This window comes from Reinekea thalattae (assembly GCF_008041945.1).
Classification (GTDB): domain Bacteria; phylum Pseudomonadota; class Gammaproteobacteria; order Pseudomonadales; family Natronospirillaceae; genus Reinekea; species Reinekea thalattae.
In genome coordinates, this window is the sequence record NZ_VKAD01000001.1 from 980415 (window position 1) to 1038085 (window position 57671).

Consider the following 57671-nt stretch of genomic DNA (forward strand, 5'->3'; position numbering starts at 1 on the left):
GTACATCTCTAGACGATGGCATATCACTGAATGGCAGTGACGAGGGTTGTTATCTCGTTACTGGTTGCAACGGTTATGAGCTTACTCAAGACCTCGATTTTGACACCAATGACGATGGCGTGATGAATGCGGATGACACCTATTATGACTATGACGGTGATAGCAGTAACAGTGGTTGGCTGCCAATTGGCACAAAAGACAGCCCCTTTACTGCCATTTTTGAGGGCAACGACTATGAAATACGCAACCTCTATATCAACCGAAGCTATGGCGATAACGAAACAAGTGGAAGTTATATTGGTCTTTTTGGCTATCTAGACAATGGCAGCTCAGTCAACGCCGAAATACGCAATATTGGCTTAACCGGTGAACTTATGGATGTCACTGGTGGCGCATATACAGGTGGGCTGGTCGGCTATATGCAATACACTACCATCACTTCAAGCTACACCACCGGCAAAGTCTCTGGAGCTGGGAGCCGTGTAGGTGGGCTGGTTGGTCACATGGGATTTTCTAACATGACTTCAAGTTACACCACCGGCACAGTCACTGGTGGCGCGAATTATACAGGCGGGCTTGTTGGTAGTAGTTATTACAACAACATTGTAACAAGCTACTCTAGCGCTTCTATCTCTGCTCAGTATGCTACAGCTGGGCTTATTGGCCAAGCGGTTGGTGATAATATCGTAGCAAGTTACGCCACTGGTACAGTCGCTGGGGGAAATTTTACAGCCGGACTTATTGGCCAAGCGTATAATAGTAGCATCACAGCAACTTACTTTAGTGGATCATTCGATCGTGCAAGTGGTACAAGCGGCGGACTCGTTGCTCTTATAGAGAATAGCAGCTTGACAGCCAGTTACTGGGCAACAGACATCAGCAATCAAAGTGACGCTGTTGGTGAGAATACTGACTCGACGGTTGACGCCACTGGCGCAGAGTTGACTCAGCTGCAATGCCCAACTTCAGCGAATAACATCACTTGCTTATCAGAAACAACAGGCGCAACCTTGTATGCCGGTTGGGATGCTATTGATCACGATAACGATGATACAACAGATCCAATTAGCCCTTGGGTTTTTGGTGACAGCGATACATTACCAACGCTGTCGTTTGATTAAGCTGTCGCTGAGTTGAACTTTTTAACTTTGCCGTGAGCCTACAAAATTGAAAGGAGCCATCGGCTCCTTTTTTATTTTAATAGCGTCTATACAATTACCAATAAAGTTATATCGACAACCTCACAAAATATACAGACTGGTCTATTTATTGAGTTTTGGTTATGTATAATCGCGCCTAAATAGACAGTTGGCTCAGATTTTCATTTGCACCCACCTCGTTAATCTAAAAAACCATCGTCACACTCTCAACCCAGCACCTCTATCGGTGCCTTTTGCATAGCTTCGATTGAGCGCTGCATTAGGACCTGTTGTATAAAGGAAAAAGCATTGAAACCATTACATCTCATTTTTGTTTGCAGCCTAGTATTTTTAGTTAGCTGTAGCTCTTCAAGCGATAATTCTTCACCTGCTGATACCGACGGCGATGGCGTGAGCGACAATGTCGATGCATTCCCTAATGACCCAGCTGAAACTACCGATACAGACGGCGATGGTGTTGGCGACAATGCCGATGTATTCCCTAATGACCCGTCTGAAACTACCGATACCGACAGCGATGGTGTTGGTGATAACGCAGATGCATTCCCTAATGATCCATCTGAAACCACCGACACAGATAACGATGGTGTTGGCGACAATGCGGATGTAGATGATGACAACAATGGCTTAATCGAAATCAGCAGCCTAGAGCAACTTGACTGGATACGTAATAACTTGGCTGGCACATCTCTAGACGATGGCATATCACTGAATGGCAGTGACGAGGGTTGTTATATCGTTACTGGTTGCAACGGTTATGAGCTTACTCAAGACCTCGATTTCGATACCAATGGCGATGGCGTGATGAATGCGGATGACACCTATTATGACTATGACGGCGATAGCAGTAATAGTGGTTGGCTGCCAATCGGCACAGAGGCGGCACCTTTTACTGCCATTTTTGATGGCAATGATTTTGAGGTGTTTAACCTTTACATCAACAGAGCCGCTACCGATGCTGAAACTAGTGGTGAGAATATCGGCTTATTTGGTTACGTGAACCGCACCTCGACCAACGCGGAGATACGCAATATTGGCTTAACTGGTGAGCTCATGAGTGTCACAGGTGACAAATATACAGGTGGACTTATTGGTACTGCTGATTACACCAATATTACTGCAAGCTATGCCACCGGCGAGGTCACAGGTGACAAAGATGCAGGTGGACTTATTGGTAATGCTTATGAAACCAATATTACTGCAAGCTACGCCACCGGTTCGGTCACGGGTGACAGTTATACGGGCGGATTTGCTGGCGTTTCTGCTTACAGCAGCATAACGGCAAGCTACGCCACTGGTACAGTCACAGGTGTCAATAATACAGGCGGGTTTGTTGGCGAGATAGGTTTCGGAAGCATCGTGGCAAGCTACGCCACAGGTGCAGTTATTGGATCGAATTATACAGGCGGGTTTGCTGGCTCAAGTTTCAACGGTTTGGTAGCTGGTCACTGGGCGACCGATAATAGTGGCCAAATTGAAGCTATTGGCGATAACAGCGGTACGACAGATGACAGTATTGGCGCAACATTGGATCAGCTGCAATGCCCAACTTCAGCAAATAACATCATTTGCTTATCAGAAACAACAGGCGAAACGCTTTATGCCGGTTGGGATGCTATTGATCACGATAGCGATTCAGCAACAGATCCAATTAGCCCTTGGGTTTTTGGTGACAGCGATACATTACCAACGCTGTCGTTTGATTAAGCTGTCGTTGAGTTGGACTTTTTAACTCAGCCGTGAATCTACAAAATTGAGAGGAGCCATCGGCTCCTTTCTTATTTTAACGGATTATGTTCTTTAACCTGTGTGGCCCATCATCCGCTTGTGCCCATATCTCTCTCTCCAGAAAACCCTGCGACTATTTATTCTGACAATAATATAAAGCACGCCTTGATCTAAAATTTTTAATATACTTCTGTTACTTCTTTTATTTGGGCCTAAACAGCATTAACGCTGCCCTATAAAATAATTTGATCAATAAAAGTGAAAACCTACTATGTTAAAACGTAAACCCTATTGTTTAGTGCTTGGCGGCGGCGGCGCAAAAGGCGTTTATCACATTGGTGTCTGGCAAGCGCTCAGAGAACTGCGTATTCCAGTTAATGCTTTTATTGGCAATTCTATTGGTGCCATTATGGGGGCTTTTTTCGCTCAACATGACGAAGACAAACTGATCGAAATATCCGAAAACATCGATATCAACTCTCTGATTCAATTTGCCGACGAAGAACACAGCGACAAAGGCAACTCTCTTCGTCAATCGATAAAATACTGGCAAGCGGCTTCACAAAAGTTAATCCAGCGTAAGGGGCTAGATACCCGCCCTATTCGCAAGCTGCTCGAACAAGCACTCGATGAACAGCGCATTCGACAGTCTGGTTATGACTTTGGCATAACGACCATTAACGTTAGTGACCTTCAGCCCAGAGACGTTTTCATAGAAAACATGGAAGCAGGCGAGCTGATTAATTACGTACTTGCCAGTGCCTCCTTCCCTGGTTTTGAACAACCCACTATTGCTGGAAAAAAATACATCGACGGCGGACTTTACGACAACCTTCCCTATCGCATGGCACGGCAACGCGGTTATCGCAAAATCATCTTAGTGGATATTTCAGGTATTGGCGTCAGTCGCCGCCCTAAAACCGAAGGCTCAGAAACTATCTATATAAAAAATTCGATCGATATGGGCAGTGTTTTCGACTTCAGCTCAGACTTTATGGTGCAATACCGACAACTCGGCTATCTAGATACCATGCGAGTGTTTGGCAAACTCAAAGGTTATCGTTATTTTTTAAAAAACAAAGATCGCTTAGAGAAAAAGTGGCAAGCCAAACAGCAACATAACGAATCCTTAGCCAAGCTAAAAAAATACTTTCCAGATGAGATGAAGCACGACCGACGTGACTTACTCAAAATTGTCGATACCTGTGCTCAATTATTGCAGGTAGATAAAATTAAAGCCTACAGTTTTTCTGATCTGATCAGCGCCATCAACGAAGAGCTAGCAGACACTGAGAACAAAGCTAAGCGCTTTTTGGCTAAGCATCACCTAGACAGCGATCAAGCTACGTTAAAGTTACTCGATGCGCTAACAAAAGAAGTGATGACGCGCGAATTGCTCAGCGAAAACCCTTACTACTATTATTTGCTGATGAAAGATCACAACCATAAGCGAACGATCGCGATCGCAGAAAAAGCACTTTTCGGCTTAGTTCCTGAGTTGGAGATTTTGAAGTTTTATTTAACCGATGTGCGCGACTTTCAGGCTTAGCATTCTCTCAGCTGAGGCAATACAGTACTCGGAGATAAGTACAAAGCACGAAAGCTGGCCACCTTTTACTGGCGCTATCGATTTACTGACGCATCGATTTGAGTGTTGACGGATTGATACACGGCTTGCTTATTGGCGAAACAATAAACGGATTAATTTACCTATTCGCCCAAGTGATTTTTTTTCAAACTGCCAAAAAAAACGTAACTGGCCTGCCAAAAAACCAAAGCAAATAAGCAGCAGTTGATAAGTCACAAAGCCAGAGAAAATCAGCGCGACCTTAACACCCAGACCGCTTTGAAGGTTAACGCCAAACAACGAAAACAGGTTTGGTACCAGCCAGGCGGTACTTGAGCCTGTCACTGAAAACACCAGTAAGATAACCACAAACTGATAACCGCTGGACACGCCCCAACGCTGCTTGAGCTTTTCAATCCAAGTCTGTTTGCTGCTGTCGTCTAACGGGGCCGATTTAACGGTAGAGCCCTTTTCATTCATAAATAGATGTTTCTGTCCAAGCAATGATGTATGCATCATTGCGTATTAATTAAGGGCTATTGATTATTAACAACTTGGCGCGTTGTGACTAAGCACAGGGTTGAAAACTGATCGGTTAGGAATGCCTGTTTACCCTCAATTTCTTTACTTTTTAATACCGAGGTACGCTCATTTAACTTGCCTTCATATTGCCATTTACTAAAGGCTTCGTGCCGAGCATCAGCACAGTTTGTTTGTAACACGTAGCTTTCAATGACGGAGGTATCACACTGGCCATTCGCATTGCGCACACCATGAAACGTAACATGGCTATCTCGGTCTCGGTAGCTGGTAACCGCCAAAGCGTTAAACAGGTGAACATCATCAACCTTATTCTGCTGCTCGAGCATACGATGCGGGTTTTCTTTTAAACTTAGCCGAGCTAAGTCTCTGAGCGCTTCAGAACAAGGAATAGACTGCTCAGCGGCGATCCGATCCATCGAGGTTTCTTGCGCCTGTACGGGTAAACTCAAGGTTGAAAAAATAGCCACAAGTGTCGTAACTGCATTCAATTTCATAATCTGCTCCAAACAACCGATCCAGACAACGGCTCAGCCAATGACTTGTTAAGCCATTGGCGCGTCCGGTTTATTATCCATTAATGCGAGTGGGTGTGCGAATGAGAATGTGAGCCAGAGTTTGAATCTAGATTCTGCACATGCATCATCACCTCATAACGAGAACCATCATCTGCGATTAGCGTTACCGGAAATGATTGCCCATCGACGAAAGACGATTGAATTGCCACAAACATTAGGTGATAACTGTTTGGGCCAAAAACGACCGTTTCATGAGCGGGAATGTCGATATGCTTAATCATCCGCATAGACATAGTGTTATTTTTAATTTCCATCGAATGATATTCAACATGCTCAGCAACTGGCGTTTCAGCAGCCACTAAACGGATGTTAGCATCACTGTGATTACTGATTTTAAAATAACCTAAGCTCACCTTAACGCCTGGAATGGTCGCTTTAGCACGCGCGTCAGAAATAACCAAAGCCGATTCAGTCTGGTGAGTCGCATGAGATGAGTGCGAAGAATGTGTATGGGAAGAATGAGTATGATCGGTAGCCTGCGCTAAAAAATGACTACAACTTGCGATTATGGCTAAGCCATAAAACATAACTTTCATGATTAATCCTGTGTGTTAACTGAATTTGATTCAATCACGCGCTCAATACGTGCGGCTAACTCAACAGGTGTCGTACTGTGACTCATGGCGTCTACTAACTGGCCATTCGGGTCAATGACAAAAAACCGTGACGAGTGATCAACGGTATAACTGAGCACGGACGATTCCATCTCAACAATATCAACGTAGACACCAAACATATCGGTGACTGAATCCACTTCTGCTTGAGTGCCGGTCAAGCCAAGAATGCGCTTGTCAAAATACTGAGAAAAATCGTACAGCGACTGGTAATCGTCTCGGCCTGGATCAACGCTAATAAAAAAGCCCTGCACCTGCTCGTAAGCATCTGGCTCAAGCAAGCGAAATGCTGTCGACATAACCCCCATCGATGATGGGCATACCTCTGCGCAATTCAAAAAGCCAAAATAAAGCACCAGAGTTTTGCCAAGGTAATCATCAGTATCGATCGGACCGTTCAGGCTAGTTAGCTGAAACCGACCACCCAGCTGATCGAGTGATTTTTGCCGTTCACCGACAGGCACCGTAATATTGGATAAATAAAGCGCAAGAATAATCGCGATAAAAATACCGCCAGCCAGAATCGCCCAGCGAGCTGGGTTCATCTTCATAGCAGATCACCAACCACCTGATGAGTGATCAGGCTCGCTAGCGGCTCTTCGGTATGTACGATCCGTGAGAAATCTAACGAAATCAAAATACAAAAAACAAAGATACTCACAATCGAGAAAATAGTTAGCTGCTTGCCCCACTGTTTAGCGGGCATTTTTTGGAAACCGGCCTTAGCAATATACAGCCAATACAGACTCACTAAACCCATACCTAATGCATAGAAGCTACCGGCATAACCTAAATAAGTCAGCGCCATCGCGGCAACAGCAAAGGCTAGAATATAAGCAATGATATGAACTCGTGCTTTAGAAATACCCGCCTGAATCGGTAACACAGGGATATTGGCAGCCTTGTAATCTTCGAAACGATAGATCGCAATAGCGTAAGAATGAGGCATTTGCCAAATACAAAAGGTTAAAAACAAAATGGCAGCACCGGCATCATACTGACCGGTGACCGCGCAATAACCAATAACCGGTGGACAAGCGCCTGAGAAGCCACCGATCAATGTTCCGTGTACCGAATGGCGCTTATAATAGAGTGAGTAAAGGCCCACATAAACCAAAACACCCAGCACACCGAAACCAAACGCCACTGGAGTGGTGTAGCGATACAATACAGCAAAGCCAATAACACCCAGCAGCGTAGCAAATATCAATGCATGCGAGACAGGAACAACCTTAAGAACCAGCTCACGCTCACAGGTGCGTTTCATTTTTGCATCGATATCTCTATCGATGTAATTATTAAATACGCAGCCTGAAGCGACGATGCATACCAATCCAACACAAACCGCCAGCAGCAAGAACCAATCTATCTGGCCCTGTGAGGCCAAAAAGAAACCGCCCGCCGCGGCAATCAAATTGCCACGGATAATGCCCGGTTTGGTCAGTCTTAAATAATGTCTCAGCATAGGGATCATCCGATTAGTGACCCATTAACATGTTGTGATTTAGATGCTGCATGATCCAAAGTGAGCCCACTAAGATAATCGCTACAATAACCACCACAAACACTGCAGATGTGGTATTCCACATCTGTTCAGAGGAGGTGTTCATATGTAAGAAGAAAATCAACTGGACCAAGATCTGCGCTACCGCACAGATCAAAATCACTGGAATCAGCAACTGTGCTGGACCTACTTCATTAGCAACCATTAAGAATGGAATAACCGTCAGTACAATCGATAATAATAAACCGATGACATACTCTTTGACGCTACCATGTGCTTGACCGCCATGTGTCTGTTCAGAAGACGTACTCATTAAAGGACTCCCATCAGATAAACAACGCTAAAGACACAAATCCAAATGACATCAAGGAAGTGCCAGAATAAGCTTAAGCAAGCCAGACGAGTTTTGTTTGCCGAGGTTAAGCCATCACGCTTAAAGTGAACAAACAACACTAGCATCCATAATAGGCCAGCAAAAACGTGTAACCCGTGCGTGCCAACTAGCGTATAAAAAGCAGACCAAAAAGCGCTGCTGTGGAAAGTGGCACCCTCGTGAGTAAAGTGATGGAACTCATAGAGCTCCATACAGAGAAACGCAAAACCTAACGCAAAGGTGATCGACAACCAAATGATCAGCCCGCGCATCTTGCCTGCATTGGCTTGCAGCATGGCAATACCAAAGGTAAAACTACTGAGCAACAGCAAAGCCGTTTCACCGGCAACAAACGGTAAGCTGAACAGCTCTGTCGCCTCAATTTGGCCAGCAAAGCTGTTAGAGAAAACCGCGTAGGTCGCAAATAGCGTACCGAACAGTAAGCAATCGCTTAGGATATAAATCCAAAAGCCAAACAGGGTATCGCCAGCGTAGTCATGATGATCGTGATCATCATGAGCGTCGATTCCGTGTAATTCAGTATTTGTAGTCATTATGCACCCTCAACTGACGTTTTAGCGGCCTTTTGAGCCTCAAATACATTCGCCAAGTGTTGTCCTTCAATCTCTTCGACTTCGGCAACTTCAACAAAGTAGTCTTTATTGCGCTCTAAGCTATAAGCAATCCAAGAGGCCAAAATACCAATGCCGCTGGCAATCACTAGCCACCAGATGTACCAGATAAAGCCAAAGCCTAACAGCGCTGCAAAGCCACTAATGACCAAGCCCGCCCAGGTGTTCTTAGGCATGTGAATACGCTTATAGCGATCTGGTTTTTGGTAAGCCGTACCTTCTTCTTTGCGATAGAAGTGCTCGTCACGATCATGAATTTTCGGTAACAAAGCAAAGTTATAAAACGGCGGCGGAGAAGAGGTTGCCCACTCAAGAGTACGCGCATTCCATGGATCACCAGTGGTATCCATATTCTGTTTGCGATCTCGAATACTGATAAATACCTGATACAACTGCGAGGCAATACCAGAGGCGATAATGAATACGCCACAGGCAGAAATCCATAACAATGGCGCCCAATCTGGATTATCGGCAACGTTAAGTCGACGTGTCATACCATTAAAGCCAAGCACGTAAATCGGCATAAAGGTGACAAAGAAGCCCGTTGTCCATAGCGCACAGGAGATCTTGCCCCACTTCTCGTTCAGCATGAAACCAGTCGCTTTAGGGAACCAGTAAGTAAAGCCAGCAAAGTAGCCAAACACGGCACCACCAATAATCACGTTATGGAAGTGAGCAATAACAAACAAACTGTTGTGTAAAACAAAGTTCGCCGCAGGTACTGCTAACATCACACCAGTCATACCACCAATGGTAAAGGTGAATAAGAACGATATGGTCCACCACATACTGGCTGAGAATTCGACCCGGCCTTTATACATGGTAAACAACCAGTTAAATATTTTAACGCCCGTGGGTATCGAAATAATCATCGTGGCAATACCAAAGAAGGCATTCACACTCGCGCCTGCACCCATGGTGAAGAAGTGGTGTAACCAAACGATGAACGACAGCACCATGATCACGGCTGTTGCCAATACCAGCGAGGTATAGCCAAACAGGCGTTTGCGCGAGAATGTCGCTGTAATTTCAGAAAAGATACCAAAGGCAGGCAAAACAAGGATATAAACTTCCGGATGCCCCCACGCCCAGATGAGGTTAACGTACATCATCTGGTTACCGCCCATATCATTGGTAAAGAAATGGGTGCCAATGTAACGGTCTAGCGTCAGTAGCGTGAGCGTTACGGTCAAGATCGGGAACGCCAATACGATCAGAGTATTTGCGCACAGCGATGTCCAAGTAAACACCGGCATTTGCATTAGCTTCATGCCTGGAGCACGCATTCTTAAAATGGTGACCACAAAGTTAACACCGGTTAGCAGAGTACCAATACCGGATATCTGCAACGACCAGAGCCAGTAATCGACACCAACCCACGGACTGTACTCCATCCCCGACAGAGGCGGATAAGCCAACCAACCTGTTGCTGCGAATTCGCCAATAAAGAGTGATGCGTTAATTAAGATGGCACCAACAACAAATAACCAGAAACTTAAAGAGTTCAAGAACGGGAACGCGACATCACGCGCGCCAATCTGTAGCGGCACAATAATGTTCATCAGACCAACAACGAGCGGCATCGCGACGAAGAAGATCATGATAACGCCGTGCGCAGTAAATATTTGGTCGTAATGTTCTGGCGGTAAATAAGAAGCATCAATCGTTGAAGCTGCCTGCTGCGTTCGCATCATCAATGCATCGGCAAAGCCTCGCAGCATCATCACCAAAGCAACGATGATATACATTATGCCGATCTTTTTATGATCGACCGAGGTAAACCATTCCTTCCACAAGTATTTCCATTTGCCAAGGTAGGTCACTAATCCTAAAAGGCTAAGACCACCAACAACGACAGCAATCATAACTGGAAAAACCACAGGATCATGGAATGGGATAACATCCCAATTTAACTTCCCGAAAATTGGATCGGGCGTTGCATACACATCACCTTTATAGGCCATTTCGTACTCCTGAGTGTGTCTCGATGATGTCCTTGAATCTAAGCGGTTCAATGGAGGTATAGTAAGTGACAGGGTGAGGTTTCTTAATCTGCTCTTTTTCGTTCGCTTTTAATGCTGCGTAAGCCGCATCATCTAAAGTCTGAGCATTCGTTTGAACATCCTCAACCCACTGATTAAAAGTAGCTTCATCGGTTACATGCGCCTGAAAACGCATATTGGCAAAACCAAAGCCACTGTAATTAGCAGACATACCGCGATAGCTTCCTGCTTCCGTCGCCATTAGGTTTAGACGGTTTTCCATACCTGCCATGGCGTACACTTGACTGCCTAACTGTGGAATAAAGAATGAATTCATGGTGGCATCTGAGGTCACCAAAAACTCCACGGGCCGATCAACTGGGAAGCTCACTTCATTTACCGTCGCAATTTCGTGCTCTGGGTAAATAAATAGCCACTTCCAATTCATAGCAACAACCTGAATCGTCAACGGCGGCTTATCAGAAACGATCTCCTGCCGCGGATCCAAAGAATGGGAGGTTTGATAAGTTACCCAACCCAATGCTGCAATAATCAAGCATGGAACGGTCCATACAACGATTTCAATTTTCGTCGAATGTTCCCAATTCGGCTTGTATTCAGCATCTTTATTGGTGTGGCGATACTTATACGGGAAATAAAACGCCATAAACAACACGGGCACGATGACAATAGCCATCAGCAGTACTGACGTTATGATTAATGCTTTCTGCGCGCTACCGATGCTACCTTTCGGATCGAATAGAACCATGTCGGTGCTGAAGAGTACGCCCAAAAAAACAACGGCGACCGTGGCCACCAGTGCCAAGGCAATTTTATTAATAAACCTTACTTTCATCTTTTCTCCGACTTAACAAAATGCTAACGGATTAATTTTGAGTGTGAATACAGGACAGTCACTTGCTCATTTCGCTATAAAATAGTGTTTCGGCAAACAAACTGCTGACGTCTTATTATCTACACTTTTACGCTTGTTCGAACTAATAATTTGGTACCAGCTTGACCAAAATAACATCAGCTCAACCCATATTGGCTTACTTTAGAAGGAAATACGCTGTTTGTGAAAGAATAGTTTATTTCGCAGAGCCATAATTGCTTAATATTCAAACAATCGCTGTTCGCTTTAGTATAAAAACCGACCAACCTGCAACACCATCACACAACCAACGTCAACTCCGCTGCAGATAAAAACACAATCGATTAAAAAGACAGCAACAATAAAGCAGTGCTAGCCAATCACCCAATAACACCTATTCAGTTAATAACAATAAGTACAAGTAAGTGAAGTGAGAGAGAGAGCGTGTGTGTGAGTAGATAGATAGGAGAGAATGAGTAGATAGATAAAGTAGGTAGGCGACGACACAAACGTAACAGAAAGCTGAAAAGCTAAGTAAGAATGAATAAAAAGATAATCAAACAGATGAACAAACTGGTAGGCAGGTGAATCAACAAACAACTCGCCCAGAGCTCAGCAACATACGCAACCGATAAAACTATCGCCAGCTAAGCTCCAGCAAGTCAAAAACAGTCTAGCTTTAACTCCAATATTAGGATAAAGCTTGCTTTAAAGACGAAAGCCAAGCACCGATGCGCTCAGAGGTTTTTTCCGCTTCATTAATCTCATCAATACCACAACCACACCACTGCTCTTCAACTTCTGCCAATGAGAAATCGTATTGATAAAGCTGCTTAGGGATAAAGCCAATGGCACGAGCGCCTGCTGAAGTAAAAGATTGATAGAGCTTGCCCAAGGCACTGCAAAAATTCTCTGAATGCTTGTGCGAATCGCCAGCGCCAAAAAACGCCACCGTCTTTCCAGCAAAATCAACATCACCGGTATCAATATCCAACAGAGCATCAACCCAAGAAAAATGCGTATCACCCTGCCCCCAAGTCGAACTGCCTAAAAACAACACATCGTAAGCCAACAGGTCATCTATTTCGTCAAAGTCATCTTCCATATTAAAGATGTCTTCTTCATCAATATTAAATGCCTTAACCAACGCCTCCACAATTTTCATTGAAGTGCCGCCAGCCGTTCCAACAAACACACCCATTTTTGACACCGCTATTTCCTCTTGTTGTTTTAAATTTAAAGTCGTTTTGAAATTCAAACTGCTTTCGAATTAACAGGCTAAAACCCATCACTCAGTAGAGGCTGTATTGCAATCACTAGACCAAGGCATCGACCTAACAATGAACACGACTAAACAATTGAAATAAAAGAGGAATCTGCTGATTCGCTGCGCTGAACAAAAAACATCTAGCCAGACATTGTGATCTTTATAACTGTCAATTTTGCCACAACGATCTACGATCAACTTTACCATTTGGTAAACGCCGATATTGCTAGAAAAGCAGCACTGTATTGCAGCGAAAAGAACGAGCCAAAAAAAACTTGAAACAGGCCTCAGTTTGCGATCTTTCCTTCCTCTCACAACTGATATTCCGCTGAAAAAAAGCCCGACGAGCCTTGTAATTCTGGACTGCAGAACAATATTGCAAAGATTAAGTATGGTGTGCCCGTTATTTAGTTGATCTAACGCAACGAGACGTTCACACTCCGCTGGCTAACTACGCGATCCAATATTGAATGCGGTCGATCGCATCGCTAAAACCATGACAAGAGAGGTCAAGATATCCCTATGTCACTGAACATTGCAGTGCCTATTGACACCACTGCCGGAGAAACACGGGTTCCTGTCAGTCCTGACACGACCAAAAAACTGATTGAATTAGGCTTTACCGTCAGCATCGAAAAAGGTGCCGGTGCTCAATCACAGTTTTCTGATCAAGATTACCTAGACTCAGGCGCAACGATTGAATCTGACGTCGCTAAGCTTTATGCCAATGCTGACGTACTACTAAAGCTCAACGCACCTGAAGCTAAACACCCAACAAGCAAGAAGGGTGAGTTAGAAATGCTTGGCGCAAACAAGACCTGGATTTCTTTCTTAGCTCCGGCGCAAAATGCAGATTTACTCGACGCACTTAAAGAAGCCAACATCAGTGCTATTTCTCTTGAGTCGATTCCGCGTATTTCTCGCGCACAAAAAATGGATATTCTTAGCTCGATGGCCAACATTGCTGGCTATCGTGCTGTGGTTGAAGCAGCACACAACTTTGGTCGCTTCTTTACTGGCCAAGTCACCGCTGCAGGTAAAATTCCACCAGCAAAAGTATTGGTGATTGGTGCCGGTGTTGCAGGTCTTGCAGCCATTGGTGCCGCAAAAAGCTTAGGTGCGATTGTTCGCGCGTTCGACACTCGCTTAGAAGTGAAAGAACAAATTCAATCCATGGGTGGTGAATTCCTTACCGTTGAGATTGAAGAAGACGGTTCTGGCGCTGGCGGTTACGCCAAGCAGATGTCGAAAGAGTTTATCGAAGCCGAAATGGCATTGTTCTTAGAACAGGCTAAAGAAGTCGATATCATCATCACCACCGCACTGATTCCAGGTAAGGCAGCACCGAAGCTGATTACCGAAGAAATGGTTAAAGCGATGAAGCCAGGCTCTGTCATTGTTGACTTAGCTGCGCCAAACGGCGGTAACTGTGAATGTACGGTTAAAGATGAAGTGGTTACAGCGCACAACGTTAAAGTTGTTGGCTACACCAATCTAGCGGGCCGAGCGGCAAACCAAGCTTCGACACTACTAAGTAATAATGTGTTACGTTTGGTTGAGCACCTATGCCCTGAAAAAGATGGCAAGTTGCACTTCGACCTAGAAGATGAAATCACTCGTGGCTGCACTGTGGTTCATGACAAAGACATCCTATGGCCACCACCGCCACCAAAACTTTCCGCTGCTCCGCAAAAACCAGCGGTTCAACCTGAGCCTGCTGCTGAGCCAGAAGTTTCTAAAGTTAAAAAAGCCAAACCGATTGCACTGTACTGGCTGGTCGCTGGTGCGTTACTGCTTGGTTTAGGCCAGGTTGCACCAGCTGACTTTATGGGTCACTTCACTGTATTTGTGTTGTCTATTTTTGTCGGTTGGCAAGTTATTTGGAACGTAAGCCACTCATTGCATACGCCATTAATGGCGGTCACCAATGCGATCTCTGGGATCGTCATTATTGGTAGTTTGCTACAGGTATCGAGCAGCTCTGCAATTATTACAGGCATTGCCGCGATCGGTATTTTAATGGCAAGTATCAATATTGGCGGCGGCTTCTTTGTGACTCGCCGCATGCTTAACATGTTCCGTAAAGAGGGCTAAGAATGACTGGTTTACTTTCAATGGCCTACTTACTGGCAGGCATATTTTTCATCCTATCGCTGAGTGGCTTAAGCTCACAAGAAACGGCTCGCCGTGGTAATGCTTATGGCATGACCGGTATGGCAATCGCTATTCTAGCAACCATTGCTTCACCTGAGGTCGATGCCTATGGGTTGTTAATTGCGATGATTGTTATCGGCGGCGCTATTGGCCTCTGGCTGGCATCACGTGTCGAAATGACCGCAATGCCACAGCTGGTTGCTATGTTGCACAGCTTTGTCGGCTTAGCCGCTGTGTTAATCGGCTGGGGCGGCTACTTAGGTAGCGATATCGACGGCCACCACTTAGAAGGTGCCGAAGCCATTATCCATAACACTGAGATTTTCTTAGGCATCTTCATCGGCGCAGTCACCTTGACAGGCTCGTGGATTGCTTGGGCAAAACTACAGGGTTCGATTTCTGGCAAGCCTCTAATGCTGCCGTTCCGTCATGGCCTTAATGTTATCGCCCTACTTGCATCCATCGTGATGTTAGTACTGTTCGTTAACGACCCGCATGGCTCGAACGCACTGATCCTAATTTCTGCAATGACGGTCATCGCCTGCCTATTAGGTATTCACCTAGTCGCTGCGATTGGTGGTGCAGACATGCCTGTGGTTGTTTCTATGTTGAACAGCTACTCAGGTTGGGCAGCAGCAGCAACTGGCTTCATGCTAGGTAACGACCTACTTATCATTACCGGTGCACTGGTTGGTTCTTCTGGCGCGATTCTGTCTTACATCATGTGTGCAGCGATGAACCGCTCGTTCATGAGCGTCATCTTAGGTGGCTTTGGTAACGACAGCGGATCTGCAGCCGTTGAAGATGAAGAATACGGCGAAGCCGTTTCTATCAACCATGAAGAAGCTGCCGAGCTACTAAAAGACGCTCAACGCATCATCATTACACCAGGTTTTGGTATGGCAGTAGCAAAAGCACAGCAAGCCGTTGCAGAATTAACCGAAAAGCTACGTAATGACGGCAAAGAAGTTCGCTTTGCGATTCACCCAGTTGCAGGTCGCCTACCCGGCCACATGAACGTACTGTTGGCCGAAGCAAATGTTCCTTACGACATCGTGCTAGAAATGGATGAAATTAACGATGACATGCCAGACACCGACGTTGTTATGGTGATTGGTGCAAACGATATCGTTAACCCAGATGCGATCGAGAAACCAAACTCACCGATTGCTGGCATGCCAGTACTGGAAGTTTGGAAAGCGAAAAAATGCATCGTACTGAAGCGTTCAATGGCAACAGGTTATGCGGGTGTACAAAACCCACTATTCTTTAAAGAGAACTCAGCCATGCTATTTGGCGACGCTAAAGAAACCGTACAGGCGTTGGTAAGCAAGATTTAATATCAACAACAAAAGCGTTTTTAAAGCCGGCTAACATGCCGGCTTTTTTGTGCCTAAAACAATCTAATTTTATTTGCTGCTACATTCACGCGTTGACTTTAAACCACTAATCTCGCCTTACCTTAAACTGAATTTTAAAAGTCCATCGCCCGTTCAGTAACTGATTAACATCAATTCAAACTTAGCTAGAAAGTGAATAATGAAGTCTGTTTTTTGGTAAACCTAAAATCAATAATGGAAGGGTTGGCGCAACTTTAAAGCTCAAAGATTAATTATAGATCACCCATATCTTACTCAATACAAGAGCCGTCAAAACCACCCTCCGTATCATGGTGAATAGATACAAACAAAGCATTTTCAGCTGTTTACTTTTTAAATTCCTTCTCAACTCCATGTCGTTTTAATGTTCACAATAATTCGGCAACGAGTCACCACCTACCTTTACTTCCAATAAGGAGCTTTAATGAAAATATTAACTTTTGGCGAAATGATGTTGCGTTTAAAACCAACCGGTTTTGAACGTATTTTACAAACCAGTAATTTTGAAGCTGCCTACGGAGGCGCCGAAGCAAATGCTGCCGTCTCACTAGCAATATTGGGTCACGATGCAAGCTACCTCACCAAATTACCCGAAAACCCTTTAGGTGAAGCGGCTATGGGTGCGCTGCGTAAATTTGGTGTGAACACACAAAACATCTTACGTGGAGGTCCTCGATTAGGGCTGTACTTTTTTGAAAAGGGCAATGGTGTACGCTCTACCGGCGTTGTCTACGACCGTGCCGGCAGCTCCATAGCAACCGCTAAGGCAGATGAGTTTGACTGGAAAGCGCTGCTAAAAGATATCGACATATTCTATTTTTCAGGCATTACCCCAGCGATATCCAGCGAATTAAAAGAAGCCTTACACAAGGCTTTAAATTACTGTAAATCAAATAAAATCACCGTCATTTGTGATCTTAACTATCGCGGTAAAATGTGGACGCCAGAACAAGCGCAAAAAACCATGGCCGAAATTATGCCATTTGTTGATGTCTGCATTGCTAACGATGAAGATTTTGAAGCCACTCTTGGCATTAAAGCTTTTGATGGCAACATGGCAACCGGTATCGATCAAATAGAATCCTTCCGCGAAGGCATGAAAGCAGTTACTGAAAAATATCCAAACTGCAAAACCGTTGCTAGCGTATTACGTAATATTAATAGTGTCGAACAAAGCGACTGGATGGCTATTTTATATACCGACGGTAAGTTTTATGAAACACCAACCCATAATGTGAATGTTATGGAAGGTGTTGCTGCTGGTGATGCCTTTGGCGCAGGCTTAGTGCACGGCTTAGTCAAAAAACTCGATCCACAAGAAACCATCGAATTTGCTATTGCCGCAAGTGTATTAAAGCTTTCAATTAGTGGTGATTTAAACCTGATCACCGAAGCAGAAATCCGAGCTGCCATGCAAAAAGGCAGCAACGCTCGATTAAGCCGATAAAATCTTAATCGCAATAAAAAGGCGACTTATAGGTCGCCTTTTTTATAGAACTGAGTTTAATTTTGCGTCATCGAAGTTGGCAACCAAGTAACGATACTCGGAAATGCGGTGACTAAAACAACACCCAATAATAATAGAAAGAAAAACGGCAACGCAGCTTTCGCCACATACAGAATATCCTTGCCCGTTAAACTCTGAATCACAAATAGGTTAAAACCTACTGGCGGCGTAATCTGAGACATTTCAACCACCAAGACTATATAAATCCCAAACCATAGAGGGTCGATTCCTGCTTCAATCACCATTGGTAATACCACTGATGTGGTTAATACCACAACCGAAATACCATCCAAAAAACAACCTAAAACAATGAACATCAAGGTTAAGAAGAATAACAACAGGTAAGGCGAAAGGTTCATCGCACCAATCTGTTCAGCCAACATCCTTGGCAAGCCAATAAAGCCCATAGCCATGGTTAAAAAAGCCGCTCCAGCAAGAATTAAAATAATCATGCAGGACGTTTTAACTGCCCCCATCAGGCTTGCCATAAAAGTTTTTACATTCAAAGTGCCACTACTTAAAGCCAGGCTCAATGCACCAACCACACCAAAAGCAGCCGCTTCGGTGGGAGTCGCCAAACCACCATAAATAGAACCTAAAATGAAGACCACAAGGATAGCGACAGGTAATAATTTTAACAGTGCGCTGAATTTCTCACGCCAGCTATAACGTGTTTCATGTTTTACTTTCTGTTCATTACGCAATGCCCAAAGACTGGTATAACCCATAAAAAGAAGTACCAGCATTAAGCCTGGCAAGGCACCGGCAATAAACAACCGACCAATAGAAACTTCGGCAGCAACACCATAAACGATCAAGATTATCGAAGGTGGTATTAGCAAACCTAACGTGCCAGAACCAGCCAGTGTCGCAATCGCCATTTTTTCACTATAACCCTGACGCTTAAGTTCAGGTAAGGTCATTCGTCCAATAGTGGCGGCTGTTGCCGCAGAAGAACCAGACACTGCCGCAAAAATGCCACAACTTAGAATATTGACATGTAGCAGTCGTCCAGGAATACGACTCAGCCACGGCGTTAAGCCTTCAAATAAGTCTCGCGACAAACGAGTCCGAAACAGAATTTCACCCATCCATATAAACAATGGTAAGGCCGCTAACGACCAATCAGAAATCGCCCCCCAATTTGAGGTAGCGTAAAGCATACCAATACGAGGGTTACCCAATAACATCAGGCCGACGATAGACACAGCAACCAAGGTTAAGGCCACCCAAAAACCTGCCGCAAGCAACGCAAATAAAGTAATTAATAAAACGATACCAATAACAACTTCGCTCATAATGCGTCTCCCGATGTATTGGCATGAGGCTGCATATTAATTACCGACTGCTCAACAAGTTCTTGCTCTTCAGAACTGGCAATTGTCTGGTCAAAGAAAAGACAACCCACGGTTTGATCAATAATAGCAATGGCTAAACTTAACATGCCGAAACCCATTGGAAACTGAACCAACCAAAGCGGTACTGGTACGTAACCAGAAGAAACTTCTTCAAACAGGTAGGATTCATAAGTAATAAAAAATAAATACCAACTTAAATAAAGTGTTAACAGACTTGCCAGCACTAAAACAAAAATATCTGCTCGCTTTTGCCAACGAGTAGAAAGTTTAGATATCACCAAACTTACACGAATATGACCACCCTGCCGAAAAGTATAAGCAAGGCCAAAGAAGCTACCCGCAACCAATAAAAAGCCTGCAAAGTCATCGCTAGAAGGTACTTCAACACCAAACCAACGACCAACAACTCGAGCTAAAATAACCAAACAAATAGCAACAATGCAAAGCCCAGAAAGCACTGCTGTTAAACTATAAAACCGATCTAAAACTTGGCGCACAATTAAAACCCTCACATGAAACCAGTATTGTTAAACTAAAAAGCCTGCCGCTGTTATTAAACATGAACAGCGACAGGCTTAGGCTTGTTAGTGATCAGGAATTAATAAGAATCTAACACCTTTTTACCTTCAGCACCGGCTTCTTCTAACCACTCTTGAGCCATGGTTTCGCCCACAGCTTGCAATGCTGTTTTAAGTTCTGCTGTTGGTTCAGAAACCGTCATACCATTGGCCGCAAGTTCTGCCGTTTTGCTAATCGTTTCTTCTTCGGCCATTGCCCAACCACGTAGTTCGGCTTTTTCAGCGGCTTCAAGTAACGCCGTCTGCAAGTCTTTATCTAAGCGTTTAAAGGCGCGTTTATTAACCACGACCATATTTTTAGGAATCCACGCCTGTACATCAGTGTAGTGAGAAACATAGTCCCAAGATTGACTACTAACACCAGTCGTTGGTGAGGTAATCATCATATCAACAATACCCGTAGAAAAAGCCTGTGGTATTTCAACCGTCTGTACCGTTGTTGGTGAGGCTTCTAATAGCACGGCTAAACGAGAAAGTGTTGAACTATAGGCGCGTAATTTAGCACCTTTAAAGCTATCGATGTTAGTGACTGGTTCTTTACTGTAAATGCCTTGAGGCGGCCATGGTACAGAGAACAGCAACATCAAGCCTTCCTTATCCAGCTTAGCTTCTAAGGTTGATTTAGAGGCTGCATACAACGCCTTAGCTTGGTCAAAGTCGGTAGCTAAAAATGGAATATTATCTAACTTATAAATAGGATCACTGTTACCCATGATGCCAATAAATACTTCCCCAATTGGCACCAGCTCAGACCGAACTGAACGTGCTATTTCGGTGTGTTTCACTAAGGAAGCACCCGAATGTACAACGATTTCAAATTCACCGTCCGTTGCGTCGTTCAAATCTTGAGCAAACTGAATAATATTTTGTGTATGATGCGTTGCATCAACGTAAGGCGTTGCCATATCCCAACGCGTTTCTGCTGATAAAAATGCCGATGCTAGGCCAATTGCGATAGTTGCTGTCGTTCTGATACTCATATTCATTAAAACACCTCAGTTACATCGAACCTGTCGTTCGATACCATTACGTTAAATATTCACAATGGCAATCATGCATACTTCAAGCCAGCTAACTTCACGCTAATCAAATTCACACCGGCAACTTCTAAGCCCTTGTCCTGCAATGATTCAAGGTGATATTGAAAAACAAATACAAGCTAATCCTATGCAGATTATACGAACTAAAATGATGCATCCATATTCAACCAGCCGACATATTGTTGAAACTAAAAGAGACAACGACCTAACAGCCTAATAGCTTTTTCGATTACAGCGCCTTCAAGAGTGCTGTTGTAATTCCCTCGAAAACCCCACTCAGTTCAATCAGTTTTCTAGCCTTTTACCCTGCGATAACATCGGGCTTTTCATCACTCAAAAAATTTACGCTAGGCTGTGAAGAAGCACTCGGTTAGCCGCCAAAAAAACTGACGAATATCAATAAACATCTGCGTACAAGACAAATAATAACCCTTGCCTATTAATCAATAGCTAGAGGGAACAATAAATGAAAGCAGCCGTTGTCAGTGAGTTTAAGGGCGCGTTAGAAATAAAAGACATACCTCGCCCTACCGTAAAAGCCAAAGACATTCTCGTTAAAATTCATGCTTGTGGTGTTTGTCATACCGACTTACATGCTTGCCACGGCGACTGGCCAGTAAAGCCTAAAATGCCATTAGTACCAGGCCATGAAGGCGTTGGCGAGGTCGTTGAAGTTGGCTCAGAAGTTCACCACTTAAAGCTTGGTGACCGAGTAGGCATACCCTGGTTATACAGTGCCTGTGGCCACTGCGATTACTGTTTAGATGGCAAAGAAACTCTTTGCTTAGACCAGCATAACGCAGGTTACTCCGTTGATGGCAGCTACGCTGAATACTGTTTAGCCCATGCCGACTACGCCATTAAAATTCCTGAAGGTTTAACTTATGTTGATGCCGCACCATTATTCTGCGCCGGTGTAACAACGTACAAAGCGCTTAAAGTTACCGATGTAAAACCTGGACAGTGGGTTGCGATTATTGGTGCTGGCGGTTTAGGCCATTTGGCTATTCAATACGCTGTCGCTATGGGTATGAATGTTATTGCTGTTGACACTGGAGCCGAAAAACTTGAGCTGGCAAAAACTCTCGGGGCTCGTCACTGCATCGACTTTAAAAAGCAAAGTCCATCCGAAGCAATTATCGAACTAACCCCAGGCGGAGTTCATGGCGTGGTCTGTACGGCGGTATCGCAACCTGCATTCAAAGAGGCTTATCGTTCAGTAAGACGCGGCGGTGCATGCGTACTCGTTGGTTTGCCGCCGGATGAAATGCCCATCCCTATTTTCGATACCGTGCTCAATGGTGTTAAGGTTATTGGTTCTATTGTTGGTACTCGAAAAGACTTACAAGAATGTTTGCAATTTGCCGCCGACGGTAAAGTTAAAGCCATTACCGAAGTTAAGCACCTTGAAGACATTAATGAAGTTTTTGCAGATATGGAAAAGGGTGAAATTACTGGGCGTATTGTTATGGCAATGAACGACTAACTCACTATCATCTCTTTATAAAAGGCTATGGTAAATCAAATGTCATGGCCTTTTATGATTCCACCGAATACCTCTGTTGCTACACATCTACCTGCTACACCTCTATTACTAAAGCGCTATGATTAGCATTAAGCACCGCTGACTTGATAATGGCGTTTTACATTTTTAGTTACCCTGCCCCAATCCGATTCAGCAACGCGTTGTTGATGAAGTTCAAATGCCTGTTTAGATTCGAATTCTTCAGCGACATCAAAAATGCAAGGCTCAGACTCTCGTTGCTGCACAGAAAAACTGATGCATCCTGATTCTTGCAACGTTAATTCCTTATGAATTTTTAGTGCGCCCATTACTTGTTCTAATTCGTCTTCTGGTACAACGATGTAGCCAGTGAGAGTCACGACGTTATTCATTATTACTCTTCGCTAATAGTTTTCGCATGCTATCTTTCTTACCCTGCTGCAATAAAGAGCGGCGTTAAATGTAACGCCGCTATGCTATCAAGAACTAACAGAAACTTATGCTAATGCGTTAAGAGCCGCGTCGTAATTTGGCTCGTCAGCGATTTCTGCAACTAGCTCGGTATGTACGACCTTGCCAGATTCATCGATAACAACGACTGAACGCGCACATAAACCCAGTAATGGGCCATCGGCAATAGCAACGCCATAATCTGCCATAAAGCTTTCGGCACGGAAGGCCGATGCTGTTTTCACGTTATCTAAACCTTCGGCACCACAAAAACGAGCAAAGGCAAAAGGTAAGTCTTGCGAAACACAAACCACGCTAACATCGTCACGTTCGTTCATAGAGGCGTTAAACTTTCGCGTTGAGGCCGCACAGGTGCCGGTATCAACACTTGGGAAAATATTTAGAATTAACTTTTTACCTGCAAAATCTTTAAGCTCAACCGGCGCTAGGTCTGCACCGACTAATGAAAAGGCTGGCGCTTGCGAACCAACGCTCGGTAAAGAGCCTGCTACCGAAACCGGATTACCCTGTAATGTTACTGTTGCCATATCGTTACTCTCCTAATGTTGGTGTTTTGTTTGTCTCTATTATTAATCACAGTGGAACTGTTTTTATTGAAATTATTCAGCTGATATACGATACCAATAGTCATAACCATGCTGGTAGCCTAATTTTTTATACAGGCGGATGGCTGCCTGATTATCGGCGACAACCTGCAAATAACTATAGTTTGCACCCTGTTGCACTGCCCAAGCGAGCATGGCAGAAATAAGCTGATTGGCAAAGCCCTGATTACGAGCGATCTTTTTAGTGGCTATATCAAACAGGCCGAAATATTGGCCACTTAAAACCCCCAAGCCGCAAGCCAGCTCTTGCTCACCATCCGTTAACACCAACATCAATGTTTTGTCTTCGATGCGCTTCAGCATGTCTAGATGTGTTTGATGATCGCCAAGCGCCACCTCGTTAATAGCACAATAGCTGGCAATCCATTGTTCATGAGTTTTTTCGATCATGCGTACAGAGGCTGATTTGTTAAGCGATTCGATTAGCCCACTATCAACCATTAAAGATTTCACCAGAACATGAGATTTATCGATCTGCCGGAAGCCCTTACTCTGCAAAAAATCATCCAGCCGTTGCTGCTGACACACCGTTGGCAAGCGGAAAATACAGGGCAAGTTTTGCGCTTTAAAAGCAGCTTGGTAGTGAGCAAGCCAAGGTTCCAAATCACCCTGTGGCGGCTCAAGCACATTAGCCGAATTGGCGCGCTTGGTATAACCATTGGCAAACCGCAAAACCACGCCTTGATGCTCGGCTTGCTGCAACGCAGGCCATGCACGAAAAGCCGCATGTTCAAGCGCAACAAAGTCTATCGGCGTTTCTGCTGTTTGGCTTGTGTTTGGCATCTAAACTCCTTTTTGCTTGCTTGTAGGCTCGCTTAAAATAACCAGCTAGACAGAATACAACGATATTGTTAGCCTACACCAGCGTTTCAATACAACTCAGAAATGCAGCTTTTTCATCAATCTTTACTTTCAAAATAACCTCAAGGAACGCCAATGATTCTGTGATTTTCCAAACTTAACTGACTTACCTTTATTCAGTACTGGAGAATCTATCATGGCGGCTCACTTATCTGCTTACGACGTTTCGTTGCGTCTAAACGACGGCGATTATCTTTTTCAACAGCTCAACTTTACGCTCGATGCTTCGCTCACCGCATTAGTCGGTGCAAATGGCGTTGGTAAATCCCTATTGGCACGCGCTCTGGTTGGCGAGCTAAACTTCACCAGCGGCACGGTAAACAAGCAGGGCTCGGTGTATTACGTTCGGCAATCGGTACGTGAAGACGAGCAACTCAGCATTGCACAACTATTTAATTTAGCCGAAGCCTATTCTGCCGCTCAGCGAGTCGAGCTAGGCGGCACTGATGAGCAAGATTTTGTCTGCGCGCAAGATTGGTGGCAGCAGTCTGCCGCTGTTAGTGAAGCCTTGCGTATTAGCGGTATGCCTCAACCCGCTGAGTTTAATCAACTGGTGACTGACTTTTCCGGCGGTGAACAATTTCGGTTACTGTGGGCGGCAGCGGTTTTTGCCCAACCAGATATGTATATTTTTGATGAGCCGACCAACCATTTAGATCAACAAGGTCGCGAGCGCTTTATGCACTGGCTAGCGTCGCAACAAAAACCGCGCTTGGTGATTAGCCATGATCGTGACTTACTCGATGCTGCCGAGCATATTTTGGAATTAACGCCTCAGGCTGTGCATCGTCACTCTGGTGGTTTTCAACACTATATCGACGCACGCAATAAACGCTGGCAAGGCCAACAGAGCGCGGTGGAGTTATCGCGCAAGCAACAGCAACGACAAGCTCACGAAGCACAAGCCGCACTCGAAAAACAACAACAGCGCACCGCACGAGGAAAAGCCAAAGCTCAACATACCGGCATGGATAAATTATTACGCGACAGCCTAAAACAATCTGCACAAAACAGCCAAGGGCAGCAAAAATTAATGCGCCAACAGCGCAAGCAAGATAGCGAAAGCCAGTTGTTGCAGACCGAACAACAACGTGAATACTTAGAACCCATTAGTCTTGAATTACCGGGTTCTGCAATAGCTGCCAGCAAGCAGGCTGTTACTTTTAGCAACTGGGTAACCGGTATACAGCAGGCGAACCATAAGCCGATAACTCTGAGTTTACAGGGGGCTTTTCGCTTACGTATTAATGGCCCAAACGGTGTCGGTAAAAGTGTATTACTGAATAGCCTGATCAAACAGCAAGGCACGCTGGCAGGCCGTGCTCAAGTTCATGTACCAGCCATGTACTTGGCACAGCATGTTCATCACTTTGCTGCGGATAAAACCGCTATCGAAAACCTATTAATTCGCCAACCCAAGCTAAACGAACAGCAAGGTCGGGAACGCCTCGCTCGGTTGCGCTTACGCAATAAAAAAGCCGACATTGCCTTTGCTCAGCTTAGTGGCGGCGAACAGCTTAAAGCCGTACTTGCTTGTGAATTATTAGGCCCAGTGACACCGCAGTTGATCATTCTCGATGAACCCACCAACCACCTAGATTTAGACAGTACCTTGGCATTAGAGCAGGCATTGAGCCAATATCAGGGCGCGCTTATTGTGGTCAGCCACGACGAGCGTTTTGTGCAAACACTCGGTGTGACTCAGCAACTGACATTGCCCGAAGCTTCTATCCAAGACATTAAATGATATCGGCTATCGATTGATTTTTTCAAATCGAGCAAGCTAAGTTTTCCGCTTACTATAATTAAAAAACTTACAGGCTAGAGGATTAAAAAACCTACACAGTCACTAATCAAAAGACCGCCAACATTATTCAGTACTTTGCAATGCCTGTAGTACGTTGGCATAACGCATGGCCTCGGCCGAACCAAAGCCAGCAATTTTTTTAGCTTTGGTACGTGTAAAAACAGGTACGTTAATGCCGACTAAAAATCGAGTCACCAAATCGTGTGAAACATCCATAACGCCCTGCGCTTGCAAATGCTGCCTAAGTGCCTGTTCGGTTTGTTTTAATCGCCCGGTATCGATAACAACTTCATGTTGAGATTGCGCAAAGCGAGCGCTATTGCCTTGGCAAACACTGCAATGACCACAGCGTTGCGGTGCGTTTTGGTCGTCGAAGTATTTTGCTAAGCCATAACTTAAACAAACATCGGCCTGTAAAAACCGCAACATTAATGCAATGCGTTTTATCTCGCTTTGCTCATGCTGTTTAAATAACTCTGCCAAGCGTTTAGCTAGGCCAGCATCTAGCGCGCTAGGGTTAACCGCAAAAACTTCGATAGAACCAGAAGGCTTAAGCTCTATCCAGTTTTTTTCTTTAAAGTATTCTAACGCGCTGATTACCCGCTTACGCTCACCATTTTCACCGGCGGCTAAGCAGCTGTTATAGATGGCATCAAAATCGACAACACCCCAAGTTCGCTTAAACTGAGTATGCTTTAAAATGGTTTGAACAAAAGGCCGCCGTTGCGCATCGAAAGCAGCCTCAATGGTTGCTTGGTCTTGTAACAGTTTAATCGAATACTCAGCGCTGTAATTGTACAGCGCGCTCAATACGCCTTGCATTTCGAGCTGCACTAACAGGGTTTTTAATGTCAGTTGGCGAATGTTGGCTTGGTTGGAAAGCTTATAAAGCTGCATTTCCCAGCGGCCATCCTGTTGCTGAGTTGCAATATCTTCCAGCACGGTTTCAATGCCACTTTGCTCTGGTGTGTCGCCGTAAACAAAATTCTCAATGGTATTAAGCGAGTCCAAATTACCCAACACAAAACAATTGGATGGCAAACCATCTCGCCCTGCTCGGCCAATTTCTTGGCTATAATTTTCGATCGACTTAGGTAAGTCGTAATGCACAACGTAACGAATATTGGCTTTATCGACGCCCATACCAAAGGCAATGGTCGCTACAACAACCGGAATTTCACCATTCATAAAGCGGTTTTGTATGTCACTGCGTTGTTCGTTTTGCATGCCTGCATGATAAGCACTGGCGGCAATGCCCTGCTGTTGCAAATAGGCAGCAACCTGCTCGGCAGTTTGCTGCAACGTGACGTAGACGATGCCATGCTGATTTGGCTGCTGCTGAATAATCTGTTGCAGTTGAACAGGCTTATGCTGCTCTTCTACTGCTAAAACCTGTAAGTTTAAGTTAGCGCGGTAAAACCCAGTTTGCACAATAGCATTGGGCGCTATATCGAACTTACTGGCCATGTCGTGTTTGACTTTTTTAGTTGCCGTCGCCGTCAGTAATAACACCTGAGGAATATTAAAATCTTGCTTGTAACGCGGCAGCTTTAAATAATCGGGCCGGAAGTTATGGCCCCATTCTGATATACAGTGGGCTTCATCGATGACCAATAGCGAAATCGGCACGCCTTCCATTAACAGCCGAAAGCGTTCATTTTTAAACCGCTCTACTGACACCATGAGTATTTTTAGTCGGTTATTTTTAACATCGGCAATAACCTGCTGGTACTCATCGTAACTTAGAGTGGAATCCAGACTCGCTGCTGCAATATTACGTGCCTTTAAAAAATCGAGTTGGTCTTTCATCAATGCTAATAAAGGTGAAACAACCAAAGTCAGGTTCGGCAATTGCAGGGCACTAAACTGGTAACACAACGACTTACCAGAACCAGTCGGGAATATCGCAAGCGCAGACTGGCCTGCCAAAATATGTTCTATGGCTTCTTGTTGGCCTTCGCGAAAGCCATCAAAGCCAAACTGTTGTTTTAATCGAGTGGTGAGTTCTGAGTGAGACATGTTAAAAGTTCCTTTTCTTTTTAGCTTCCATTAATAAACAGGCCTAGCATACACATCGTAAGGTGCTGCTCAGAGCAAAATCATACACTAGGCATTCGATATTAGCTTAATGACTTCTGCCAAAACATCGCACCACCCGCAGTTGGGTCTAACTCGTAGCAACTAAAGCCAAAGTTGGTATAGGCTGATTTTGCAACCTCGTTGTTACTCAACACTTCAAGAGTGATTTTACAGCAGCCGAGATCGCGTGCGATAACTTCGATTTTATCAAAAAGCTTTCGGCTTAAACCAAGGCCTCGATACTGTTTAAGCACACAAACATCATGAATATTCACTAACGGTTTACAAGCAAAGGTAGAAAACGCCTGAAAGCAGTTTGCCAGCGCTGCCGGTTCACCGTCGACATAAACAATCACGCTAAACGCATGCGGTAATTTGGCAAGCTCTGCCGAGAGGTGATTAATCGTATGTTCCGACAACGCCTTGCCACCACCCATTGGGTCGCAGGCATATTGGCTCAACAGATAAGGAATATGCTTTGCGTGTTTTTCATCTGTGTAATTTGCCTGTACAACTTCGATGTTCATCATTAACTAAACTCCTAATTAAACATTTATTAGCTGACGATCTCTGCAAAGGTAACAACAAACTTAACCTGACCAGTTACTTGCTCGCCATAACCGTTATCACCTAATAAAGCTTCTAATTCTGAATCAAATGCTGTTGCCTGATTCACATTCATTCTATCTAGGCTAAAACCATTGCGAGCATGAAAAGATAAAATGTAGTCATGAGTAGATTGCGTCAAAGTCTCAGCCGGAAGGTTAACAATATTCAAATTTTCTATATAACCTTGCTCGCTTAACATCTCGATAACCGAATAGGGTTTAAAGTTCTTTGTCGTTGAATAGCGTTTCACAATATCGATAATTTGATTTTCGATACCTTCAATAATCAAATCCCCACCAGTAACAACCGCTAACTTAGCGCCTGGATTTGAAAGCTGATTAAGCAATGGGAACATCACTGACCAATCTGGCCAATGAATACTGTTGGCAGCAACAAAAAGATCGAACTTCTGTTCTGTTTTAAACTGCTCGATGTAAGAGTGAACAAAATCAACTGACGCCTCAGCCGGGGTTTTAGCTCTTGCAGCCTTAACCATTTCAGCAGATGGATCAACACCAGTAACCTTGTGCCCTTTAAGCGCTAACGGAATAGAAACTTCTCCAGTGCCTGAGCCGATATCTAAAATAGTTTTCGCCGCGCCAGCCAAACCTTCAGAGAGCACATCGATAACCGATTGACTATAAGCGGGTCGAAAACCGTAATTTTGAACGATACTTTTATCGCCAAACTGATCAGCAATTTCTTGGCTTAAATGCTCTGGCTTATTCATTTCTGCTCCACCCTATAAAGATTCAGTCAATAGACAATGTTAAGACTCGGCCAAGTACCCAACCAACCTTTCGATTTAACCCGTTCTTCAAAAACCGATAGCGAACGCTTGTTATTGTGCGTTAACTCTAAGTTAAATAGCGAATCAAAGCCAAATGCAGAAATACAGTCTAAACGACCATTACTGAGTTTACGGATGCCAACGGCGGTCTCTTTTTCTGGCCAGTAGCTCATAGCATTGAGTGAGCTTTTATAGGGCGCATCATCGTTTCTAATATGCATTAAGGCTTGGTTTCTGACTTGCCAATTCAAGCTTGGTACTAACTTACTTAAGCTTAATTCGTAGTCACGATATTTATCTGGTTCTGCTTCTTGCGCATCAAAGTAGATAACATCAACATCGTTCAATTCTGTTGGTTCGGATTTGCTGTGCAAATAATCCCAAACCGCATTACGCACAAAGCCTGCAGCGAGATAACCGTCTGGTAGGTTTAAAGAATACAGCGCATCGATTGCTGCTAATCGAAGCCTATCCTGCTGGATAATCCTAATAACTCTTTCCATTTTCAATCAATTCCAGCCGCTCTAGAGTCATGATATTAACATCGATTGAATTAGAAATACTGGTGTTATGTTTTCATATCTAACCTCTGCTCTGATTTTCAATCTAAAACTAACCGGCATAAAAAAAACCTCGCAAGCATTAGGTTAATGCTGAGCGAGGTTTTTAATTTACTTTTTTAATTCTGTATTAAGCTCTTCACTTAACTAGAGCTTAAAATTAAAAAGCCGCTTCGATAGTGCCTTTGTAGGTCTCATCGATAAAGTTACGAACTTCTTCCGATTGGAAGATTTCGACAAACTTTTTATAGGTTTCGTTATCTTTATCTTCTGCGCGAGCTGCAATAACCATAACAGCAAATTTCGCATCTTTAGATTCTAAGTAGATACCTTGCTCAGCAGGGTTTAAACCAGAAGACATGACATAGTTCATGGTGATAACAGAGGCGTCTACATCGTCAAGCGTACGCGGTAATTGAGCCGCTTCAACTTCAACAAACTCAAGATTTTTCGGATTTTCTACGATGTCGTAAACCGTCGTTTTAGAGTCGGCATCTGGCTTCAATGTAATCAGATTGGCATCGGCTAATAAAATCAGTGCACGGCTACCGTTAGTTGGATCGTTCGGAATAGAAATACGCGCGTTATCTGGGATATCCGCAATAGACTGATACTTAGAAGAATAAATACCCATACGCATTAGGATAGAACGGCCAATAGAGCTCAGCTGCTTATCGTTGTTGTTATTAAAGTTATCCAAAAACGGCTGATGCTGGTAGCTGTTAAGGTCTAAACTGCCATCCGCTAAAGCAGCGTTTGGCGTGATGTAGTCAGAAAACACGACAACTTCTACATCGATACCCTGCTTTGCAGCTTCTTCTGCAACAGCTTCTACCACTTCAGCGTGTGGGCCAGCAGTAGCACCTACTTTAATAACCTGAGTGTCTTTATCGCCACAGGCTGCTAACGCAAGCACGAATGGCAGAGCACTTAATAATTTCACAATATTTTTCTTGAACATTACAACTTCCTTTAGAAATACATAACACTGTAATTTGCCGAGCGAACAATACTATAAAGCTTAAAAAGATACCTACTATTTACTTGGCCTAAATAGAATCGATTCTTATATGCTTATAGAAATCTTAAAAATGATAACCAGAGAGATAAGCAATGGTGATGCGCTTCAAATTTGAAGCGGCTTAGAAGAGAGGCTGCGTTTCTACTATTAAATAAAATGACAAGCCGCCAGCGCGCAAAGGCGGCGCTAACGGATTCATACGACAAAGCTCATTAAACTCAACGATGATCGACTCGTTTAACCAAATAGTCACCGACCGACTGAATGATCTGCACAAACAGTACAAGAATGACGATTGTCATCATCATTACGCCAGCGTCGAAACGTTGATAACCATAACGAATACCAACATCGCCCAAACCACCGCCACCAACAGTACCGGCCATGGCAGAATAGTTAACCAGCGTAACCAGCAAGATGGTAATTGCATGAACAATACCCGGCAGCGCTTCAGGCAGCAGTACTTTAAAGATAATTTGGTGCGGCTTTGCGCCCATCGCTTGCGCCGCTTCAACTAAGCCAGAAGGCACTTCCAACAGCGCGCCTTCGATAAGCCGAGCAATAAACGGAATGGCGGCAACAGCCAACGGTACAATTGCCGCCGCGGTACCAATGGAGCTGCCGACGACAAAGCGGGTAAAAGGAATCACCGCGACCAGCAAAATAATAAACGGAATCGAGCGGCCAATATTTACGACCACACCCAAGGCTTTATTCAGCGCGGCATTCGCCAACAAACCGGTTTCTTTGGTCAGGTGAAGCAGCACACCGAGCGGAATACCAAACAGCAAACCAATAATACCGGCGGCAAAAACCATGGTGATGGTTTCTATAGAGGCGTTGATGAGCAAATCGATCAATCGCTGATTGTCTGCCCACCAATTTAATAGCGTATCAAGCGACATAACCCAGCACCTCCACGTCGATCTTATTCTGTTTCAAAAATGAAATGGCCTGCTCACTAGCTTGCGGCGTACCAAAAAACTCCGCCAGCATTAGGCCAAATTTAATACCGCCGACGTAATCCATATTCGAGCTTAAAATGCTGATGTCTAAATCGAACTCTCTGGCGACCTGGCTGATAATCGGCGCATCGACCGAGGCACCGGTAAACTCTAAACGCACCAACGGATAACTGTTTGGCGTTTGGCTTGGAGATAAACGGGCGGCGTAATCCGCAGGGATAGAAAGATCCAAGGTCGAGCGAATAAACTGGCGGGCAAGTTCCGTTTTAGGGTGTGCAAAAATATCGCCCACTGCACCCTGCTCAACCAACTTACCACCGCCAATAATAGCCACATCGCTACAGATGCTTTTTACCACCGCCATTTCATGGGTAATCAACAAGATGGTCAGATTAAATTCTTTATTAATTTTGCGCAGCAATTCCAGAATAGAATGGGTGGTTGCGGGGTCTAATGCACTGGTGGCTTCATCGCACAAAAGTACTTTCGGGTCCGATGCTAACGCACGCGCAATAGCAACACGCTGCTTTTGGCCGCCACTTAAATTGGCTGGGTAGCTGTCGCGTTTTTCACTTAGGCCAACCAATTCCAATAGGCTTTCGACCTTGGCTTTAATCGCTTGCTTACTCTCACCGGCTAACTCAAGCGGTAAGCCGACGTTATCGAAAACTGTGCGCGACGATAGCAAATTAAAATGCTGAAAAATCATACCGATTTTACGGCGAGCAAGCGTTAGCTCTTTGTTAGATAAGGCATTCAACTCTGTGCCATCGACAAAAACTTTGCCTTGAGTTGGGCGCTCTAACAGGTTTACACAGCGAATTAGGGTACTCTTACCCGCGCCAGAAGAACCAATAACGCCATAAATACTGCCTTCGGCAATAGTCAGGTTAATATCATCCAGCGCTTTAATTTCGCGCCCGGCCTGATAAAACACCTTATTTACATTTTGTATTTCTATCATCAAAAAACCTGCTTTTATACTGCATAACTCGGCTCTAGCTGGCACATAACGCTCTGTAAGCGCTATTGTGCTGCCATTAAATGACCGTGTTCAAGAATAGCGCGACAGTAATGCCTCTGGCTTGCTGAGTCAATTCAGCGCAAGCCAAATAAAGCCCAATTAGAGCGTGGCAACCGCCTCTTTATATTCGTCACTTTTTAGGATGGTTAGGAAGGCTTGGATTTTCTCAGTGCGATGCAGATCTCCGTGCGTCACAATCCAATTAGAAAAGTCCCACTGCAGATCAGGTAGCACGCGCCTTAAGTTACTAGAGGTTGGCGAGCTTTGGCACTGCATCAGCCCAATGCCGATGCCTTCAATAATGGCGCGCTCTAATATTTCGCGATTGTTACTGGTACACACCACCTGCTCCGACGGTACGACTTCATTAAACCACTTTACGACCGCTAACCGCTCTGGTGCACTATCTACCGTGACAAACTGATGCGCGGCTAAATCCTGCTCATTAACAGGCGCGCCATACTGACGCAGATATTCCTCGCTCGCGTACAAGCCATAACTTAATGGCGTAAAAGGCAGCACAACATAGTCATCGTCTTGTGGTTTTTCTCCAGAACGAATCGCTACGTGGGCCTGACCATATTCTAATTTCATCAGCTCGGAACCGGTCAGCCAACGGATACGAATTTTCGGATGCTGCCGACTGAACAGCTTTACCGCCGGCATCACCAAGTCAGATATCGAATCCAACGAGGTTAAAATAAACTCACCTCTCAGCTCACCTTGCCGACCTTTAGATCGGCGTGCAAAGTCACTCAGCTGCTCATTGGTCAACTTGGCGACTCGCAACAAATCTTCCCCGACTTCGGTCAACTGATAGCCCTTCGCATCACGAAGAAACACCTTAGTACCCAGTTCCTGTTCGATCACATCCAGATGGCGCAAAATCGTCGCCCGGTGTACACCCAAAGCCCTCGCCGCACCACTGATACTACCGGTTTGAGCAACAAAATAGGCTGTTCTAACCTCACTCCAATGCTCCATACGCCCTCCTGTATCAAAATCGCACACCTACATACAATTTTCGATCATTGTTGCACGTATAATACAGGATACACTAAAGCCATTACTTAGAAAGAGGTTTTAAAATGCATACCACAACCCACACTCTCATTATTGGCGGCGGCTTCGCAGGTGCCACCGTTGCTCAAACGCTAGAAAAGTCCAACATTGCAACCACACTGATCGACCGGAAAGACTACTTTGAAGTCACCATGGCGACATTACGTAACGTTGCGGACTTTGAAAAAGTTCAAAACAGCCCAAGAATTCACTACAGCGATTTTTTAACTGGCGCATTTATTCAAGGCAATGTCAGTGAGCTCACCGAAACAACGGCAGTATTAGAAAACGGCGACACCGTCTCGTTTGAACAGGCTATTATTGCTACAGGTTCAAGCTACCCGTCTTTCTCTGTCGCCAAATCGAACCAAGCATTCAGCCTAGAAGCTCGTAACGAAGAAATAAAAACTGCATCGCAAGCATTAGCTAAGGCAACCTCAGTACTTGTCATTGGCGCTGGCGCAGTGGGTGTCGAACTGGCAGGCGATATTGCCTATAGCCACCCGAACATCAAAGTAACGCTTGCCGATGCAGCCGAAACCATTCTTGCCAGCTATTCGGCAAAAACACAGCGCAAAGCAACAGAGCAACTAAAAGCGCTGGGCGTCAACATTGAGACCAACCGCCTTTATCAAGAACAAGACGGCGTTTATGTTGACAAAAATACTGGCGATCAGCTCAACGTCGACATGACCTATGTTGCCATTGGTGTAAAAGCCAATTCTGACTTTATGAAACCAAAACTGAATGACGCACTCACTGAGCGAGGCTTTATTAAGGTCGACGATCACTTCCAAGTGCAAGGCACTACATCGTTATGGGCCATCGGAGACGTTGCAGATTTAAAAGACTTAAAACTTGCTGCCACCGCCATACCTCAAGGTAACGAACTGGCCGCCAACCTCATCGCTAAACAACAGGGTAAAAAAACCAAAGCTCATAAACCAATGGCAGAAATGGGGCTTATCCCGATTGGTCAAAAAAATGGTGTTGCACAAATACCGTTATTCGGCACTGTTACATGGAAGCGTTTAATCGACTTTAAAAATAAAGATTTGCTGATTGGCTATGTCTTTAAAGGGCTGGGTATTAAGTAACGCGCTTCAGCAACCAGTACAAAACCGCAACAGCGTTATCGCACCGATAACGCTGCCCTTAACGCCAAAAGGCTGAAGCTAAGCTAGAAGGAGCGAAGCTTCAGGTCGCTGTTGCAGGTTTGGCTACGACATTACTTTTCACATCCTGCCAATAAAATATCCAGAACATCGAGCAAAGAACCAACACTGTGTTCTGGCTGTTCAAGGTTATCAGGCCAATCATGAAATCCCTTCAACCATATTGTGTTCATGCCAGCTTGGCGCGCGCCATAAATATCGTTTATTGGGTGATCACCGACATACCAGCATTCATTTGCCGAAAAGCCAACGGCACTTGCTGTTGCGGTAAAAATTTCGCTGTTTGGTTTTTTTATGCCAAACGCTTCTGAGCTGACTAGCTGTTTAACCTTACCGATGTTTTGTAACTGGTTAGCCGTCATCACTCGGGTTTTATGCGCACCATTAGAAATAATACCAATGTGAAAGTTATGTTTAGCCAATACCGATAACAACTCATAGGCACCTTCCATTGCAACCGCACAGTTAGAAAAATTCTCGATCCAATGTTGCCGTAGCTGCTCAACACTGAGCCGATCATCAGCAATAAAATGTTTATGCAGCTCATGGCTTACTGCCTCTTTAATACTGTTATAGCCAGAACCTTTTGCAAGGTAACCACCGTTATCTTGCTTCGATATAACGGCTTCTAATGCCTCGGGGTTGGTATTCAAAAATATAGTAGAGTAGCGATCGTAAAGCCTGCGTGCGTATACAGAAATACTGCGAGCTCTATGCACTAGCGTATTATCGAGATCGAAATAAATTGCCTTGTATACCGCCATTGGTTATTTAAGCTCTTTAGTTATCGTTATATAAAAATAAAAACATTAAGAATCAAACAATAGACGCGCTCTTATTTTGGCTTTTCGCCCTGAGCAAGCGTATCGATGTATTTATTAAATCGTCGCTGCCTTGTTTCGGGCTTTTTTGCACTGGTTAAGCCATAAGCAATAACATAACGGCTGGATTTATTCAGCGTTGCGTAAAAGGCTTTCACTTCTGGTAGGTTATTGATAGCGGCGATAAAATCTTCTGGCACTTCTAATTCACTTACAGCATAGGCTTTTTCCCAACGGCCATCGGCTTTGGCTGCGTTAACTTGCACCAAGCCAGGTTCTTGCATTCGCCCAGCCGTAATTAAACGCTCCACATGTTGCGTGTTTCTTTTAGACCACAGACTTGTTGATTTTCTTGGGGTAATACGTTGCAGGTATGCTTGATCATCTATGGATTTTTTAATGCCATCAATCCAACCCCAACATAAAGATTCAATAACAACATCATCCCAGCTGACACTCTGTATTGCGGATTTTTTCTTATATATTTTTACCCAAAGCTCATTCGCACTGGCATGGTTATCTTTTAACCACTGGCCGAGGTCTGCCGCTGTCGCAAATGATTCAAATTTCAATGCTGCTAGTTCATGAGCCAAAATAAATTCTCTTTATTAATATGTTGCTCACTTGAGCAAATTAAGTTCTGCTAAACGGAATAAAGACTGCAATTACCACATTCGCTCCTTGGGCTGGCATCGCTGCCCTTTTGCCCAACCGTGGCAAGTACCACAAACCTTTTATAACGCTGCGGGAATAGTTTGCTACGCAGCACCACTACACACTCGAATATATTTACCAACTAGGTAATAGAAAGCGGCAGAATAAGCACCTGATAACACAATGGTTAATGCACTAACAAAGTAATCATTAAGTTCGATGTTGTTAATGAACACCAGCAGAAAAAAAACCACTATAATGGCTATAACAACCAGTAAAATATAAAATAAAAGCCTTATAGAAATTGGTAAAGCCAAGCAGAAAACTCTATTTAGATAGTCCTTGCCATCACCTTTGGCATTGATTTGGTATGTATACCAAATGCCATAGTAGTGAATTACAGCCTGAACAATAATCGTTAGGATATTCATTCTCCATACCAGCCAACTATTAGCCGGTTCGCCCGCCAAAACAATAGGTAAATTAAAACCGCTATAGAATAAAATGCTGAACAGGATAAATTGCTTCAGCATCATAGCCTGACTAAATTCACCCTGCCGAATACGATTCGAAATTTCAGATACATTTAAAAAGTAAATATCTTTAAACATTAAAATCACCTTAGTTCATAACTCTTAAATTTTCGTTTTACCTTAGAAAATTATGCATTCATACGTTTGTTAGAAATTGCATGAGTACACTTTTATCTGTTTGTATTTTGAAATCCAAAACATAATAACCACCAAGTACATTACTATAAAAGTCGGCGCATATATAAAATATAAAATTAGTGTAGTTGCCAAAAATGAAACGAATACCCTTTTACCATTCGTGTAGTAACAAACCGAGCCGACGACTACAAGGCTAAAAAAATACACAACCATAATCGTTAGCGCTGCTATAGCAATAGTTATTGAATTAGTAGTAATGGGAGAGCCGTAAACAAGAAACGCCACATTAGCAATAATTGGCGGCACTATTAGTCCAAAAAGAATAACAACAAAAAGGTGTCTTTTAAGTAATCTAGTCATTTAGCTTTATCTAACGTTCCTAAACTGAAGAACAATGAAGCGCAGCGTAATTGCGTCCTATGCCCGCCGCGGAACGCGGTTTTGGCCAGCATGAACAGATTTGGTTTATTAAGAACTTAGCTCATTAAACTTGATGTACTCTGTTGTTGTTGGCAAATTTTGGATGCCTTTAACAAGGAAGCTTGGTTTAACTACATACTCAGACAGCTTGCTTACGGGTACCCAACGGTAAATTAAGTCTAATTCTTCCTCGATACCGGGAAAATCTTTCTCAGATACGTATTCTGGGTGCTCGGTTAACTCAGCCAAAAAGTAGTTTGATACTTCATGAAATTTTTTACCGATATATTCAAAGAAGTTTTCAACATGCCATACCAGACGAACTACAGAAGAGTCTAAACCAAGCTCTTCCTGTATTTCTCTGGGGATAGTATCTTCTGAGGTTTCAAAAAACTCGACTCTTCCACCAGGCAGTGCCCAGAAATCATCTTTTTCTGATCTGTGAATTAATACGTGATCATTGTGAATTATCACAGCCGCACTTCTAAAATTGAAGCGATTATCACCTTCATCAAATCTAAGCACTTGCCTTCCTTTTGTACTTAACGCCCCTGTACAGTGGCGCAATTTAGCGCCAGCGAAATTGTGTCCAATGCCTGCCGCGGAGCGGTTTTTGGCGGGCATGAACTGCTACGGATTGTTATGCAGTGACACGTTCTATGAGCTTTGGAGTACCAACTAGTAGCTCTTCTCCATTAACTAATATGAAAGCGTCGTCGTCAGATGCCATAAGTAAATCTTCTTTAGACTTTAGCGCTTCAATCCTAGAGTTTTTCTTACTCGAGTGAGGATCAAACATAAAGGATACTAGTCCTAAACCCCTTAAATCGTCCAAGCCTACAGCGTTTTCATCACCACATATAAAGGCGCTTTCAATGCTTGGAGTGAGAATCATTGCACCTGCTGAAACCCCGATTAGAATACCGCCATTCTTAACGTATTCAACTAAACGATTCTCAACACCACGTTCTCTCAAAGACTTTAAGAACCGGAATGTATTACCTCCTGATAGATGGATAAAGGGGCGAGAAAGAGCGGTATTAAATTCTTCAACGCCGTAGCCATCTTCAAAATCGAGATATTGCTCAATTTCATATCCAATCGATTTATATGTCTCTACAACCATTCTATAGAAATATCGATCAGGATCAGGTTGTGAGGCAAAAAATACTCCTGGTTCTGAAGACTTTAGACATGATGACAGAAGAATCTTAATCGCTTCTTTTCCATTCTTTGTATTCTGGTTGCTGAGCAGACCTAAGTTCAACTTCTATTCCTTAAAATGCATAACGCCACAAGCACGTGCGGTTTTGTGGTGGAGGCGAAGCCGATGCAGAAAAACTGTCGCCGTTCCTTGCTTTGTTATACAGCATCAGAACAAACATCAAATGTTCGGACTCAGCCCGGCGCATAGTGTAAAAATTACAGCCAAGTTTGCTAGGGCTTGCACGTTCACCCTGTTAAAAACATTCATATTAAATAAGGAAAATTTCTAACTCAGATAACCTCTAACAGCTCTTTGAACTCGACTGCGCTCTGATCCATGACTTTAAATAGATTACCCTTTTCTACCTCAACTAGAACACCCTGATAAAACTTAAAGTACTGATGGTAATTTTTCAAAAGATAGCTTGCAAGGTGTCTTGGTATTCCAATATTTTGCAACTCAATTATTCGATAATCTGTTGTTCCATATTCTAGATATTCAGCCCAATTCTTCCCGGCAGATGCTTCACCTAGCTTTTCGGCGAGAAGTTCATAGTAGTTGCCAAAATAGTTTTTAAGCTTAAAACGCAGTATATTATCGATATTAGAAATAATTTCGTTAATAACCAAATTTATTTGATACTTATCTTTTGGGTTAAAGTCTATAAGCTGGTCCACATCCCAAATATGTCCATTTTTCGTATAGTAGTCAATGGCAGTTGAGATCATCCGACTCAAAGGAGTTGAATCCATCCAGTTCGACATCAGCACTGCATAATATTTGAGACTCTCTCTAGAGCGATACATTGGATTTCTACCGCCAACCTCTTCTTTATCCCATGAATAAAAATCACACAACGTTTCGAGAGCTTGCAAGACAGATTTATAGCTAACATCTGAACTTAACGTCAGCTCCTCAAGCCTATTATATCTAATAATCTTATTCTGATATTTCGCTTTAATAATAGAATAAGAGGATAGAATCTTTTCCGGAACTTCGTTTTGCAAGCTCATATCTCGCAAGACTTTCTCTGATCCGCCTTTCTTGCTTATGAAGTTTGAGCGGAGAGTTGAGTCCTCTTGACGAATTTCATGGATAAGAGCTATGTTGGCGTAATGACTCCAAACCTTTCTCTCGTCATCGGTAGTGTGTTTCCTTGTAAAATCACTCTCTGTTAATGCTGCTTCAACATTCTCAAAAAACTTCTTTTTACCGTTGATAATTGAGGGAGAAATGGGGGAAATAGATTTATTTTTAACAACAGTCAAATCTTTCTCTGGATTCTTCCATCTATTATTTTTGTATTCAATTCTGGTGCATATAATATTTCCAGACAACTCTTTCGTTAACCTGCCCGCTCTACCGGCGAGATTCCAGAAGTCAACATCAGTGAATTTACTAAGCCCTATTGCATTGCTAAGTATAAAGATATTCTTGGCTGGTAGGTTTACACCTTCAAGAAGAGTTGACGTACAGAAGACATAGTCAATAGCTTTTTCTGCGAATAGAATCTCAACTTTCTCTCGAATTCTTTGAGGTAAATTACCAAAATGAAAAGCTACACCCTTTCTGAGGCAATCAACTAAATAGTACTTTTCATGAAGGTGCTCCTTGATTACCGAAACGACTTCATCGATTCGCTCGTCATTCTTATATGGGAGGCTTGCCGACACGCTGAGGGCATACTGAATGGTATCCGTTTTTGTGTTGCAGTAAATAAGACTAGACTGATTGTCGCTAAGCAATTTTAACCAATCAGAAAAGTTCCTATTGGAAAAGTTTACCGGGATATCTTTCTCATCACCCAAGTCTGACAGTAACCTACAATGTTGCTCTAACAAATCTAAAAAATAACGATTCTGAGCGACCGGTGAACTTTTGATATTGATAGATTCCTCGGTGCTTTTGTCAAACAAACTAAGAAAAACATCCGGGTTTGGAATGTTTGGTGAAGCAAAATACAGCTTTATACTTTTTCGCTCCGCTTGCAAAATTGCGTGATAATAAAGAGGGCTTCTTGAATCTTTTTCTGCTACGACCTTTTGAGCCTCATCAACAAACAAGTAACCAACCTTGGGGTTCGACGTGTCTGCAAGATAAGCAACCAACCTTTCAGGGGTGAAAATGAATATGTATCGAGTTCCTTCGAACCTAAACGATTCCGGAACTGTAGGATGAGAAAGTATTCGATACTCTTTAATATTTGAAAATTCTTTTTTAAGCTGAAGCAATGTTTGATTGATCAACGCCCTAGTTGGAACAAGGATGACGATATTCTCATTAACTTTTTGAACTTCGATTAAGTGTCGAATAAATGAGTTTAGGATAAAAGATTTGCCTAGTGACGTAGGACCCGAAAAACTATAATGATTACTATTTTTAAGGCTCTCAAATATTTTGTATTGAGAATCAGTAAAAACGAGGCTACTTCCTGGAATTTTCTGAAATATTTCTTTTGTATACTTTTCAAAAACAAGCTCTAACGATGGGTTTTCATCGGAATACCCATCTACCTCTAAAAATTTTAGTGCAGGAAAATTTCCGAGTTTTGTGAGGACTGAGTTTGCGAATGCTCTGAAAACTGAGTCGTCCTTATAATTACCCACCAAAAGACTGATTATCTTGTAAGCTTTATTTTGCGCATCAGCATTTCTTGATCGGGACAGAATATCTGCAAACCTTAAAAGGTCGAGAAGCTCCTTTTCTTTTAGATTATTTGCTTTTATATGAAAATAATTGTAGGCGGAGAGAAGCTCTGCTTTACTAAATAATTCTCGAAAATATTCATCATTAATGGATTTTTCGGATAGCTCTTCAATTAGGCTCATGTAGATATTCCTTCTTGAAGAATTCTTCTATTTTTATCTAGATCTGTAAATGGCAGGATATAAATATAGAAATTATGACCATTCAAGTTAAATTCATTTATTTTTTTTAAAATATGTTGAAATGATAATTTAATTTCTTTATTAATTTGATCTTTTATTTTTTCTCTGAATTCTTTATTTGATAGACTCTTGTATTCTTCGCACACGTTAGTTTCATAGCCTACAAAAACTCCGAACGCATCATCAACATCAAAATTATTCTGTCGACTTGGATAGATGATTTTCTCGATGAATTCTCGTTGTTCAGACGAAAACGTTTCTTTTTCCAAATGATCACTCAGCAGCCCTTTTTCGTATGGAAGCCCACTTTTTTTACTTCCTTTTGAGTTGACGCAGTTCTTGAATTCATGGATTGACTTGAATGCATCTGTTATTGCGGCCGTTAGGCCAGCAATTGTTTTAGATTCGCCAAAAATAAGCTGGTAACCTCCATTATTTAGCCTTAAAAAGTGAACACCATCTGATCCGTTGACGTAATGACTTGTGGACGTCTTCAACTCTAATTTAGACAAGAGTTTAGGAGCCTTTAAATGGGTTTCTAAAAAGCAGTAAAGAAGCAACTCGCCAAGCTCTCCTTTGTTATTTATGTACTCAACAAACTTTTCCCTTGCTTTTGCTGCAAGTGTCCCCGGCTTTTCAGAATACTTTTCACGAACTTTTCTCGAAAGTGAAAAATCTATCATCGGATCAATAAGATTATTCTTTAAAGACGAGTAATCGAATTCATTTGCGTTAATCCTTAGAACAAAAAGGTCAAGCTTGTTTTTGCAATGCTCATCTAAGGTATGACTTCCTAAATGCTCAAAACTATCCAAAAAGTCGAAATCTTTGATACTAAGTTCCATTTTTTATCCTTTTGGCTGGGCATTGTCATACTATCAAGTATTCATTAACCTTTATCTTTCAAGACTAATTACTAAAAACAACACCTCAATTGCATGCATAAACCGCTTTCCAATAACGCTAATTCATTTGAGTCTAAAGCTAGACACAGTGCGGTGCTGCCTAACGCCGCCAACACAGGCGAGCGTTAGCGAGCCCAGCCCACGCTTTTTGTGGGTGATTGTGATTGGCCTTGTTAGAGACTTAATCTTTAAACCACCGATACAGACCATAACCTATTGCTCCAGCTGCAAGTGGTGCTGCTGCCGTGATAACTAAACCTGTAGCCATACCGCCACCAGCAATAGCACCAATAGCAGATAAACCCGATGTTATTCCCGTTGCACCTAAACCTGTAACTGTTCCTGCAGTTGATACTGCAGCTACAGAACCAACTGTTCCAGTTGCAGCACCTGCACCCGCTGCTTTAATACCATTAGTATCTTCACTCATATTGAATCCTCTTTGTTACCCGTTAGTTAAATGCTAAAGATTGTGTGACCTCTAACGCCAAGCTCTGCTGAAAACATAGGTGGAGGCGAAGCCAGAGCTTATGGTTTTCAGCAGGAGCGCCTTGTTAAATGCAGACTATTTTGACCGCAGATTTAATTTTAGTTGTAAAGCTTTCAGCGAACTCAACCACCTCTAACTCAGTTTCATTAGGATGGCTGGTAGTTGTAATATAACGACTATTTGTTCCATCACCCACAGCAATTTCATCCATTATTTCTTCCCAAAGCTCACAGTCTTTTCCAACTACACAAAACAATTCGTATTCCTGATCTAGGAAGGAATTAAGCAATTCGTCGTGCTTTTCATCATATCCGGACTCTGAAACTAAAACCACTTTACTCATAGCTATAGCCATTTAACGCCCGCATTTGCGGCTGGTTTGGAGCGCCAGCGTAGGTGCCGACAACAGCCACTTGTTAGTGCTTTTTATACTCACCAGTTCTAACCCTTCTGCTAATTTCACGCTTTACCGCACCAGTTGCGTAATCTTTGTCGCCACCACTTATCGAGGCAACAACAGTACAATTACAGTTCTCACAAATAAAATCAGTTTTGTTAATCTGCCCGAAGGTTCGACAAAAACTATCGTCGTAAACTAAAGTTGCATCGCATCTTGGACAAAAGCACCAGACATTAGATATTTGATTTCCAGTCCAGCTCCAGCGCCAATTAGCACCATGCATAAGGTCCTCAACATAGGATTTAAATTCTGGCTCTTCGGACTCACCTTTAATAGCTAAATATATGTTTATTAAGCCAATTAAGGCGAGAATGAAAATTAGCAACCAAGCCCAACCTGGAAGAGAGTATGAGTCAACCAGTGCATCCCAGCACCAAACAACACCTGACCAAGCCCATGATAGAAAGCTAACAACATAACCTCTCAGAACTGGTACAGTTAAGAGTATTACTCCCGAAATTACAGAGGCTATGGTTGCATTTCTAATTGATATAAATGAATTTTCGCTCATATTTCCTCTTGATCACTAACGCCGCATTCATCGGCTTGTCCGCTGCAGTGCCTTGTTAAATTTGTACTTGTCGGCAACATACTTTGCTGAATTTTCAATATATGGAAACACTGTACTTTCATTAATGTTCAGCAGATCGAGCTCTTCTAAAATTGCAGGCTTATTAGCCACTGTAATTCGAGTGACTGTTATTTCCGGTGTCCCTTCCTCATTCATAACCGCATCAAGCCCATACAAAAGAAAGGCGCCGGATTGAGATGAGATACGATCGTTGCTTTGTTTCCCCTTTACACATACAATTTTTCTCAGATCGTCAGGAATGATTTTAGGCTCGAAAAATGGTTTCTCTTCTCTTATAAAGTGAACTAATCGTTTTACTGATACTTGATCGTTAAAATTTTCATCTTCTAGGTTGATATTGTCCTTCTCTTCTTTTGGAAGCCTCGCCAGATTAGATATACAGCTCGCAACATCCGAATCAAAATACTTGACCTTATCCCGATCCATTGAAAAGAGAATTACTTCGCCATCTTCTTCGAGGGCGGATTTACATGCGAAATAAAGTGCTATCAGTGGGTTTGAAGTTATATCTAACAATCTGGTTGGTAACGAATAGTGTTGCATTCTAACCAGTCTATCCAAAGTATATTCGTCAGACTGGAAGTCAGCTGAGTTTGAAACAATTAACTCTCTGTACAGTATGTGCTCGTTATCTAGATAGAGATAGTTCCCGTCGTCATCTTTTCTGAACAAGGATGGCTCTAACTTATATTTGCTCTTATTTGAGTGGCCTCGGTAAAAGACTTCTGAACCATTTTCTCTTTCAGAGGAAAGAACTTTTCCAATAAAACCCTGTACCGTTGTGACTTTGGGATTCGTTGATTTTTTAGCGGGAGGCTTTTCCTGCTTTGTAGGCTCCCGTATTTGCTGTTGGTTTAACACGTTAGCAGCTATAAGACGTTCAAAAAGATCTTCATCTTTGATCGCCCAATGAGTTCTGTTCATTTCCCAATCGCGTATGTCAAGCAGTGGCGCTATTGGTTTAATTGCATCGTACGGTATTGGAGGGATGTTCTCGTCAAATTCAAACTCTATAAGTAGTTTTATTCCCCTTTCTTTAATTGACGTAAATCTGCCAACACGTAGATCTTCTTCACCTTCGTATGCAAATAAACAGGGGTATGCCTTCAGTGTTTCAATTAGACTCGGGCTAAGGGACTTGAAGGCCTCTGCAATAGACTCTGTTGTATATTCCAGGAAACGGCTTTTATCGTATTCATAGAATGGTTTGTCCCAGGCACCTAGTCTTGCAGTCACTAAAAGGTTGTACATGCTATGAGGTAGTCCCCTAATAATTTAACGCCCGCATAAGCTGCGGAGCATGTTGGACGACTTTTTGCGTCGTTTTCTTTTAAGCAAAAAACCGGACAAGATGAAACGTCAGGTTTGATGCGTTTGTTAGGTTTTTTTACGCCACGCTCTAGATTTATACTTTTCTGGGATTCCATCATCAAAAAGAGGCGAATCAAAACCCAGCTCTTCCAATTCATCGAACCATTGCTCTCGCTTGCTTTCCGGCAATTTAGAGCCGCAAAATGGGCAGAAACTAATATCATAGGACGACGGTCCACCATCATGAATTATTAACCCATACTCGTCGAAAACTTCCGAGTAGCAAATGACATAATCTGGGCATTCGAATGGGTTGTCGTGCTCATCACACATTTTTCCTGTGTGTCGATCCATCTCTTTACAGCAATGCTTACTCACTGGAACACCTAACAGTTTCTTTCACCACTTAAGCGGCATTGTATGGAGCGGCTTTTTCAGGTTTGTTAAATTCCCCAAATCCGCTGAATAGCCCTAATATGCTACCTCTTAGGCTAGCCTGTCAATTTGAAACGCAAGAAAAAGCCGCGTGTGCGGTTATTTCCGGGGTTTTGCCGCGCGGTACATTAAATGCCTCCATATTGCTCTCTGGGTTTTACCTGTATGAGTCATTTAGTAATCAAAACAAAATGATCAAATATTAACCATCAGTATTTCTGCAAGGCTATCTCAGTTTACCTGCATGACTGCCGTTGCTAGTATCCGCGCTCAAGGTGTACGGCTGGTCGTGCTTTGCTCGTGGGTTTATGTTTGCGGGTTTGTGCGCCAGCGGCCGTTTTATTTGTTATGAACCCAACTGTGCCGACCAATAATATGAGTAATACGAACAGCGCTGCTAAAGAATGTACCGAGACTGGCTGTGCCATTCGGTTAGATCAGGTTTGTCTGGAAGTGGAAGGCAAGCAGGTAATTAATCAGCTGTCTTTGCAGACGAATGTTCGCCGGCTTGGCGTAATTGGCCGTAATGGTTCGGGCAAGTCTACCCTCTCCCGTTTGCTTTCGGGTTTGATTGATACCACCGCTGGCGAGTTGGAAGTGGCGGGCTTTAACCCATTTAAAGATCGTCGCGCTGCGTTGCGGCAAATCGGGCTGTTGTTTCAGAACCCGGAACATCAAATTATTTTCCCGACGGTGTTAGAAGAGGTGACATTCGGCTTGCGCCAGTTGGGCCAAGATAAAACCCTCGCGACAAATAATGCGCTGCAAGTGCTGGCTGCGTTTGGCAAATCGCATTGGCAAGATGCGCATTGCTCTGCGTTATCTCAGGGGCAAAAACATCTGGTTTGCTTAATGGCGATTGTTGCCATGCAGCCCAATTTAATTATTTTGGATGAACCCTTTGCTGGTTTGGATATTCCAACCAAACGGCAACTGCAACGCTACCTCGATAGCTTTGCTGGCAGCCTTATTCACATCAGCCACGACCCGGATGATCTGCACGGTTACGACCAGCTATTGTGGTTAGAAGCTGGCCAAGTTGCTGCGTTGGGCGAGCCAGACGAAGTAATGCCGCGTTATTTGGCGGCTATGCATGAACTGGGAGAAAGCGATGATATCTCTGACCTCTCCCGTTGAAACCCGCGCGCACCATTGGCCTGCCGGATTAAAACTGGGTTTGTTGAGCCTAGTAACTTTTGGCCTGTTCTTTTTTGATGGCATCATTTTTCACGGCCTGTTTTTGTTATTTGTCTTAATGCTTTATGCATTGCCGGGAATATTGTTTTTAAAAAATGGCTGCAAGCATCTAAAAATTTTATGGCCGTTTGCGTTTATTGTTTTGCTTTGGCATTTAACCACAGGCGAAATTGAACTTGGCTTAACCGTTGTATTCCGCATGATTTCAGCAGTCGGTTTGGCGAATTTAGTCACCATGACGACGCGCCTTTCCGACATGATCGATGTTGTGCATTGGCTGACTCGCCCGTTGCAAAAATTGGGTTTTAACCCACGCATATTAGAGCTGGCAATCGCCTTAGTGATTCGCATGACGCCAGTGCTCGTTGCCAAAGGGAAAAACCTAACTCTCGCTTGGCAAGCTCGTTCCAACCGACGTTCCGGTTGGCGAATCATTTTACCCTTTACTGTCCTCGCGCTTGATGACGCGGACCATGTTGCCGAAGCCCTAAAGGCTCGCGGTGGATTAACCAACCAGGAGAAAAAATAAATGGAAAAAAATATTGCTTACATCGCTTTGTTTGCGGCCTTAATTGCGGCATTGGGTTTGGTACCTAAAATCACCCTTGGCTTTGGCGTGCCGATCACCGCACAAAGCCTTGGTATTATGCTCTGCGGTACTGTATTGGGCGCCAAGCGTGGAGCTTTAGCAGTATTGTTGCTGCTGTTGCTGGTCGCGTTGGGCTTGCCTTTGCTTGCGGGCGGTCGTGGTGGTTTAGGGCTGTTTGTTGGCGCTACTGGTGGCTTCTTAGTTGGCTGGCCGATTGCTGCCTATGTAACTGGCTTGATCGTTGAGAAATGGCGCACTGGCCCTATTGCTGTTGTTGCTGCCATTGCTTCGGTTATTGGCAGTAAGGTGATGTATCTGTTTGGCATTATTGGCATGGCGATCGTATTGGAAAAAACATTGCTCGAGGCCGCTGCGCTGATGCTGGTGTTTATTCCTGGAGATACGATTAAAGCCATTATTGCCGGTTTTCTCACTGCGGCGATAGCCAAAGCTCGCCCAGCAAGTTTGCTGTCGCGCCAAGTTAAAGCAGAGCCAAAACCGGTAACGGCAGAAACAGAAACGGTTTAATTGTGCGGTTTTTACATCTCAAATTATTGAGTTAAGTGAGCTTGCGTGAATATCCAAATTTATAGCGATAATGTTTCGGCGAATCATATTCTCTATTATGCGCTGGCTCGGTTGTGCGGTAAAAAGAATGTTTGCTTTGTTAATGCCCACGAAATTTTAAACGGTTCTTTAACTGCAAATGTTGATTTACTGGTTATGCCCGGCGGTGCCAGCCGTTATAAAACCGATAAACTCAATGGCGCAGCCAACCGACTGATTAAAAGCTATGTTGAACGGGGCGGCCGCTATTTAGGTATTTGTGGCGGCGCCTACATGGCTTGCAAAACAACCAAGTGGGCGCAAGGTCTGCCGCACGAAATTATCACCGAAAACGAATTAGGGTTTTTCCCCGGCGCGGCAATTGGCCCGGTTGAACCATTTGGCCGAGGCGATAATTATAACCAGACCGATGCTCACCTTGTGACGCTGGAATACCAAGGTAAGCCAATCGACTCTCTCTATTTAGGTGGCTGTATTTTCCTGCCTGATGCACCAACCTGCTCTGACAAAATTAGCCATGAAGCAAGTGACGATAGAGTAAGTGACGATAAAAAAAATAACGATAAAATAAGAGGCTATGAAATACTGGCATCTTTTGCCGACTTACCGGAAAAACCTGCCGCCATTGTTGCAGGCCAGTACGGCCAAGGGCTGTGGCTATTGTGCTCAACACACCCAGAATACGATAACCAAGCCATTGAACTGGTCGATTTTGATGTCATCGGTAATCAGTACCAACACTTCTCCCAACTGCCAGACGATACCGATTTAAGTTTGCAGCTGTTAAAAAAATTATTAACCAAGCTTAACCTGCCCTGCTGTTAAGTGAGCTATGTACATTGATTAGCCGTGTTCATTAACATAGTGTAAATATTGACTAACCTAACCTTCAGCATGCGTTTTATCTACTAAAAACCATAGTGTTTTTCACTTACGTAAAGACTCTATTTTTTATACATGGCCAAAAATTTATACGCTGAATCTTTACTATCATCGACCTCCTGCCACCTTTTAATAAATGACATACATCAAAATCCCCTCCCTAATGATTTGATAATTTATGGCTCGTGATTATCAGATTGACATTCAGTATGAGTCGTAATTGATGAATAAATTTAGAAATATCTCAATTATTCGTTCGACTATTTTCGAATCTATATAGGTCGTTACCGGAAATACTTCTATCTTATCTTTGTTTTTTACCATCTCACTCTAAAGCTCAGATAAGCATTTCCATTACTTTCATATTGTTGACAATTTCTGGTTTGTTTTTTGTTGAAGATGATTATTCATTTACATCGCATAGCAATATATTTTTACCATTAAAGCTTTAAAGGAGGTATCTAAATGGCTAATAGAATGAGGCTTTTGCCCTTTCAGTCTACTCCTAAGCAATCAGGTTATACTAAAAATTCCGAACGCAATTGCATCGTATCGTTAATTAAACTAGCGCTTATCCAGCAACTGGTATGCCACTATTTTATGCGTGGTTCGCTTTTCTCACTCGCATTAACAACATCAAAGTTAAGTGCAGAACACTGTCATCTTCGTCATTCTCTGATCAAACCTATTTTAGACAGTATTCGACAGCCCGGTACTGTGCAAAACAACCCTCTGCTTTGCTGACTAAAATTTATTCTTTTTAGTCGATTCCTTACTGCCATTTAAACACGAAATTTTTTCGACACTTTTAGATTTAAATGGAAAGTATCTATAACCGTTTTAAAGAACACCGCTTTTACTATTTAGCTATTTAACTATAAGGGTAAAAATCATGGCAAAACTAAATGAAAAATATGAAACTGCATGGGAAGGTTTCTCGGGAGAAACTTGGAAAAATGAAGTCAATGTCCGTGACTTTATTCAAAATAACTACACACCTTATGAAGGTGATGAAAGCTTCCTAGCGGACGCAACTCCAGCGACCAATAAGCTATGGCAAGAAGTTATGGAAGGCATCAAAATAGAGAACAGCACACATGCGCCTGTCGATTTTGATACCGATATTATTTCAACAATCGTCTCTCACGATGCCGGTTACATTGATAAAGACTTAGAAAAAATCGTCGGTCTGCAAACGGATAAACCTCTTAAACGAGCACTGATTCCTAACGGCGGTATTCGCATGATCGAGAATTCTTGTAAGGTTTATGGCAAAGAACTCGATCCTAAAATTAAAGAAATATTCACTGATTATCGTAAAACTCACAACCAAGGAGTTTTCGATATTTACACTGGCGATATTCTAAAATGTCGTAAATCGGGCATTTTAACAGGCCTGCCAGACGCTTATGGGCGCGGTCGTATTATTGGTGATTATCGACGCATTGCTGTTTACGGCATTGATTACCTAATGGCCGATAAAGCCGAGCAGCATAAAAGCTTAGAAAAAGATTTAGTCGCCGGCACCTCTATCCAAGAAACAGCACAATTACGTGAAGAAATTTTTGATCAATACCGTGCACTAGAACAGATCAAAGAAATGGCCGCTAAATACGGTTATGACATTTCTGGCCCTGCAACCAATGCTGTTGAAGCTATTCAATGGACGTACTTCGGTTACCTAGCGGCGATTAAATCGCAAAATGGTGCGGCAATGTCGTTTGGTCGTACATCGACTTTCTTAGATATCTATATCGAAAAAGATATTCAAGCCGGTAAATTAACCGAACAAGAAGCGCAAGAACTGATCGATCACCTAGTGATGAAATTACGTATGGTTCGCTTCTTACGGACACCAGAATATGATGACCTATTCTCAGGTGACCCAATCTGGGCGACTGAATCTATCGGTGGTATGGGTTTAGACGGTCGTACTTTGGTAACTAAAAACAGCTTCCGTTTCCTACATACGCAATACACCATGGGTGCTTCACCAGAGCCGAACATTACGGTGTTATGGTCTGAACAGCTACCGATGAACTTTAAAAAATATTGCGCGAAAGTCTCTATCGATACCTCGTCCATCCAGTACGAAAACGATGACCTGATGCGTCCTGATTTCAATAGTGATGATTTTGCCATTGCCTGTTGCGTATCACCAATGGTGGTCGGTAAACAGATGCAGTTCTTTGGTGCTCGTGCCAACTTAGCTAAAACCTTGTTGTACTCCATCAATGGTGGTGTTGACGAAAAATCTAAAGCACAGGTTGGCCCTAAAACTTTACCGGCAAATACCGATGAAATTTTAGAGTTTGATAGTGTTTTTGCGAACCTCGACCACTTTATGGATTGGTTAGCAGAAACCTATGTAACGGCACTAAACTGCATTCATTACATGCACGACAAGTACAGTTACGAAGCTGCGCTTATGGCACTGCACGATCGTGATGTTACTCGTACAATGGCCTGTGGTATTGCTGGTCTTTCAATTGCTGCGGACTCACTTTCTGCGATTAAGTATGCAAAAGTAAAACCTATTCGCGATGAAGATGGCATAGCAGTCGATTTTGAGATTGAAGGTGATTACCCTAAATTTGGTAATAATGATCCACGTGTTGATGATATTGCTTGCGATCTTGTTGAGCGCTTCATGAAAAAAATTCAATCACACAATATCTATCGTAACGCGCGCCCAACTCAGTCCATCCTTACAATTACCTCCAATGTTGTCTACGGTAAAAAAACCGGTAATACACCAGATGGACGTCGCGCTGGTATGCCATTCGCACCGGGTGCAAACCCAATGCATGGACGAGACCAGAAAGGTGCCATCGCTTCATTGACATCGGTTTCCAAACTACCGTTTGAATATGCACAGGATGGTATCTCATATACATTTTCTATTGTGCCGAATGCATTGGGTAAAACCGATGATTCGAAAAAAGCAAACCTCGCAGGCATGATGGACGGCTACTTTAAACATACCGATGAATTGGAAGGTGGTCAGCACTTAAATGTGAATGTTCTGAATCGTGAAACACTTCTAGAGGCAATGGATCATCCTGAAAAATATCCTCAGTTAACGATCCGAGTATCAGGCTATGCAGTACGCTTTAACTCGTTGACGAAAGAACAGCAAAACGATGTTGTCTCTCGTACTTTTACTGCAAGCATGTAACTCAAAGCTAATAAAGGGTATATGTGATTTTTTCACGTTGCCCTTTAACTTTTCTATTTTAAATAGGCTAGAACTTATCAGCGCAGTTGTAAAAAACCGCGCTGTTTTTATTCACTTTCCTGCTCAAACTATACACACTTCAAACCAGATATTCCGGCAGAGATTACTGTAAAATATAGACAGTCAGACTTAGAATTTTATACTCCGAATAGATGTAAAGGACCTTTAATGTCAGTCACTGGACACGTTCACTCTATTGAAAGTTGCGGTACCGTTGATGGGCCGGGTATTCGTTTTATTGTTTTTTTGCAAGGTTGTTTAATGCGTTGCAAGTATTGCCATAATCGCGATTCCTGGGATATTAAAACCGGAACTATTATGAGTTCCGATGAAATTGTTAGCGAATTGCTACAGTATCGACATTATATGGCCGCATCGGGTGGCGGTGTCACCCTCTCCGGTGGCGAAGCCATGCTACAACCTGAATTCGTCAAAGATATTTTTACCAAAGCAAAAGCTGAGGGCATTCATACTTGTCTCGATACCAATGGCTTTATTCGAAAAATGGAACCATTAATTGATGAGGTTCTCGATGTAACTGACCTTGTACTTTTAGACATTAAGCAAATGGACGATAGCAAGCATATTGATTTAACCCGCGTCAGTAATAAATATACACTGAGATTTGCTCAGCATTTAGCCCAGCGGAATCAACCAGTTTACCTTCGCTATGTGGTTCTTCCTTCTTATACAGATGCCGATGAAGATGTTAATGCGCTTGGTAAATTTATCGAACCCATGAAGAATATTGAAAAAATTGAACTATTGCCTTATCACGAACTTGGCAAACATAAGTGGCTTGAAATGGGGGAGACTTATCCGCTCGAAGGCATTCATCCGCCAACACCAGAAACGATGGCTAGAGTTAAAGATATTCTTTCGCGATACCATGGCGATATTGTTTATTAACTCGGAAATAATTATAAAATTTATAAATTAGTCGATAACCATAGATTGGATGTACGATAAAATGCATAAATTTTGATAAATCTTTCTGACAGCCGAACTTATTTTTTACGCTGCGACAAAATAATTTTAACCGCCTGAAAAATACCAAGCAACAACAGCCCGCCTCCTGCACCATAGCGAAGATACGGATTACTAATGGTATGCTCCATACCACCTCTACCTATAGTTATCCCTGCAAAAACCAATATTAACCCATAGGTAAATGGGAGTATCATTGCAATGTATGCTTCCGTCTCTTTATTTTGTTCTAGCCTTTGGCTTTCTTGCTCTTTCTGTATCTGCTTAGATCGAGCTAGTAATTTTTCATCAGATAAAATATTCTCAATTTCAGCGACCCTATCTGGATGCGCCTTTCGGTCAATTACCTTCAATACTTCTCGTAACTGGAATTCACTATATTTGTAGTAATCTGGTTTCATAAAATAAACTAATTGGGTAGGTAATTATTCTACATAAGAATATCTTAAAGCTCATAAGCTAAGCAACAAACTAGCTATTGCTTTACCGCCTTGATACTAACAATCCCTCATCAAAAACAAAACGCCAGATAAAACTATGGAATGATTTTTAATAAGTAGTTGCACGTCACTTAAAAGTTAAGCGCCAGTTCTCATATTTTAATATTTTGCCTCAGAGATGAGAAGCCCGTCTAACTATGTGAAACCCCCATCTAAATATAATTTTTAATAAGTAGTAGCTTGAGTGTGTTTTACATCGGCGATTTTTAAATAAATCGATTAACTTTTTATGTTCAGGGCAATAACAATGAAGACTATTTTAAACGCTGCGTTTTTAATTGCGGTAGTAGGTGGATTAGCAGGCTGTTTGGAAGAGCTGGAAGATTTAGAGGATATTATTTCTGAGATAAATGATTCGGAAGGCACATCTATGGATTCGCCTTATAAATTAAGCGAAGGCTGGAAGCATTTTTCTCAATCTGAGGCCTCAAGTGTTTTAAGTACTACTTTTGAGATTCGTCCGGGTAGACTAAACATGGATGGCGTCATCTCCTTATCTAATAGCGATGCCGATAACTCGTCATCGGCCATTGCAAGTGTAAGGTTTTCACCCGACGGTTTTATTGAAGCGCGAGATGCAGATGAATACCGTGCCGATATTGACTTTACGTACGTCGAAGATCAATGGCATGAAATTAAGATAGATGTTGATTTTACAACACGAACCTACGATGTGAGTGCTGCGATTAAGGGAACTCCTTTAACCTTACTCGTTCAGGGCGCTGATTTCAGAGCAGAGGCAGAAGCTATTTCCTCTGTGTCTTATCTTTCACTTTGGACTTCAGGTATAGGTTCTTTAGAACTTGGCAGTCTCATTTGGGATGCAGAATCATTAGATGTTGTCGATTCAGAAAACATTGAACCAGATTATAGAGCGGATAATGGCTGGACACACTCTAATCAAAATTTGATTCAAGGTGACATGACCACAACATTTTTAATGCGCGCAGAATCCGCACTAATGGATGGTTTTGTTGCGCTGACTGCTACTGCAGCTGATGACTTTAATGGGCTTCTAGCCACGGTTAGATTTGCACCTTCAGGACAAATAGATGTTCGCGATGGCGATGAATATCGATCCGATACTGCATTTTATTACAGCCCTGGTGTTTGGTATCAAGTAACCTTTGAAACCAATGTTGTTTCGCGTCTTTATTCGGTATCTGTTGCCGAATATGCAAATGAAATAAATGCCGTTGATTTAATTGTTGATGCCTCTTATAGAACCGGTACGGATGAGACCGCAGGCATTAGCAACCTGGCTTTATGGAGTTCTGATGTTGGCGCGATTGAAATCGCTCAGTTGAGTTGGCCTGAAAGTGATGTTGTTGCAACAGATCCTGAAGAACCAACAGATCCTATCACTGAAGCACCGCTGGTATACGGTGAAAAATGTGAAGTGGTAGAAATAGATGGCAACACCCATTTAAGACACTACGAGTACGAATGGATAGTTCAGGGTGTAGACCATAATGCCGGTGCCTACATTACTGGCGATTGCTGGATAACCGGCCCAGTTGTTGTTGAAAGCGTTACACCAGAACCTTATGCAGATTCAAACGGTTCTATGGCAAACCCAGCAGCAGGACCAGATACTTCTCAAGGCTACGAAGGCGGCTTAGCATTATACGATGCAAGTTTACGTTTAGAGTTTCCTTATTCGGCAGCGGTAAACACTTCGATCGTCTCTTCTGTCACTGACCCAACCTTTGTAGGCACCAATAACCGGCAAGGATGGGTTGTATCTCACGGCATCTTAACGGTTATTCCAACGGTAGCATCAGAGAGCCATTTCAGACCGCCTTATTCGGACCCCGATAAAGAGTCTTACGAATTTACTTTTGCTGATCTGTCGCTGAGCCATATCCCAAGGGTCGATTCAGTAGGCGAAACAACACCATTAGCGGACACGATCATTGAGCAAACCGTTCGCCCTTGGCTCGACCATCATTTTGAATACTTAGGCCGAGGACTTCATGCAATCGATAATATGCCGGGCTATGGCGCAAATGTAACCAGTACTGTTGGTACTGCTTGCTTAGCCTCGACACTGGACTGGCCCGATGAAGATCGTTTAGCGATAACCGCCAACATGGTTCAAATCGGTATCGATAATTACGGCATGATTCAAGTCGGTCAATATTACCCTGCGAATGGTGGACACCACTCAGGACGACTTCTTCCAATCCTTTATGCCGGTAAAGCGCTGAATCATAGTGAGATGCTCAGTGTAACCAGTCGAAGCTACCCAATTGAACATGGCTTTGCGGAAAACTGCCAAACTTATGGTGATGGTCAATATGGTATTCGATATTGCTCAAGAGGTGATGCAAGCACCAACTATGTGACGGTTAATTCGCCAACCTGGGTTGCTCAATCGTTATGTGCACGAATGATTGGTGTTGAAGAGAACTGGAATCACCAGCCGTTTTTTGATTATGTCGAAAACTGGACACAATCATCAGACTTTGGTGACGTCTATGATCCATATAATTATTTCCATAACGATATGTGGTTACAGTATAACTCGGAATATTAAAACTATGGAGCTTCAGGCATTGCCTTAGCTCCTTTCACCAAAAATAAAAAAGTTATATTTTTGTATGGCAGTTTCCGCTGCCATACGAATTAAAAAAACGCTATTTCATAGCTTCATTTTTTAGCTTTATAGCTCATAAAAAATACAGCTCGTAAAAATACAGTCAGTAATAATATTTACTTCCAAACTGAAATTCTGCATCGCCCTTTATCTTTCAAGCCCATTTACTTGACTGGGGCATCTCTAATCCTAATCCATAGATTAAACGAATAATTTGGCCTTCATGCATCGTCTCATGTTCATAAAGACTAGCCAGAATATTTTCAGTACTTTCATTCCAAAGGACATTAGAAAGCACTCTATCAAATCGTTCTTGGGTCTGGCGTAGCGCTAGTTCGTAGCTTAACTTGTCGCTGCCGTCAGCTAAAGAGCAACTAAACCCTTGCCACTTTCCAGCTGCTAATGCTTTAAAATAACTTTCACGAGCACCGACAATACACCAAAGATGATCTTCAATCGTTTTATACTTTGGCACGTCTAATTTTGAAATAAATTGCACCTCAGTCAAAGAGCTAGCAAGTTCACTAAGAACACCAAAACGATCTTTAATGTTTTTTATTACAATTTCTCTCATACGTACCTAGAAATTAACGCTTCCATTTTAGGTTAGTTTATACGTAGTAGAATCTAACCCAAAAAACGGGGTTGTTATATGTTACGCGCGATCTTCATGAGAACCAGATAAAACGCCAACTCAACTCCAATTCTTTTAAGATTTCTCTCGCACGCTTCTAAAGTGCTAGCCCGATTAAAAAGAAAAACGAGCAACGCAGTGTAGATCCTAGCCAACGGGCTAGCGATTGGTTGATAGCTTTGTAATGCATTTAAATACCGGATTCTAATAGTACAACATAACCTAAAATGTTATTGCTAGCCTCAACTTTCAGAGA

General features: G+C 43.0%; 55 protein-coding genes (2 of these 55 cut by a window edge). 16 read left to right on the forward strand and 39 right to left on the reverse strand.

The features are described 5' to 3' along the window. The 3 genes from FME95_RS04430 to FME95_RS04440 form a co-directional block, all read left to right on the forward strand. A protein-coding gene (locus FME95_RS04430; protein ID WP_147713209.1) for a hypothetical protein crosses the window boundary here: on the forward strand, nt 1–1121 show its 3' portion. 340 nt of this gene lie to the left of the window's left edge; only the last 1121 of its 1461 coding nucleotides appear in the window; its start codon lies beyond the left edge, outside the window; its stop codon occupies nt 1119–1121. 327 nt (nt 1122–1448) lie between these two features. Further along, nucleotides 1449–2867, forward strand: a complete 1419-nt coding sequence (locus FME95_RS04435; RefSeq protein ID WP_147713210.1) for a GLUG motif-containing protein — start codon at nt 1449–1451, stop codon at nt 2865–2867. Nucleotides 2868–3159: 292 nt separating this feature from the next. After that, nucleotides 3160–4437, forward strand: coding sequence for a patatin-like phospholipase family protein (locus tag FME95_RS04440; protein WP_147713211.1), 1278 nt, complete (start codon nt 3160–3162; stop codon nt 4435–4437). A 129-nt stretch (nt 4438–4566) separates the two neighbouring features. On the opposite strand, the gene FME95_RS04445 is transcribed toward FME95_RS04440, so the two are convergent. The 10 genes from FME95_RS04445 to FME95_RS04490 all read right to left on the reverse strand — a co-directional run bounded on the left by FME95_RS04445 (nt 4567) and on the right by FME95_RS04490 (nt 12753). After that, nucleotides 4567–4935 (reverse strand): DUF6787 family protein, encoded by a 369-nt coding sequence (locus FME95_RS04445; protein ID WP_222709903.1) that lies wholly within the window; start codon nt 4933–4935, stop codon nt 4567–4569. Nucleotides 4936–4991: 56 nt separating this feature from the next. Continuing rightward, nucleotides 4992–5492, reverse strand: a complete 501-nt coding sequence (locus FME95_RS04450) for a hypothetical protein (protein ID WP_147713212.1) — start codon at nt 5490–5492, stop codon at nt 4992–4994. 80 nt (nt 5493–5572) lie between these two features. After that, on the reverse strand, nt 5573–6109 hold the full coding sequence (locus FME95_RS04455; RefSeq protein ID WP_147713213.1) for a copper chaperone PCu(A)C: 537 nt from the start codon (nt 6107–6109) through the stop codon (nt 5573–5575). A gap of 2 nt (nt 6110–6111) precedes the next feature. Further along, nucleotides 6112–6738, reverse strand: coding sequence for an SCO family protein (locus FME95_RS04460; RefSeq protein ID WP_147713214.1), 627 nt, complete (start codon nt 6736–6738; stop codon nt 6112–6114). Then, nucleotides 6735–7652, reverse strand: coding sequence for a heme o synthase (cyoE, locus tag FME95_RS04465; RefSeq protein WP_147713215.1), 918 nt, complete (start codon nt 7650–7652; stop codon nt 6735–6737). The genes FME95_RS04460 and cyoE overlap by 4 nt, the downstream gene beginning before the upstream one ends. Nucleotides 7653–7665: 13 nt before the next feature. After that, entirely contained in the window at nt 7666–8004 is a 339-nt protein-coding gene (gene cyoD / locus FME95_RS04470; RefSeq protein WP_147713216.1) for a cytochrome o ubiquinol oxidase subunit IV, read from the reverse strand. Beyond that, a complete protein-coding gene (gene cyoC / locus FME95_RS04475) occupies nt 8004–8618 on the reverse strand; it encodes a cytochrome o ubiquinol oxidase subunit III (protein WP_147713217.1) in 615 nt (204 codons plus the stop codon). The genes cyoD and cyoC overlap by 1 nt, the downstream gene beginning before the upstream one ends. After that, nucleotides 8618–10621, reverse strand: coding sequence for a cytochrome o ubiquinol oxidase subunit I (gene cyoB, locus FME95_RS04480; RefSeq protein ID WP_222709950.1), 2004 nt, complete (start codon nt 10619–10621; stop codon nt 8618–8620). Before cyoB ends, cyoC begins: the two co-directional genes overlap by 1 nt. A 28-nt stretch (nt 10622–10649) precedes the next feature. Next, the gene (cyoA, locus tag FME95_RS04485; protein WP_147713219.1) at nt 10650–11534 is read right to left on the reverse strand and encodes a ubiquinol oxidase subunit II; all 885 of its coding nucleotides are present in this window, start codon (nt 11532–11534) and stop codon (nt 10650–10652) included. Between the two features lie 709 nt (nt 11535–12243). Continuing rightward, nucleotides 12244–12753 (reverse strand): flavodoxin domain-containing protein, encoded by a 510-nt coding sequence (locus tag FME95_RS04490; protein ID WP_246109358.1) that lies wholly within the window; start codon nt 12751–12753, stop codon nt 12244–12246. A gap of 594 nt (nt 12754–13347) precedes the next feature. Between FME95_RS04490 and FME95_RS04495 the strand changes: the two genes are divergently transcribed. The 3 genes from FME95_RS04495 to FME95_RS04505 all read left to right on the forward strand — a co-directional run bounded on the left by FME95_RS04495 (nt 13348) and on the right by FME95_RS04505 (nt 17799). Then, nucleotides 13348–14913, forward strand: coding sequence for a Re/Si-specific NAD(P)(+) transhydrogenase subunit alpha (locus FME95_RS04495; RefSeq protein WP_425468226.1), 1566 nt, complete (start codon nt 13348–13350; stop codon nt 14911–14913). A 2-nt stretch (nt 14914–14915) separates the two neighbouring features. Further along, nucleotides 14916–16313 (forward strand): Re/Si-specific NAD(P)(+) transhydrogenase subunit beta, encoded by a 1398-nt coding sequence (pntB, locus tag FME95_RS04500; protein WP_147713222.1) that lies wholly within the window; start codon nt 14916–14918, stop codon nt 16311–16313. 463 nt (nt 16314–16776) lie between these two features. Further along, the gene (locus FME95_RS04505) at nt 16777–17799 is read left to right on the forward strand and encodes a sugar kinase (RefSeq protein ID WP_147713223.1); all 1023 of its coding nucleotides are present in this window, start codon (nt 16777–16779) and stop codon (nt 17797–17799) included. A gap of 56 nt (nt 17800–17855) precedes the next feature. On the opposite strand, the gene FME95_RS04510 is transcribed toward FME95_RS04505, so the two are convergent. The 3 genes from FME95_RS04510 to FME95_RS04520 all read right to left on the reverse strand — a co-directional run bounded on the left by FME95_RS04510 (nt 17856) and on the right by FME95_RS04520 (nt 20781). Then, nucleotides 17856–19157 carry a TRAP transporter large permease gene (locus tag FME95_RS04510; RefSeq protein WP_147713224.1) on the reverse strand — a complete coding sequence of 434 codons (1302 nt, stop codon included), beginning with the start codon at nt 19155–19157 and terminating at the stop codon, nt 17856–17858. Continuing rightward, on the reverse strand, nt 19154–19714 hold the full coding sequence (locus tag FME95_RS04515; RefSeq protein ID WP_147713225.1) for a TRAP transporter small permease: 561 nt from the start codon (nt 19712–19714) through the stop codon (nt 19154–19156). The genes FME95_RS04510 and FME95_RS04515 overlap by 4 nt, the downstream gene beginning before the upstream one ends. Nucleotides 19715–19815: 101 nt before the next feature. Then, nucleotides 19816–20781 (reverse strand): TRAP transporter substrate-binding protein, encoded by a 966-nt coding sequence (locus tag FME95_RS04520; RefSeq protein WP_147713226.1) that lies wholly within the window; start codon nt 20779–20781, stop codon nt 19816–19818. Between the two features lie 520 nt (nt 20782–21301). On the opposite strand from FME95_RS04520, the gene adhP reads away from it, so the two are divergent. Next, a complete protein-coding gene (adhP, locus tag FME95_RS04525; protein WP_147713227.1) occupies nt 21302–22321 on the forward strand; it encodes an alcohol dehydrogenase AdhP in 1020 nt (339 codons plus the stop codon). 128 nt (nt 22322–22449) lie between these two features. Here the strand turns inward: adhP and FME95_RS04530 are convergent, their stop codons facing one another. From FME95_RS04530 to FME95_RS04540, 3 genes are all read right to left on the reverse strand, one after another. Then, entirely contained in the window at nt 22450–22731 is a 282-nt protein-coding gene (locus FME95_RS04530; protein WP_147713228.1) for a putative quinol monooxygenase, read from the reverse strand. Nucleotides 22732–22836: 105 nt separating this feature from the next. Continuing rightward, nucleotides 22837–23337 carry a thiol peroxidase gene (gene tpx, locus FME95_RS04535; protein ID WP_147713229.1) on the reverse strand — a complete coding sequence of 167 codons (501 nt, stop codon included), beginning with the start codon at nt 23335–23337 and terminating at the stop codon, nt 22837–22839. 72 nt (nt 23338–23409) lie between these two features. After that, entirely contained in the window at nt 23410–24198 is a 789-nt protein-coding gene (locus FME95_RS04540) for a GNAT family N-acetyltransferase (protein ID WP_147713230.1), read from the reverse strand. Nucleotides 24199–24412: 214 nt separating this feature from the next. On the opposite strand from FME95_RS04540, the gene FME95_RS04545 reads away from it, so the two are divergent. Then, entirely contained in the window at nt 24413–26023 is a 1611-nt protein-coding gene (locus FME95_RS04545) for an ATP-binding cassette domain-containing protein (RefSeq protein WP_147713231.1), read from the forward strand. Nucleotides 26024–26146: 123 nt separating this feature from the next. On the opposite strand, the gene FME95_RS04550 is transcribed toward FME95_RS04545, so the two are convergent. The 8 genes from FME95_RS04550 to FME95_RS04585 form a co-directional block, all read right to left on the reverse strand. Beyond that, the gene (locus FME95_RS04550) at nt 26147–28102 is read right to left on the reverse strand and encodes a RecQ family ATP-dependent DNA helicase (protein ID WP_147713232.1); all 1956 of its coding nucleotides are present in this window, start codon (nt 28100–28102) and stop codon (nt 26147–26149) included. A gap of 101 nt (nt 28103–28203) precedes the next feature. Next, entirely contained in the window at nt 28204–28692 is a 489-nt protein-coding gene (locus tag FME95_RS04555; protein WP_187265441.1) for a GNAT family N-acetyltransferase, read from the reverse strand. Between the two features lie 26 nt (nt 28693–28718). Then, nucleotides 28719–29501 carry a class I SAM-dependent methyltransferase gene (locus FME95_RS04560; RefSeq protein ID WP_147713233.1) on the reverse strand — a complete coding sequence of 261 codons (783 nt, stop codon included), beginning with the start codon at nt 29499–29501 and terminating at the stop codon, nt 28719–28721. 26 nt (nt 29502–29527) lie between these two features. Next, complete coding sequence (locus FME95_RS04565; protein ID WP_147713234.1) at nt 29528–30064, reverse strand: nucleotidyltransferase family protein; 537 nt, start codon at nt 30062–30064, stop codon at nt 29528–29530. A gap of 217 nt (nt 30065–30281) precedes the next feature. Beyond that, nucleotides 30282–31082 carry a MetQ/NlpA family ABC transporter substrate-binding protein gene (locus FME95_RS04570; RefSeq protein WP_147713235.1) on the reverse strand — a complete coding sequence of 267 codons (801 nt, stop codon included), beginning with the start codon at nt 31080–31082 and terminating at the stop codon, nt 30282–30284. Nucleotides 31083–31360: 278 nt separating this feature from the next. After that, nucleotides 31361–32047 (reverse strand): methionine ABC transporter permease, encoded by a 687-nt coding sequence (locus FME95_RS04575; RefSeq protein ID WP_147713236.1) that lies wholly within the window; start codon nt 32045–32047, stop codon nt 31361–31363. Further along, nucleotides 32037–33071, reverse strand: a complete 1035-nt coding sequence (gene metN, locus FME95_RS04580; RefSeq protein WP_147713237.1) for a methionine ABC transporter ATP-binding protein MetN — start codon at nt 33069–33071, stop codon at nt 32037–32039. Before metN ends, FME95_RS04575 begins: the two co-directional genes overlap by 11 nt. Nucleotides 33072–33230: 159 nt before the next feature. Beyond that, the gene (locus FME95_RS04585; protein ID WP_147713238.1) at nt 33231–34115 is read right to left on the reverse strand and encodes a LysR family transcriptional regulator; all 885 of its coding nucleotides are present in this window, start codon (nt 34113–34115) and stop codon (nt 33231–33233) included. A gap of 104 nt (nt 34116–34219) precedes the next feature. On the opposite strand from FME95_RS04585, the gene FME95_RS04590 reads away from it, so the two are divergent. Continuing rightward, the gene (locus FME95_RS04590; protein ID WP_147713239.1) at nt 34220–35290 is read left to right on the forward strand and encodes an NAD(P)/FAD-dependent oxidoreductase; all 1071 of its coding nucleotides are present in this window, start codon (nt 34220–34222) and stop codon (nt 35288–35290) included. Between the two features lie 131 nt (nt 35291–35421). Here the strand turns inward: FME95_RS04590 and FME95_RS04595 are convergent, their stop codons facing one another. From FME95_RS04595 to FME95_RS04650, 12 genes are all read right to left on the reverse strand, one after another. Continuing rightward, nucleotides 35422–36132: an HAD family hydrolase gene (locus FME95_RS04595; protein WP_147713240.1), complete on the reverse strand. Its 711-nt coding sequence runs from the start codon at nt 36130–36132 to the stop codon at nt 35422–35424. Nucleotides 36133–36203: 71 nt separating this feature from the next. After that, complete coding sequence (locus FME95_RS04600; RefSeq protein ID WP_147713241.1) at nt 36204–36782, reverse strand: YdeI/OmpD-associated family protein; 579 nt, start codon at nt 36780–36782, stop codon at nt 36204–36206. A 165-nt stretch (nt 36783–36947) separates the two neighbouring features. Next, on the reverse strand, nt 36948–37454 hold the full coding sequence (locus tag FME95_RS04605; RefSeq protein ID WP_147713242.1) for a hypothetical protein: 507 nt from the start codon (nt 37452–37454) through the stop codon (nt 36948–36950). Between the two features lie 528 nt (nt 37455–37982). After that, nucleotides 37983–38558: an NUDIX hydrolase gene (locus tag FME95_RS04610; RefSeq protein WP_246109319.1), complete on the reverse strand. Its 576-nt coding sequence runs from the start codon at nt 38556–38558 to the stop codon at nt 37983–37985. A 16-nt stretch (nt 38559–38574) separates the two neighbouring features. Beyond that, a complete protein-coding gene (locus FME95_RS04615) occupies nt 38575–39201 on the reverse strand; it encodes a Type 1 glutamine amidotransferase-like domain-containing protein (protein ID WP_147713243.1) in 627 nt (208 codons plus the stop codon). Nucleotides 39202–39431: 230 nt separating this feature from the next. Further along, nucleotides 39432–41969 (reverse strand): DEAD/DEAH box helicase, encoded by a 2538-nt coding sequence (locus FME95_RS04620; RefSeq protein WP_147713244.1) that lies wholly within the window; start codon nt 41967–41969, stop codon nt 39432–39434. Further along, nucleotides 41966–42874: a HamA C-terminal domain-containing protein gene (locus tag FME95_RS04625; RefSeq protein ID WP_147713245.1), complete on the reverse strand. Its 909-nt coding sequence runs from the start codon at nt 42872–42874 to the stop codon at nt 41966–41968. Before FME95_RS04625 ends, FME95_RS04620 begins: the two co-directional genes overlap by 4 nt. Nucleotides 42875–43115: 241 nt before the next feature. Further along, nucleotides 43116–43364, reverse strand: a complete 249-nt coding sequence (locus FME95_RS04630; RefSeq protein WP_147713246.1) for a hypothetical protein — start codon at nt 43362–43364, stop codon at nt 43116–43118. A 124-nt stretch (nt 43365–43488) separates the two neighbouring features. Continuing rightward, nucleotides 43489–43767: a hypothetical protein gene (locus FME95_RS04635; protein ID WP_147713247.1), complete on the reverse strand. Its 279-nt coding sequence runs from the start codon at nt 43765–43767 to the stop codon at nt 43489–43491. 73 nt (nt 43768–43840) lie between these two features. Beyond that, entirely contained in the window at nt 43841–44395 is a 555-nt protein-coding gene (locus FME95_RS04640; protein WP_222709904.1) for a hypothetical protein, read from the reverse strand. 27 nt (nt 44396–44422) lie between these two features. Then, nucleotides 44423–45727, reverse strand: coding sequence for an FRG domain-containing protein (locus tag FME95_RS04645; RefSeq protein WP_147713248.1), 1305 nt, complete (start codon nt 45725–45727; stop codon nt 44423–44425). A gap of 126 nt (nt 45728–45853) precedes the next feature. Further along, complete coding sequence (locus tag FME95_RS04650; protein ID WP_147713249.1) at nt 45854–46165, reverse strand: DUF6980 family protein; 312 nt, start codon at nt 46163–46165, stop codon at nt 45854–45856. 432 nt (nt 46166–46597) lie between these two features. On the opposite strand from FME95_RS04650, the gene FME95_RS04655 reads away from it, so the two are divergent. From FME95_RS04655 to pflA, 6 genes are all read left to right on the forward strand, one after another. Then, the gene (locus tag FME95_RS04655; protein ID WP_147713250.1) at nt 46598–47359 is read left to right on the forward strand and encodes an energy-coupling factor ABC transporter ATP-binding protein; all 762 of its coding nucleotides are present in this window, start codon (nt 46598–46600) and stop codon (nt 47357–47359) included. Then, nucleotides 47334–47948 (forward strand): energy-coupling factor transporter transmembrane component T family protein, encoded by a 615-nt coding sequence (locus tag FME95_RS04660; RefSeq protein WP_147713251.1) that lies wholly within the window; start codon nt 47334–47336, stop codon nt 47946–47948. Before FME95_RS04655 ends, FME95_RS04660 begins: the two co-directional genes overlap by 26 nt. Next, on the forward strand, nt 47949–48536 hold the full coding sequence (locus FME95_RS04665; protein ID WP_147713252.1) for a biotin transporter BioY: 588 nt from the start codon (nt 47949–47951) through the stop codon (nt 48534–48536). 45 nt (nt 48537–48581) lie between these two features. Further along, nucleotides 48582–49400: a BPL-N domain-containing protein gene (locus FME95_RS04670; RefSeq protein WP_147713253.1), complete on the forward strand. Its 819-nt coding sequence runs from the start codon at nt 48582–48584 to the stop codon at nt 49398–49400. A gap of 949 nt (nt 49401–50349) precedes the next feature. Continuing rightward, on the forward strand, nt 50350–52635 hold the full coding sequence (gene pflB, locus FME95_RS04675) for a formate C-acetyltransferase (protein ID WP_147713254.1): 2286 nt from the start codon (nt 50350–50352) through the stop codon (nt 52633–52635). A gap of 228 nt (nt 52636–52863) precedes the next feature. Further along, nucleotides 52864–53604 carry a pyruvate formate lyase 1-activating protein gene (gene pflA, locus FME95_RS04680; RefSeq protein ID WP_147713255.1) on the forward strand — a complete coding sequence of 247 codons (741 nt, stop codon included), beginning with the start codon at nt 52864–52866 and terminating at the stop codon, nt 53602–53604. A 98-nt stretch (nt 53605–53702) separates the two neighbouring features. Here pflA and FME95_RS04685 read toward each other — a convergent pair whose 3' ends face one another. Beyond that, entirely contained in the window at nt 53703–54083 is a 381-nt protein-coding gene (locus FME95_RS04685; protein WP_147713256.1) for a hypothetical protein, read from the reverse strand. A 346-nt stretch (nt 54084–54429) separates the two neighbouring features. Between FME95_RS04685 and FME95_RS04690 the strand changes: the two genes are divergently transcribed. Then, nucleotides 54430–56721 carry a hypothetical protein gene (locus tag FME95_RS04690; RefSeq protein WP_147713257.1) on the forward strand — a complete coding sequence of 764 codons (2292 nt, stop codon included), beginning with the start codon at nt 54430–54432 and terminating at the stop codon, nt 56719–56721. Between the two features lie 214 nt (nt 56722–56935). Here the strand turns inward: FME95_RS04690 and FME95_RS04695 are convergent, their stop codons facing one another. Continuing rightward, on the reverse strand, nt 56936–57355 hold the full coding sequence (locus FME95_RS04695; protein WP_147713258.1) for a hypothetical protein: 420 nt from the start codon (nt 57353–57355) through the stop codon (nt 56936–56938). Nucleotides 57356–57605: 250 nt separating this feature from the next. Continuing rightward, a protein-coding gene (locus FME95_RS04700) for a hypothetical protein (protein WP_147713259.1) crosses the window boundary here: on the reverse strand, nt 57606–57671 show its 3' portion. The gene runs 321 nt beyond the window's last position; only the last 66 of its 387 coding nucleotides appear in the window; its start codon lies beyond the right edge, outside the window; its stop codon occupies nt 57606–57608.

Excerpts from the sequence above, each read along its gene's own strand:
- FME95_RS04440 (WP_147713211.1), top strand. The coding sequence starts at position 3,160 with ATGTTAAAACGTAAACCCTATTGTTTAGTGCTTGGCGGCGGCGGCGCA.
- FME95_RS04445 (WP_222709903.1), bottom strand. The coding sequence starts at position 4,935 with ATGAATGAAAAGGGCTCTACCGTTAAATCGGCCCCGTTAGACGACAGC.
- FME95_RS04450 (WP_147713212.1), bottom strand. The coding sequence starts at position 5,492 with ATGAAATTGAATGCAGTTACGACACTTGTGGCTATTTTTTCAACCTTG.
- FME95_RS04455 (WP_147713213.1), bottom strand. The coding sequence starts at position 6,109 with ATGAAAGTTATGTTTTATGGCTTAGCCATAATCGCAAGTTGTAGTCAT.
- FME95_RS04460 (WP_147713214.1), bottom strand. The coding sequence starts at position 6,738 with ATGAAGATGAACCCAGCTCGCTGGGCGATTCTGGCTGGCGGTATTTTT.
- cyoE (WP_147713215.1), bottom strand. The coding sequence starts at position 7,652 with ATGCTGAGACATTATTTAAGACTGACCAAACCGGGCATTATCCGTGGC.
- cyoD (WP_147713216.1), bottom strand. The coding sequence starts at position 8,004 with ATGAGTACGTCTTCTGAACAGACACATGGCGGTCAAGCACATGGTAGC.
- cyoC (WP_147713217.1), bottom strand. The coding sequence starts at position 8,618 with ATGACTACAAATACTGAATTACACGGAATCGACGCTCATGATGATCAC.
- cyoA (WP_147713219.1), bottom strand. The coding sequence starts at position 11,534 with ATGAAAGTAAGGTTTATTAATAAAATTGCCTTGGCACTGGTGGCCACG.
- FME95_RS04490 (WP_246109358.1), bottom strand. The coding sequence starts at position 12,753 with ATGGGTGTGTTTGTTGGAACGGCTGGCGGCACTTCAATGAAAATTGTG.
- pntB (WP_147713222.1), top strand. The coding sequence starts at position 14,916 with ATGACTGGTTTACTTTCAATGGCCTACTTACTGGCAGGCATATTTTTC.
- FME95_RS04505 (WP_147713223.1), top strand. The coding sequence starts at position 16,777 with ATGAAAATATTAACTTTTGGCGAAATGATGTTGCGTTTAAAACCAACC.
- FME95_RS04510 (WP_147713224.1), bottom strand. The coding sequence starts at position 19,157 with ATGAGCGAAGTTGTTATTGGTATCGTTTTATTAATTACTTTATTTGCG.
- FME95_RS04520 (WP_147713226.1), bottom strand. The coding sequence starts at position 20,781 with ATGAATATGAGTATCAGAACGACAGCAACTATCGCAATTGGCCTAGCA.
- adhP (WP_147713227.1), top strand. The coding sequence starts at position 21,302 with ATGAAAGCAGCCGTTGTCAGTGAGTTTAAGGGCGCGTTAGAAATAAAA.
- FME95_RS04530 (WP_147713228.1), bottom strand. The coding sequence starts at position 22,731 with ATGAATAACGTCGTGACTCTCACTGGCTACATCGTTGTACCAGAAGAC.
- tpx (WP_147713229.1), bottom strand. The coding sequence starts at position 23,337 with ATGGCAACAGTAACATTACAGGGTAATCCGGTTTCGGTAGCAGGCTCT.
- FME95_RS04540 (WP_147713230.1), bottom strand. The coding sequence starts at position 24,198 with ATGCCAAACACAAGCCAAACAGCAGAAACGCCGATAGACTTTGTTGCG.
- FME95_RS04545 (WP_147713231.1), top strand. The coding sequence starts at position 24,413 with ATGGCGGCTCACTTATCTGCTTACGACGTTTCGTTGCGTCTAAACGAC.
- FME95_RS04550 (WP_147713232.1), bottom strand. The coding sequence starts at position 28,102 with ATGTCTCACTCAGAACTCACCACTCGATTAAAACAACAGTTTGGCTTT.
- FME95_RS04555 (WP_187265441.1), bottom strand. The coding sequence starts at position 28,692 with ATGATGAACATCGAAGTTGTACAGGCAAATTACACAGATGAAAAACAC.
- FME95_RS04560 (WP_147713233.1), bottom strand. The coding sequence starts at position 29,501 with ATGAATAAGCCAGAGCATTTAAGCCAAGAAATTGCTGATCAGTTTGGC.
- FME95_RS04565 (WP_147713234.1), bottom strand. The coding sequence starts at position 30,064 with ATGGAAAGAGTTATTAGGATTATCCAGCAGGATAGGCTTCGATTAGCA.
- FME95_RS04570 (WP_147713235.1), bottom strand. The coding sequence starts at position 31,082 with ATGTTCAAGAAAAATATTGTGAAATTATTAAGTGCTCTGCCATTCGTG.
- FME95_RS04575 (WP_147713236.1), bottom strand. The coding sequence starts at position 32,047 with ATGTCGCTTGATACGCTATTAAATTGGTGGGCAGACAATCAGCGATTG.
- metN (WP_147713237.1), bottom strand. The coding sequence starts at position 33,071 with ATGATAGAAATACAAAATGTAAATAAGGTGTTTTATCAGGCCGGGCGC.
- FME95_RS04585 (WP_147713238.1), bottom strand. The coding sequence starts at position 34,115 with ATGGAGCATTGGAGTGAGGTTAGAACAGCCTATTTTGTTGCTCAAACC.
- FME95_RS04590 (WP_147713239.1), top strand. The coding sequence starts at position 34,220 with ATGCATACCACAACCCACACTCTCATTATTGGCGGCGGCTTCGCAGGT.
- FME95_RS04595 (WP_147713240.1), bottom strand. The coding sequence starts at position 36,132 with ATGGCGGTATACAAGGCAATTTATTTCGATCTCGATAATACGCTAGTG.
- FME95_RS04605 (WP_147713242.1), bottom strand. The coding sequence starts at position 37,454 with ATGTTTAAAGATATTTACTTTTTAAATGTATCTGAAATTTCGAATCGT.
- FME95_RS04610 (WP_246109319.1), bottom strand. The coding sequence starts at position 38,558 with ATGCCCGCCAAAAACCGCTCCGCGGCAGGCATTGGACACAATTTCGCT.
- FME95_RS04620 (WP_147713244.1), bottom strand. The coding sequence starts at position 41,969 with ATGAGCCTAATTGAAGAGCTATCCGAAAAATCCATTAATGATGAATAT.
- FME95_RS04625 (WP_147713245.1), bottom strand. The coding sequence starts at position 42,874 with ATGGAACTTAGTATCAAAGATTTCGACTTTTTGGATAGTTTTGAGCAT.
- FME95_RS04630 (WP_147713246.1), bottom strand. The coding sequence starts at position 43,364 with ATGAGTGAAGATACTAATGGTATTAAAGCAGCGGGTGCAGGTGCTGCA.
- FME95_RS04635 (WP_147713247.1), bottom strand. The coding sequence starts at position 43,767 with ATGAGTAAAGTGGTTTTAGTTTCAGAGTCCGGATATGATGAAAAGCAC.
- FME95_RS04640 (WP_222709904.1), bottom strand. The coding sequence starts at position 44,395 with ATGAGCGAAAATTCATTTATATCAATTAGAAATGCAACCATAGCCTCT.
- FME95_RS04645 (WP_147713248.1), bottom strand. The coding sequence starts at position 45,727 with ATGTACAACCTTTTAGTGACTGCAAGACTAGGTGCCTGGGACAAACCA.
- FME95_RS04655 (WP_147713250.1), top strand. The coding sequence starts at position 46,598 with ATGAGTAATACGAACAGCGCTGCTAAAGAATGTACCGAGACTGGCTGT.
- FME95_RS04660 (WP_147713251.1), top strand. The coding sequence starts at position 47,334 with ATGATATCTCTGACCTCTCCCGTTGAAACCCGCGCGCACCATTGGCCT.
- FME95_RS04665 (WP_147713252.1), top strand. The coding sequence starts at position 47,949 with ATGGAAAAAAATATTGCTTACATCGCTTTGTTTGCGGCCTTAATTGCG.
- pflB (WP_147713254.1), top strand. The coding sequence starts at position 50,350 with ATGGCAAAACTAAATGAAAAATATGAAACTGCATGGGAAGGTTTCTCG.
- pflA (WP_147713255.1), top strand. The coding sequence starts at position 52,864 with ATGTCAGTCACTGGACACGTTCACTCTATTGAAAGTTGCGGTACCGTT.
- FME95_RS04685 (WP_147713256.1), bottom strand. The coding sequence starts at position 54,083 with ATGAAACCAGATTACTACAAATATAGTGAATTCCAGTTACGAGAAGTA.
- FME95_RS04690 (WP_147713257.1), top strand. The coding sequence starts at position 54,430 with ATGAAGACTATTTTAAACGCTGCGTTTTTAATTGCGGTAGTAGGTGGA.
- FME95_RS04695 (WP_147713258.1), bottom strand. The coding sequence starts at position 57,355 with ATGAGAGAAATTGTAATAAAAAACATTAAAGATCGTTTTGGTGTTCTT.